We start from the raw sequence: 57,671 nt of genomic DNA on the forward strand, positions 1-57,671 counted from the left end.
TACATTTGTAGTGCAAATTTTACTGCCCCAAATTTGATCACTTCGTGACTTATTTGGGGCTTTTTCTTTGCACACTATACTGTGAAATACTTACTCAGATTGAGTTCTACATTTTCGGGAATACCCTTCACCGTTTCTGTTAATCAGCGTTGCTTCTGATCATTAATCATAACAATTATGCGGCGCCGGACTATTCCGGAAGCTATCTCAAAATACCTGGAGTCATCCTGTCCCGATTGATTGGGATCAGGATCTCCTCAATTCATTGAAAGATGCCGAAATAAATTCGGCATGACCGCATTGATTGCCTATTCGGAGATAGCTTGCAATAACAACCAGCTTGCAATTGCTCAGGCCTGTGCGATAGAAGGCCCGAAATTCATGGGTATCTTGATATCTTCGGCTTCCTGTATTTCACCATACATAGATTCAAACTTACGCAGGTTATCTGCCATAGCCCGCATAAATCGCTTTGCATGCTGTGGAGTAAGCACAATGCGTGCTTTCACTTTTGCCTTAGGCACGCCGGGCATCACTTTGATGAAATCAAGCACAAATTCCTGGTTGGAATGCTGAATGATAGCGAGGTTTGAGTATATGCCGTCTGCTGTTTCTTCACTCAGCTCAATATTAATCTGATTTTGCGGTTGCTTATCTTTTGGATCCATTTTGATTTTCAATTTACTTCAAAGTTAAACCCTCATTTTGCATTTCAAAGCATCAATGAGCTTCAGCCCGATGCTGCAAATATGAAGTTTTGTTCATGGTTTGCAATCTCCAATACAATCACCTGATTTTTACAGATGCAGGTTGCTGCCGGTCACCGTATTAATTAAAAAAAAGCCGTCCCGCGGAAAGCAGGACGGCTCATGAACCGTTTATTTCCAAATGTTAATCCAATCACTCGTCAAGGCTCGGAATCTCTCCCATCAGTTCGCGCTTGGAAGCTACCAGCTTATCATACTCTTCCTGTGAACCCACCACGATATTTTCGTAGTCTCTCAAGCCGGTACCGGCTGGAATCAGGTGACCAATAATTACATTTTCTTTCAGGCCACCAAGTTCATCCACTTTGGCATTGATGGATGCTGAACTCAATACCTTGGTTGTTTCCTGGAAGGACGCTGCGGAAATCCAGCTCTTCGTACCCAATGATGCACGGGTAATACCCATCAGCAGAGGACTGGAAGTAGCCGGCATTGCGGAACGATATTCTACAATTGCCTTATCCTGGCGTTTCAACACAGAATTCTCTTCACGTATCTGCCGCAGCGTTACAATCTGTCCAACTTTCAGGTTTGGAGAAGCGCCTGCATCCGTCACCACTTTCTTATCAAAAATCTCTTCATTTTCTACCAGGAACTCAAACTTATCCGCGCCTTCGCCTTCGAGGAATCGTGTGTCACCCGGATCTTCGATATGCACCTTCCGCATCATCTGCCTTACGATCGTTTCTATGTGCTTATCGTTAATCTTCACACCCTGCAAACGGTACACTTCCTGAATCTCATTCACCATGTATTCCTGCACCGCATTCGGGCCTTTGATGGCAAGTATATCATTAGGTGTAATGGCACCTTCTGACAGTGGCTGCCCGGCTTTCACATAGTCACCTTCCGCCACGAGGAACAGTTTTGACAACGGCACCAGGTACTTGCGCTGATCACCATCACGTGATTCAATGATGATCTCACGGTTACCGCGTTTTACAGCGCCGAATGAAACCACACCGTCTATCTCACTTACCACAGCAGGATTCGAAGGATTTCTTGCTTCAAACAATTCTGTTACACGCGGAAGACCACCGGTTATATCGCCGCGAAGCTTTGCAAGCGTTCTTGGAATTTTCACAAGTATCATTCCTCCTTCCACATCTTCACCTGCTTCCACATTGATGTGTGAACCTACCGGTATGTTATATGATTTATGTTCCTTGCCTTTACCAATAACTTTGATCGTCGGGATCTTCGTCTTGTCACGGGTTTCAATTATCACCTTTTCTTTGTGGCCGGTCTGTTCATCCATTTCTTCGCGGAAAGTGACACCTTCAATAATATTCTCAAATTCAATCTGTCCTTTCAGCTCGGAGAGAATCACAGCGTTGTAAGGATCCCAGGTACAGATGGTCTGACCTTTGGTTACCTTATCTCCTTCCTTTACTGTAATATAGGAACCATATGGAACGTGGTTAGCGATCAGCACCCTGTCTGATTTAGGATCTTCAATGCGTACTTCACCGGCACGGCCAATGGCCACCACTACCCTGTCTCCCGCGCCATTGGTATAAGTTGCAGTCCGCACATCTTCAAATTTCACCACACCATCAAACTTAGCTTTCAGTTCCGACTCTGTGGCCATACCTGAAGCAGCACCACCCGTATGGAACGTACGAAGGGTCAGCTGTGTACCGGGTTCGCCAATAGACTGAGCGGCTATGATACCTACGGAATCACCGATTTCCGTCCTGCGGCCGGTGGTGAGATTTCTTCCATAACATTTTACGCACACGCCTTTGCGTGATTCGCATGTAAGTACTGAGCGTATTTCGACAGTTTCAATGGCAGTTTCTTCAATCTTTGATGCAATATCTTCGTCAATCTCTTCACCTGCACTCACGATCAGTTCATCCGTTAACGGATCGATAATATCATACAGACTTACACGGCCAACGATACGGTCATACAATGGCTCCACCACTTCATCATTGTCTTTCAATGCAGAGATAGGAATACCGCGGAGAGTTCCGCAATCTTCTTCCATTATTACGACATCCTGTGCCACATCCACCAGACGGCGGGTGAGATAACCGGCATCTGCTGTTTTCAAAGCGGTATCAGCCAAACCTTTACGCGCACCGTGTGTAGAAATGAAATATTCCAATACACTTAGTCCTTCTTTCAGGTTAGCGAGGATCGGATTTTCAATCAGTTCACCTCCTGAGCTGCCGGATTTACGCGGCTTTTGCATCAGGCCGCGGATACCGCCCAACTGACGCACCTGTTCTTTGGATCCACGTGCGCCGGAATGAAGCATCATGTACACACTGTTGAATCCCTGCCGGTCAAGCTCCAAAGCCTTATTGAGAGTTTCTGAAATACGGTTGTTAACACGGGTCCAGATGTCAATCACCTGGTTATAACGTTCATTGTTGGTGATGAAACCCATGTTATAGTTGTTGGTAATCTCATCCACTTCGTCCTGTGCGCCTTTCAGCATTTCCTGTTTATTGTCAGGAATAAGAAGATCTGAAAGGTTAAATGACAAGCCGCCTTTGAAGGCCATAGTGAAACCCAGTTGTTTGATATCGTCCAGGAACTTGGCAGTAGTCGGAATGTCAGTTGCTTTAATGATGTCGCCAATAATATCGCGCAATGCTTTCTTAGTGAGCAGCAGGTTCACAAAGCCAGCCTCTTCCGGCACCATCTGGTTAAAGATTACACGGCCAACAGTAGTCTCAATCAGCTTCTCCGTAAAGGTGTCGTTCTCCTTCACCCTGGCCTTAACCCGGATCCAGGAATGCAGATCTACTTTACCTTCATTATATGCAATGATCACTTCTTCGGCTGAATAGAATGCCTTTCCCTCGCCTTTCATCTTGAGCGCTTTGTCGCTCTTCCTGCCCTTGGTGGTATAATAAAGTCCCAATACCATATCCTGCGATGGCAATGTAATTGGTGATCCGTTTTGCGGATTCAGAATATTGTGTGCTGAAAGCATCAACAGCTGCGCTTCAAGGATAGCTGCATTACTGAGTGGAACATGTACGGCCATCTGGTCACCGTCAAAATCCGCGTTGAACGCTCCGCACACCAACGGGTGAAGATGAATAGCCTTTCCTTCAATAAGTTTAGGCTGGAAAGCCTGAATGGATAAGCGGTGCAGTGTTGGCGCACGGTTAAGCATTACAGGATGGCCTTTCAGAATATTTTCAAGGATGTCCCAGATTACAGGTTCTTTGCGATCAACAAGCTTTTTGGCAGACTTTACTGTTTTCACGATACCTCTTTCAATCAGCTTGCGGATGATGAAAGGTTTGAACAGTTCTGCTGCCATGTCTTTTGGCAAGCCGCATTCATGCAATTTCAGGTCGGGGCCAACCACGATTACGGAACGGCCGGAATAGTCAACGCGTTTACCTAAAAGGTTTTGGCGGAAACGACCTTGCTTTCCTTTCAGCACATCGCTTAATGATTTCAGCGCGCGGCCACCTTCAGCTTTTACTGCATTTGATTTCCGTGAGTTATCGAATAATGAATCAACCGCTTCCTGTAACATGCGTTTTTCATTCCGCAGGATTACATCCGGTGCTTTAATTTCGATCAGGCGCTTAAGGCGGTTATTGCGGATAATTACGCGACGGTATAAATCATTTAAATCCGAAGAGGCAAAACGGCCACCATCCAATGGTACCAGCGGGCGTAATTCCGGCGGAACGACCGGCAAATACTGTACGATCATCCATTCAGGACGATTTGTGGCTCGTTCATTCGCTTCGCGGAATGCTTCCACCACACTCAACCGCTTGAGGGCTTCCGCCTTACGTTGCTGCGAAGTCTCATTGGCAGCCTGGTGGCGCAATTGGTAGGAAAGATCATTGAGATCAATACGTGCCAGCAAGTCACGAACGGCATCAGCTCCCATCTTAGCCAGGAACTTCCTGGGATCCATATCGTCGAGATGCTGATTGTCTTTGGGAAGCTGCTCGAGGATTTCGAGGTATTCTTCCTCAGTGAGCAGGTCAAGGTATTGTTTGTCTTCCCTGATACCCGGCTGAATCACCACATAGCGTTCGTAGTATACGATAGTTTCCAGTTTCTTGGAAGATAAACCAAGCAGGTAACCTATCTTATTGGGCAATGATTTGAAATACCAGATATGAACTACCGGTACTACTAGTTTGATGTGCCCCATGCGTTCACGGCGAACTTTCTTTTCTGTTACTTCCACACCACAACGGTCGCATACGATACCTTTGTAACGAATACGTTTGTATTTACCGCAGTAACATTCGTAATCCTTCACCGGGCCGAAAATCCGCTCGCAAAATAAACCATCACGTTCAGGCTTATACGTCCGGTAGTTGATGGTTTCCGGTTTCAGCACTTCGCCATACGAGCGCTCAAGGATGGAATCCGGAGATGCCAGTGAGAGGGTGATTCTGGTAAAGTTGGGTTTGATTTTAAGGTCTTTCTTGAATGGCATATGTTGATTTGTATTGTTCGTTAACAGTTCATTGTAATCGAATCAAGGAGACGAAGCAGCACAACGCTTCTTACACCTTAAATAAGCAGGCGCAAATAATTGAATTGCAATAGTTTGTGTTGAAGGGGGAAGTGATTGATAACCAATTGGAAACGCCTCCGTTTTTAAAGAACGGCAAAGATAGGATTCTTTTTACAAAGAAAGTAATGGAATTTAAAGAAAAAAGCATGGGTTGTCGGAAGCGTTTTCAGCTAATCACTGACTGTTAATTTGCCTTGAAAAAGCATATAGGTGTAACTGCAAAAGTGTATGTCAATTACTAAAACAAGGAGAGTTAAATTTTGAATATTGAATATTGAAACTACTCAACTCGCCTTTAGTCTGCTGATTCCGATTCAAAGAACGCTTACATTTGTAAAGGCCATGATCTCAAATTATGTCCCTGACGCACCAACTTACTGCCATATTATTTGCCGACATAGAAGGTTATACGGCTTTAATGGAGCGTGATGAAGACCATGCGCTGAGGGTCCGCAACAAGTTTGAACACCTTTTTAGATCTGAAATCAAACCAAATGCCGGCAAAGTTGTGCAGATGACAGGAGATGGCGCCCTTTGCATATTCCATAGTGCTATAGAGGCGGTAAATACAGCGATTTCAATACAAAAGCAGATGCAGGACGAACCGGAAGTGCCTGTGAGAATTGGAATACATTCGGGAGATATTATCGTGGAGGATGGCAATGTTTACGGCGATGGTGTCAACATTGCTTCCCGAATCGAATCCTTCTCGGTGCCTGGTGCCGTGTTCGTATCCGGAAAAGTGTACGACGAAATCAAGAATCAAAAAAACATCAGTACTGTTTCCCTTGGCAAGTACCGGCTAAAAAATGTAAAATCTCCTGTTGAGATTTTTGCCATCAGCAATCCCGGCCTCATTGTTCCGCATCGCGATACACTGGAAGGAAAAGGAAAACCCCTGTCCGACTATACCTTCCCTGTACACGGAAGATGGGTTGCAGCCATCGCAATTGTTGTACTGATTGTTTCGGGCATTATCTATCAGCAACAGTTTGTTCCTGCAGATAAAGACAGTGCCTCCCGTCCGACAGCGCTTGCCGTTTTGCCCTTCACCAACCTGAGCGCATCAAAGGAAGACGAATATTTTACTGATGGTATGTGTGATGAAATCTTAACGCAGATTTCTAAGATCGGGCAACTGAATGTCATGTCGCGAACATCCACTCTTCAGTATAAAGGCACCACACGATCAGTGAAGCAGATAGCGGATGAACTCGGTGCCGATGTGATACTGGAAGGATCAGTGCAGAAATCCAATGATCAGTTCCGGATCAATGTCCAACTGGTGGATGCCAGGAATGACAAACATCTGTGGGCGGAATCCTATGACAGGCCCACGAAAGATGTATTTGCCGTGCAATCAGAAATCGCCAAAAGAATAGCTGCAGCACTCAATGCCACTCTCACGGAAGAAGAGCAGTCACTGTTTGAAGTCGTGCCGACAGACAACCTGGAGGCATATGATTTCTACCTGCGGGGAAACAAATCGAATGCGGATTTCTGGAGATACATGATCAGTGAGCAAGGTTACCAGGCCAAGCGCATGTATGAACAGGCCATACGACTCGATCCGCAATTTACCGCTCCTTACCAGGCCCTCGTGGAGTTGCATGCAAGTGTCTACTGGGAACGCATGGTCATCAACAATGATGAATTCAGGCAGCAGTCGAAAGAATGGCTCGATAAACTGCTGGCTCTGAAAATTGATGATGTCTATACCCGCAATGCGCTGGCCATCTACAAATTCAAAAGCGAGGGTGATTTTGCCGGTGCGCTGGCTGAATTGAATATGGTTGACCGGAAAGCAGGCAACGGAAAATACACCTACCTGATGCGTGCCGATATCCTGCGCAGGATGGGGAAGATTGATGAATCCATCAGCTTTCTGAAAAAACAGGCGGCGCTTTTTCCGCGCCAGTCAAGGGGCTGGGCAGAACTGGCTGAAACATACAAGCTGAAACGTGATTTTGATTCCTGCCTCTACTACATCAATCTGGCTATTGAAATAAGTCCGGATGTTCCCAACTACTACACACTTAAAGCCATGTACTATGCAGAGCTGAATGGCGATGTGGACCGCGCTCAGTCCATACTGGATGATGCTGCGGTGCTCGTAGATGCTTCGCACTTCAGGAGTGATTACTGGTACTTCCAAACGCTGCGTGGGAATTTTGATACCCTGATAGCCGAAATGGCTGACTGCGAGGACAGCCTGGGCCGCATGTGGCAGTACAGTTTTATGCCCAACTCATTGTCAGCGGCAATGATGTGCCGCCTGCAGGGCAAGGATGAGCTGGCCGCATCCTATTTCAGGAATGCTGTTAAGGTCACTTCAGATTTGCTGAAAGCACATCCCGATGATTTCAGGTTGCATGCCGCACTTGGTGTTGCACTGGCTGGTTTGGGTGAAAAAGAAAATGCCATTGCAGCCGGCAACCGTGCAAGAATGATGATGCCGGTTACCCGCGATGCCATACTTGGTATTTCATCTACTGAATATATGGCACTCATTTACACGCAGCTTGGAGAGCAGGATCAGGCTATTGACATCCTGATTCAAATGCTCGATATGCCCTTTGGCTGGACCATGAGCAATACCATTCCGCTCTATAAAATGCATTACTATTGGAAACCGCTGAGGAATAATCCGCGCTTCCAGAAAATACTTCGGGAGTCAGCAGCCTAATGCTAAAGTGCTTCAAACTTCATCCCGCTGCACAACACAATACCAGCACCTCTGCAAGCGGTCTTCAAGATTTATGCACTGGATCGCGAATCCGGTAATCCAACTCGCCTTTAGATTTGTATGGTGAGTGAAATAAACATTTGTTTTAACTTTGGAATACACGGGAGCGGATGAAGAGATTATTCAGTGAAAGCGGTTTTATAAAAAATGCATTGCTTTAACGGCACAAGTCTGGCTTATGCCAGCGATGAGCGGTTGATCTCTGCTCAAACGAAAGGTTTGGTCATATTGCCTTCATAACAGCCTTGGGATGTTTCACCGTTCCGGAAGCAATACCTCGAGGGTCTTTCCTCCGTATCCGTATTTCTGATCGCGAGCCTGTACGACGACTTTTACGATGCCGTCCGGAATCTTTACAGAATGAAGATCACGGGTAAAAGGCTGCTCGGTTTGGTGATCGTGCAGCAGTTTGCGTTCTCCAAGCACTTTTCCTTCTGTGGTAGAGATGCGGAAGCCATCGGCGTACCTCGAGGGAGTATCATATGGCGAAGAAACTGTAACATCGAAATCGAAAACGCCAGGTGCCGCAACTTTGACTTTCACGCCTATTACGTCGGGAAATCGCTGCTCGGACTGTGACTGTGCTTGCGAAGTGAGGATGGCAAAGGCGACAACAACTAATGCGAGCCGTGTCCCACTCACTGCCGATGGATTCTCTGAAAGCACCTCGGATACTATGGATGGAGTCATAAATAGCCTGATTATTATACTGCTGCCGGTATCGGCATTGCTACAAATCTATCTCACATAAATCTAATGCCCAAGTAAATTTCAGCAGTACCACTGATGGCAGCTCTTTTTTGATCCGGTTTCATAAAATGCAAATCTGAAATTTCTTTCATTGGAGTTCAATTAAGGCGTATCCAATATGATTAAATGAGCCTGCTCTTGTTGTCAGGTGATCATGCCAAAACTTTTACAATATCCGTTGACGATACTGTTCTTTTAATTGCATCATGGCTGATCCCCGCTTGGCGCAATCAGTCCCGCGCCTTGCTCAGAACCTTGCCGGCGGAGAGCATGGCGGTGATGTAAATTTTAGCAGATTGACAATCTGATAATTGATAAGTGACCTCTATTAATTCCATTCTATAAACTCTTGTATCTTTCGAAAGAAAGCACTCATCAATTGTCCATCAAACCCAAACTCGGATTTTTTGATCTCACGATGATCATCATTTCAATGGTGATCGGCATCGGTATTTTCCGCAATCCATCCATCATCGCGCAACATGCCGGAAGTGCTACGGTCTTTTTTATTGCCTGGACAGCAGGCGCTTTAGTCAGCATTTGCGGAGCACTGACGTTTGCCGAAATCGGCTCGCGTTTCCCTGTAGCAGGTGGCTATTACAAACTCTTCTCGCTTTGCTATCATCCTGCTGTTGCATTCATGCTCATATGGACTTATATACTGTTGAATGCAGGATCAACTGCTGTAGTTGCGTTCACCGGCGCGCAATACATCACGCCGGTGTTGTTACCCGCATCACTTCAAAATGCAAATGGCGAAAAGATGATGTTCTTCTTCATCGTTGCCGTTTTGTTTGCCCTGAATTTTCTCGGCATCCGCATGGGAGCGCGTACACAAAATATCCTGAGCCTGGTGAAGATCGGGCTGATACTGGTTTTCATTTCTGCATTATTCTTTATTCCGCAGCAAGATTCCGTGCCTGTTGCTTTGCAGGAATCAACAGTAACCGGCAATCATCCTGCCGCTGCATTCATCAAAGCACTGGGCATGAGCCTGATCGCCATTTTTTTTACCTATGGCGGATATCAGAATATTGTAAACCTGGGAGCCGATGTGAAATCGCCGCAAAGCATTATTCCAAAAGCAATCCTGCTTGCCATAGGCATCGTTTTCCTGCTTTATTTCTCCATTAACATTGCTTATGTTAAGGTATTGGGCTTTGAAACCGTACAACATTCTCCTCTAATTGCCGCGGACCTTGGCAAGGTGCTTTTTGGCAATGCGGGTGCTGCATTTGCTTCGGTGGCTATTTTCATTTCTGTATTGGGATTTATCAATTCAGAACTGCTGCACAATCCGCGTGTGATGTATGCTATGGCAGAGGAAAAAATCCTTCCGGAAATTTTCATGAATGTGCATGCAAGGAAACAGGTTCAGGAATTCACACTGATCTTTTATACTTCGCTGATTGTGGTCATGTTCCTGCTCTTACAGACTTACAATGATTTACTCAACTATGTGATGTTTAATGATACCATTTCGCTGGCCTGTGCGGCTTTCTGCATTTTTATATTAAGAAGAAAGAAAACAGGTGATGCATCCAAAGGTTTCCGCATCAGGTGGTTTCCTGTTTTACCTATTGTCTTTATTACAATGCAACTGACAGTAACAGCTAATATTGTGTACAGTGATCCGGGGAATTCGCTGATTGGCTTTGTGGTGTTGCTATGTGGTTATCCGCTGTACCTGTTGTTGAAACGGTTTGCCTGAATGTGCTGATTCAACCGCTTACATTGCGTGAATTAACAGGGTACAATAATTACCGGTGTTAATTTTAAACCTAACTTTCGATCACTTAAATCATCAGCATGGATCTGTCGCATATCATCAATGAATTAGGTGAAGACCGCGAATCATATTTCGGTGCAGTTGCGCCACCCATCATTCAAACCAGCAATTTCGCTTTTAAGAACGCAGCACTGTTGCGGGAAGCGATGACGGATGAATTTGCCGCAAATCTCTATTCACGCGGTAATAATCCTACCGTAACCCTGCTCAGGAGAAAACTTGCAGCGCTTGATCATGCGGAAGATGCGCTGGTGCTTTCCAGCGGTGTTGCCGCCGTTTTTCTTGCCGTATTTGCCAATGTTAAACAAAGCGACCATATTGTATCTGTTGCAAAGCCCTATTCGTGGACTGACAAATTATTTAAAACATTATTACCACGATTCGGTGTTACCACCACTTTTGTGGATGGAACACAACTGGAAAATTTTGAACGGGCAATACAGGCCAATACAAAACTCATTTTCCTTGAATCACCCAACTCCTTCACTTTCGAACTGCAAGACCTGGAAGCAGTGGCAAGACTGGCAAAATCAAAGAAGCTGCTTACCATCATTGATAACAGTTACTGTTCACCGTTGTACCAGCAGCCCATCGATTTCGGCATTGATATTTCCGTACAAACAGCAACGAAATACATTGGAGGCCACAGCGATGTGATTGCCGGCGTGATTGCCGGTAAAAGCGAGATGATAGAAAAAATATTCAGATCCGACCTGCTCACTGTAGGTTCTGTTATCTCTCCGTTTAATGCCTGGCTGTTGATCCGCAGTTTAAGAACGCTGGAGATACGACTTGAACGTATTGTTCAAAGCACACAGCGCGTCGCACACTTCATGGAAAATCATCCCAAAGTTGAAAAGATATACTATCCGCTTTCACCTTCTTTTCCGCAATATGAACTGGCGAAAAAACAGATGAAGGCATCGCCGGGATTATTTACGGTAGTGCTAAAGGCAAATTCCATTAGTGCAGTGGAAAAATTCTGTAATACACTGAAACATTTCCTGATGGCTGTTTCCTGGGGCGGACATGAGTCGCTGATTTTTCCTTCGTGTGCAATCATCAAACCTGAAGATTTCAATCCGGACATATCAGCACACCGGATGGTGCGGTTTTATATCGGGCTGGAGGATGCAACGTACCTGATAAAGGATATTGAATCGGCTTTGGCGGAAATATGACTTTGTTACGTGAACAGGTTTTGTAATGAAGGCATCTCTGCGTACTGAAGCAGCAAACCGGACTAATCACTATTCGCTTCCTCTGTTTTCGCAGTTCCTACTTTTTATCCGGAGGAAGCAACGAAAAAGCATCTTTCAACTCATTTTTTCCGTCCATGGCCAATGCATACTGAAAGCCGGGTTGAATGGCGAAGGCCCCCACTTCACCTGCCTTATTAATGGCAAGGAATCCGACCTGTATGTCTTTGAAATTTTTCTGCCTGATGGAAATACGCTTCACGGCTTCTTCGCAGGCACGCTGCGGCGAAGCGCCCATGCGCATCATTTCCACAATGAGATGGCTGCCGCAGATTTTGATCACCGCCTCGCCCAATCCGGTAGCCGTGGCTGCTCCTACTTCGGGATCAACAAATAATCCGGCACCAATGATCGGAGAATCACCAACTCTTCCATGCATCTTATAGGCAAGGCCACTCGTGGTGCAGGCACCTGAGAAATTGCCGCGTTCATCGCGTAAGATCAATCCAATCGTATCATGATTCTCGACATTAATGACTGGCTTATAATCGGAGGTCTTCAGCCATTCCTCATATTGTCTTTTTGCCTCCTGTGATAATCCCTTGCGCTGCCGGAAACCATTCTGAATGGCAAACTGCAGTGCGCCATCGCCAGACAGCATAACATGCGGCGTTCTGTCCATCACGAGCCGTGCCACTGAAACCGGATGATCGATGCCTTCGAGAAAGCAAACGGAACCGGCATTACCGAACTCATCCATGAGACAGGCATCAAGTGTAACATGACCGTCGCGGTCGGGTAATCCTCCGAGGCCGACAGAAGTATTTCGCGGATCTGCTTCCACCACCATCACCCCTTCCTGCGCCGCATCCACCGGCCTTGCTTTTGCCTTGAGCATGTTCATGGCCTTTTCATTAGCCGGCAAGCCATGCTTCCAGGTGGAGATAACAATGTTGCCGTTTACAACGGGCGTCGTATTAGCTGAAGCTGCACTGCCGGTAAAGGGCGAAAAAAACATACCAGCCGTGGAAGCCATTGATACATTTCTGATAAATTTTCTTCGTGTAGCCATATCATTTATTTATGACAGTCGAGGTCGTTACCGGTATAGCGGCCACTGCTGTTAACTGTCCTATTGTATTTACTGATCACTGCTTTTGTCGAATGCCTCCCTGCTGAGCGGCATCAATTCATGAAATCCGCTCTTCTTCAGTGATGCATTCACTTTTGATAGCTGCGTTGCATAAATGTTATCCATACGGCGATGCGCCAAATCCATATCGTATTGCAATCCTTTAAAGCGGTCGAGCTGAGAGTCCGTTGGCTTTCCTTCAAAACTCATGATACTTCCATACAACGATCCCATCCTTTCGCGCAACCGCTCTTCGCCGGTGATCGCAGTGCCTTCTTTGGTGGCTACCAGCGATTTTCTTGCCGCAACCAGGCTATCCGACAATACACCCATCGACTGAACCAGCTTCTTATCCTTTGCCATCGGTTTCATTTTGGCAACTGAATCATTGAGGTCGATGAGCTGCTGATTCATAAAAGCCAATTCTTCAATCATGGCATAAAGATCACGCACCATTTTTTTCTGAACGGCACGGTCCGCGGCACTGTGAATAGAATTCGGATCAGCCTGCAGCACGATGTTACCTGAAAAAGATTTATCGCCTTTGATCAGTTTTACAGTGTACGTTCCCTCTTCTACCAAAGGACCGATGGTGCTGTTACCTTCTATCTGCGCTCCGATGGCTGCCCTTGGTGGCTTCATTCTCATCGGCCAGGTAACACGGTTGATGCCTTTGCGTTTCGTGCCGTCAATGGTTGTCATCAGCTTTCCCGCAGCATCATAAATCTCTATCTTCACTGCACCGGTTACTACACGGTCTTTCAGGTAGTATGCGATCACCGCATCTTCTGTCGGATTAGCGGCGGAGAAATCTCCAGCGGTCGTAGGATATGCGCCATCGTAAGCTGATAAAGAGACATGCTGAGGTGCTGACGGCAGAATGGTCGCTTCGGCATTTAAGACCTCAGTATTCAATGAGCGGATGGGTGTGATATCATCCACAATTAAAATTCCGCGGCCATGTGTTGCAAGAATCAAATCATGCTTAACCGGATGAATGGCGATGTCGCGCACCGGCGTATTGGGAATATTGCCGGTCATCTGTGCCCAGGATTTTCCTCCGTCAATAGAAACAAACAAACCGGTTTCTGTTCCAACGAATAAAAGGTTTCTATTCACAAGATCTTCCTTCACCTTATGCGCAGCACCTTTCAATCCTTCCGGACCTAAACGCATCCATGTTTTTCCACCATCATTTGTTTTGTACACATACGAATTCATGTCGCCGGTTGCATGTCCATCAAATGTGGCGTAACAAATCATCTTGTCAAATCGCGAAGGCTCGATACTGCTGACCCAGGTATTCGCAGGAAGCCCTGTAATATTTTTTACGGTATTCGTCCATGATTTGCCCGCATCGCTGCTGAGCTGGAGGTTACCATCATCCGTTCCCACCCAAACCTGATTTTCATCCAGTGGTGATTCAGCTACCGTGAAGATAGTACAGTGATTTTCTGCGGAAGAATTATCCACCGTAACGCCGCCCGATTCTTCCTGCTTTTGTTTCTCGGGATTATTAGTGGTGAGATCAGGCGAAATTTTCGTCCATGTATCCCCCTGGTTGGAAGTGACGTATAAAAACTGTGACCCCGCATATAACTTATTCGAAGGACTGAAATACAAAGGCGAATTCCAGTTCCATCGCAATTTAGCTTCGCCCGGCATCGGATAAGGTGCGATGTCTTTCTGTTCATTCGTTTTCATATTTCTGCGGAAAATATTTCCACCCTGGTATTCCCAGTAAACATAGTCTGTCATTTTACGGTCGGGCTGTACCCAGAAACCATCACCGAATCCAAGTGGTGTCCAGTCATTATTGTTAATGCCACCCGAACTTGCCGAAGGGCCTTTCCACGAACCATTGTCCTGCAAACCTCCATACACATTGTAAGGATCGGCTCCATCGAATGCAACATGATAATATTGCGCCAACGGCAATGTGTTGAGGAATATCCAGTTATTGCCTTTGTCCAGCGACATGTACACTCCGCCATCAGTTCCGAGATATAATTGGTTTGTATTGTTCGGATTAATCCATAAGGCATGATGATCGCTGTGCACCCAGCCGCCTGCAGCAGATGCTTCTTTAAAGGAATAGCCGCCATCATCGCTGATAGACAGTGTAAAGGCAGGGCGATAGATACGTTTCGGATTTTCAGGATCCACTTTCAAGACGCTGAAATAAAAAGGGCGCGCTGTTACATTGGCGGTAGTGCTTTGCTCTTTCCAGGTTTCGCCACCATCATTGGATAAATACAATCCTGATTTTTTCGATTCAACAATAGCGTATACATTCTGCGGCGAGCTGGGCGAAACAGCAATGACCACGCGACCGAGATCGCCGGCCGTGAATCCATTCTGAATTTTCTTCCATGTTTTACCTGCGTCTGAAGATTTATACAATGCACTTCCCGGACCACCCGAAGCGAATGACCAGGGCGTTCTTCTGAACTGCCACATGGAAGCATAAATTACATTGGGATTGGAAGGATCAATGGCAACATCCGCACAACCGGTTTTTTCATTGGTGTATAAAATCTTCTGCCATGTTTTTCCGCAATCGGTTGACTTGTATAAGCCGCGGCTCTTGCTGTCGCTCCACAACGGGCCCGGAGCTGCAACATAAATTACACTGGAGTTGGAGGGATCAATCGCAATTTTGCTGATATGTTCTGTACTGTCCAATCCCATTTTACGCCAGTTGGCACCGCCATCAAATGTCACATACAATCCATCACCGTAAGAGACACTGTTGCGCATATTTGATTCACCGGTACCCACCCAAACAGTGTCGGGATGGCGCTGATCAATCCTGATATCACCGATACTCTGTGTGTATTTATCGAACACAGGTTTAAAGAAAGTGCCGCCTGTGGTTGTCTTCCAGACACCACCTGCAGCACTGCCAACATAAATAGTTTTGGGATCGCTGTCTAATGCATCAATTGCTGCAACTCTTCCGCCCATAACAGCAGGTCCAATCTGCCGCGCTTCAATTGCGCCAAAAGTAGCTGAGGAGATGGAGTTTGTTTGTGCGCGCACAGTTCCGGCAGCAAAGAGTAAAAGGTAAAATGCCGTTGACAGATTTTTTTTCATAGTAATATCATTTTTCTTTCGTCCAACAAAAATTCATGATTAAAACAGCAACGCATGATTGCCTTATCAGCTGCTGCTACTGACCGATAGCAGCAAGCGGGTAATCATGCTACCATCGTGCACATAATTCAACGATTCTTTAGGCCGCCGGCCATTGCATCGTTTTTGACGCCCGGCATTACTTCTCCGGTGTCGTGGCTTTGGGCGGCATCACGTAGATGGCAGCATCAATCGGCGCATTCAACGCTACATTGTTCACCGTAATCTTCTGTGATCCTTCCTGACCGGGCGATTTGCTTTCAATGGAATGCGCCATGACCATTCCGCCTACATCTTTATAATCGCCGTAGATGGTTTCCGTCTGCATTTCCGTGTCAGACATTTTAATGGTTTGTGCCTCCTTCAGTATCAGGCCGGATTCAGCATCCAGAAAATAGGTGGTTTGTTCACCATCTTTCCCTGTCAGCGAAATTTTATTCACCGGTGTGCCTTCAAAATCTTCACTGCCTAAAAACTCGGCCGTATATCCTTTCTCTTTGTAGTTAAAGAGGTGTCCTTCGAAATCGGCCTGCTGCTTCATTATTTTCAGCTGATCACCATTCATAGGCTCGGGGTCTTTGGAGCCCATAAACGGATTGATCTGCCAGCCGGTGTTGCCATCCACCACTATCTGTTGCGTCATTCCCTGGAAGGTAGCTTCAATCTTCATCTTATCAGGCCGTGAGAAATAGTTGGTGAAAGGGATCTGAATACCGCCTCCTACATCTACGGTGCCGGTCATTTTAATGGTACTGATGGCTTTAACTTTTTCAAAGCCTCCAACAGCTTTAACGTACCGGCCAATGATTTCATCTGCACTTTGTGCGTTGGCGAATAATACTACTGAGAACAGCACAGCAGTAAGAAGCAAATTTTTTTTCATGTAAGGGTGTGAGTTTCAGGGGTTAGAAAATTAAGCATTGAATGATAAGTCGCATGCTGAAATGGAATGTTACAGCAAAGATGAAAAATTGAGGGGAAATGGGAGGAATATTCAATTAAAGTGAATTTTAAATAATCCAAATGCAGCCGAAAGTGGTCTTCCAGATATGAATGAAACGGATCTTAGCTGTCTTAACTCCGCGGCCGGGTGTATCGAAGAGAACACAGCGCACTTCAGCAGCCGTTAAATAAAAGTAACGATGTGTTCTTTCATTCATCAATAATTCATTGGAGCGATACAGGTTGTCGGGCTATGTCCCTCTTAAGCCTTAAATAAGGCCAGCAATGACGGAAGAAAACACTGATAGTATTTGTTCAATAATCATCATTGCTGCCTCTCAAAAACCTGAAATGCAAACGCATGCCTGTTCTTTTCATCAGCCTGATGGCGTTGTTCATTCACCATCTTCCAGTCATCTTCATTCAGTGCTGGAAAAAATGTATCGCCTTCAAAGGCATGAAAAATACGTGTGAGGTAAATACGGTCAGCCCACAGCACTGATTGCATAAAAATATCGCCACCGCCGATAATGAAAGCTTCCGGTTCTCCTTTTTCTGCCGCATGATCCAGCGCTGCTTTTAAATTGCCGACAACCGTACAACCGGGCGCAACAAAATTTTCCTGCCGCGTAATTACAATATTGGTTCTTCCCGGTAACGGTTTGCCTAAGGATTCATACGTACCACGACCCATGATTACCACATGACCGGCGGTGGTTTGCTTAAAATATTTCATGTCTGCCGGAAGGTGCCAGGGCAACTTTCCTTCCATGCCGATCACATTGTTTTCGGCAGCCGCCACAATCAGCGAGATGATCATACGGCGATGGGTGCTTTGATGGAAGGATGCGGATGGTAGTTTAAGAGTTCAAAATCTTCGAACTTAAAATCAAAAATATTTTTTACTGAAGGATTGATTTTCATCTGTGGCAGCGTGCGGAAATCGCGCGTGAGTTGCAACTGTGTCTGCTCGAGGTGATTAAGGTAAAGATGCGTGTCACCCAGCGTATGCACAAAGTCACCGGCTTCAAGATCGCAAACCTGTGCGATCATCATGGTGAGCAAGGCATATGATGCAATATTGAATGGCACTCCCAGAAAGACATCTGCACTGCGCTGATAAAGCTGACAGGATAATTTTCCTCTTGTCTCACCCGATGATACATCGGCCGGCGCTACGTAAAACTGAAACATCGTATGACAGGGAGGTAGTGCCATCTTATCTACATCCGCCACATTCCAGGCACTTACCATGAGTCGCCTTGAGTTCGGATTCTTTTTGATCTGTTCAATCACATTGCTGATCTGATCCACTGTTTGTCCGTCAGGTGTAAGCCATGAACGCCACTGCTTACCATACACCGGCCCCAGTTCCCCGTCTTCATCGGCCCATTCATTCCAGATGCTCACGCCGTTTTCCTTCAGGTACGCAATGTTTGTAGAACCCTGTAAAAACCAGAGTAACTCATGAATGATGGATTTGGTGTGCAGCTTTTTTGTCGTGAGCAACGGAAAGCCTTCTGATAAATCAAACCTCATCTGGTATCCGAAAACACTGATGGTGCCGGTGCCGGTACGGTCTTCTTTACGCACACCAGCATCTAAGATATGCTGGAGGAGGTCATGGTATTGTTTCATAGTAAAACTGAGCTGCTTCTGAAATACGATGTCAAATTAACAAAGTGCCAACGAGCGGGAATAAAAACGATATCCACATGAGGTGCGACAGCCGTGACAGGTCTGCTGCCGGATGAAGGATCCGCTGCATCATCAGATTTTTCTGCGCTTCATCTCTTTGCGCAGCAGCAGCAACTCCCTGCTTGTAGCTCCGGCCACAGATGTATTTTCCTGTGCCCTGCGCATGAGATACGGTACCACATCTTTTACCGGGCCATACGGAACATATTTGGTCACATTATAACCGGCATGGGCGAGGTTGAAAGTGATGTTATCGCTCATGCCATATAACTGGGAGAAATGAAGATGCGGATGTGAGGGGGTAATACCTTTTTCGGAAGCATAGACCGCTGCCTGCAAAGCACTATTTTCATTGTGTGAGGCAACGCAGCAACTGACAAAATCCACATGATCTAGGCAATAGCGCACCGCTGCATCAAAGTCACGGTCACTGGCCGCCTTATCAGGCTGAATGGGTGAAAGGTAATTCATTTCAGCAGCTCTCCTGCGTTCTCTTCCCATGTAAGCGCCACGTACCAGCTTCAGTGCATAAACAAAATTACCGGCCTTCGCCTTTTCCAGCGAATCTCTGAGAAACTGCAACCGGTCAACCCGGTACATCTGCAATGTGTTATAGACAATGGCTTTTTCTTTATTGTAAAACGACATCATCTCCATGGCCAGGTCATCCACCGGTTGCTGAATCCAGGTTTCTTCAGCATCCATCATCACACCAATTCCGGCATCATGCGCTGCCTTGCAGATTTTATGTATCCGGCCCTTTACCCGGTTCCAGGCAAGCGTTTCAGCATCTGAAAGGCCGGCACCTGCATGCAGTTTTTCCAGCAAACCAAATGCGGCAATGCCGGTAATTTTAATACTGATGAAAGGAATATGACTGTTCTCTCTGGCATAAGCAATGGCTTTGAGAAACTCGCCAACGGCAATATCAAACTCTTCATCGGTTTCCTTTGATTCTACTCCATAGTCAAGAATGGTTTCAACATGAAAAGCGGATAGCTTGCCGGTGACGGCAGAACATTCGGACAGTGTTTCTCCGCCGCAGAAATGTTCGAAGATGGTGGATTTCACCAAACCATGAATCGGCAGGTGCATTTTGAAAGCCAGTGGTGTGGCACGCGTACCGATTTTTACCAGCCAGTTTTGATTCATGAGTGAAAAAAGCCAGTATGATTTTTTCAGCTCTTTGTCTGATTTGTAGGAAAACGCGATTTCCGTGTTTTCGAATGAAAGTGCAGTTGTTGGAGGCATGAAGCAAATGTAAGGAATGAGGTTGTAAGGAGGTATGACGGGATGAAATATGTATGGGAGGTGCGGCGATGAAGGAAGATAGTAGTCATTGTGAAGAAGGTACTTACAGCATGACGGCATGTGATAGAGGTGAAGGAGTTGCCTGCGGTATGACGGCATGTGGTGGAGGTGAGGGAATTTGAGACAAGAGGCATTGTTAATGTGCTGTTAACTTCACCGCTTTTAAGAACTTTTGCTACTTTGGTCAAAAAAAAGAAATGAAAAACGCAGTACTTCATTTGAACTGGCCCATGGTGTTGGCCGCTACTGTAGCGTACTTTGCAATCGGTGCTGTTTGGTATACCGTGCTCTTCGGTAAATACTGGGCGCGTGCGCATAAAATGGATATGAATGACCGGAGCGGAATGGCCAGGTACATGATTATCGGCTTTGCCCTCACCTTCCTGATTGTTACCTGCACGGGTTTGCTGCTGAACTCCATTCGCTGCAAAGAACAGATGGATTGCTTTATGAGGAGTTATGTGCTGATCAGCGGATTTGTGGTGGGATTTGTTGGTATTGCATTGAATTATGGCAAGAAACCCCTTGGTGTCTGGTTTGTAGATATCGGTTACCACCTGGTAGGAATTTTTGTTGCTGCCATGATTCTTGCCAAGTGGGGAATGACTTCCGGCAGCATGTGATTTTTTCCTAAGCCTTTCAATACATAAAAAGTCAACCCTTTCAGCACGCTTGTGCTGAAAGGTTTTTTTTGCTTAAGCGTCGGCCGACTGAATCATCTGAGCCGGTAAATTTTTTGCCGGCTTCAGGCCTAATGTTTTCATTTTTTCAGCCCTGCGAATCAGGTTGCCCGAACCGGAATGCAATTTATGCACGGCATCATCATGATATTTCCTGGCCTCTTCCAGTTTTTGTCCTGTCATCAGCATGTCTTCCACAAATCCAACGAGTTTTTCATAGAGTGCAGCGCCCTGCCGTGCGATTTCTTCGGCATTCCTGTTTTGATATGTTTGTTTCCACATGCCTGCAACGGTTTTCAGATTGGCCCAAACCGTTGTCGGGCTTACGATGGCAATATTGCGTTCCCATGCATACTGAAAGATAGCTGCATCAGCCTGCACGGCAGCGCTGAAGGCGGCTTCACTCCAAAGGAACAGGAACACAAAATCAGGCACCTGCAACCCGTCAGCAGTATGGTAATTCTTCTCACTTAAAAGCCGGATATGATTTTTAACCGACAGCACGTGCTGCCTGACATAATGCGACCGGGCTGTTTCGTCAGTCGCATGCATGGCCTGTTCATATGCAGTTAAAGAAACCTTTGCATCAATAATCAGGTGTCTGCCGTCGGGAAGAAATATCACAGCGTCCGGTTGAATGGCACGTCCATCAGCATTTTTCGTTGCATGCTGCAATGTATAATCACGGCCTTTGCCGAGGCCTGACTGTTCGAGAATTCTTTCCAAAATCAGTTCGCCCCAGTTGCCTTGCAACTTCTGATCACCTTTGAGGGCTTTGGCCAGGTTACCGGCTTCCTCCGACAACTGCCTGTTCAATTCAAACAATCCCCTGATCTCTGTTTTCAGGCTGACCTTCTCCCGCAACTCCCGGTCATAGGTCTCTTCCACCTTCTTCTCAAAATTCCTGATTTTCTCACCGAGCGGTAAAAGCAGATCGTGCAGATTGCTTTTATTCTGTTCGGTGAATCTCGCAGATTTTTCTTCCAAAATTTCATTCGCCAGGTTGCGGAAAGCAACCGTCAGTCTTTGTTGTGCTGCTTCAGCTTCCGACTGTTGCATGGCGATCTTTTGGGTGAGATGCTCTACTGCTGAATCTGACCTGGAAAGGTCGGCAATCAGCAAATGAATGGCTTTCTCCTTTTCGCGTATGGTCGATTCCAATTGCTGACGGTATTGTACCTGTTCCGCATTTCTGTTTTCGGCGATATTTTTTTGCAGTGCCATAGAAGCCAGTTGATGGGCAGTAGTAAACCTGGCTGCGAGGTAGCCCAGGAGGCATCCAACTGAAACAGCGAGTGTGATGATCAGTATTTCCATAGATGTATTCGGTTTTGTGAGAAGAAACAGCAGATCAGTCCAATGATGGATGACTATCAGGAAATGGTGCATTAAGAAGACAGCATGACCTTACAACTGTCAATGACAGCATATTAAACGCAGCAATCATGATTTCAGGTATTCCAGATCTGCCAGCTTTTCTCAGCCTGCAGTTGCAGCATCTCCAGGCCATTCTTTATATTGGCCTGTTGCAATTTTCCCCGTTGAAGGAACAGGGTTTCTTCCGGGTTGTAAACCAGGTCGAATAATATATGAGCAGGTGTGATCTTTTCATAAGGAATATCCGGAGCCGCATCTACGTTGGGATACATGCCGGCCGGCGTGGTATTCACAATTATTTTGCTCCGGCTGATCTGATTGCCTGCTTCCGCATAACTGATTTCCCCGGGATGAGCTGGGTTGCGTGAAACAAACTGATAACTGATTCCCATCTTTCTGAAACTCCATGCAACTGCCTTGGAACTGCCGCCTGTGCCCAATATCAAAGCGTGATGATGTTGCGTTTCGAGCATTGGTGTGATGGAATGCATAAAGCCATAGACATCTGTATTATACCCTTTCATCCTTCCTCCGGCAATCCTGATTGTGTTGACGGCACCGATTTCACGCGCTGTATCATCCAGTTCATGCAGGTATTGCATCACAGATTCTTTATAGGGAATGGTGACATTCAACCCCACCAGTGTTTTTTCAGATTGCAGCAACGCAGGAAATTCATCGATTGCGCTCATCGGATAATTTTCATATACACAATCCGCGATATGCTCTCGCTCAAACTTGCCGCTGAAATATTTTTTAGAAAAGGAATGGGTAAGCGGATAACCGATGAGACCGTAGTGTTTCAAGGTGGCGGGGAATAAGTCGTTAGTCGAGAGTCGATATTTGGAAGTAGTCTATTGGCTAGTATTATCCTATGAAGAAGTTGTCAAGAGAAATCAGGTATCAATGCAGAATTTCTACTATTGACTATTGACCATTGACTCCTGATCCTTAAGCGCAGCCAGTCGCATTGATCTAATCACTTCTTATTCAGAAAATACACCATCGTATCTCCTCTCAGGCCAACCCGCAGCGTCTCTAAAGGAATAACTTCATTGGCAGGAATATTACCAAGGTTCACATCAGTGCCGACCAGTTTGATAAAAAATACCTGTTGCGCTTTGTTGGGTGCTTCCCATAAAATTTTCTCCACCGGAATCTGCGTCAGAATTTCATCCACCAACCCTTCCCGTACTTCACCTGTTCCGCGATAGATGCCAACATTACCACCTTCCCTGGCTTCTGCAATCACCTTCCATGCACCGGCCTCAATTTCTTCCTTCATCAGTTGAATCCATTTATAAGGTGGGATGATCTTCTCGGCGTCTTTAGATCCCACTTCCGACAGCACTACCCTGCTCTTGGCAAGCGTGCGAATAAGGTTGCATTTAATATCATGCGGAATTTCCAGCGAGCCATCGGACACTTCTGCATACTCAATTCCATACTTGTCCAGTATTTTCTGATATTCATCGAAAGCATCATGGGCATAGAACCATTCCATCAGGCTGCCGCCGAAATAAACCGGAATTTTCGCCTCCTTGTAAACGGCAAGTTTTTCTTTCAGGTTGGGCGTAACAGCGGATGTGCCGAATCCCAGTTTCACGAGGTCAACATAAGGACCTGCAATTGAAAGAAAATTTTCCACTTCACGGGCACTTAAACCCTTATCCATTACCATGGTAAGACCATTACTGCGCGGCTTCGTGGCACGGGCAGGCAACCTGTCTAACAAAAATTGCATAGGTGATTATTTATACTGTTCCACTATAGAAGAAACCACAGCGTCTTCCCTTAAATCAGGCGCGAATTTATACAACAATTTATGTTTTGAATAATGAGCGCTCAATCCCTCTTCCAGCCAGGCCAGCGCTTCGCGCCGTTCACCCACCCTCAGGAGGCATACCGAACGCAAGAAAGCATAAGAAGCCACAGGGCCTTTTTCCAGTGCTGCAAAATCCATCAATTGCATGGCATCTTCATAACACTCCAGGTCAATAAGGTAACCTACGAGTTTTTCATAATCGCTCTTGCGTTTGTAACGCTGATTGAGCGCCATCACTGACTGGCAGGCAAAGATGAATGGATCAATCTCGCCCAGGTTATAAAATCCCTGCGCCATACCCATCAGGTAATTGATATTGTCCGGCATCAGGCGCAATGCCTTTTTATAAAAGTGTACTGCATTAGTCCATGCTTTTTCTTTTCGGAATGTTTCACCGATACGGAAAAAAGCATCGCAGTATTTCGGATCCACGGAAATGGCTTTGCGGTAATAGCTGCGTGATTTGCCGTACTCTCTCAGCTTTTCATAGCAGATACCGATGGAATAATAAAGTTCTTCATAAGGCTTGGAGAATTCAATGGCCTTCTGAAACTGCTCAATCGCCTTAGTATATTGTTTCAGCTTATAGTAAGCTTCTCCGCAATCGCGGTAAGCGAGGTCGCAGGATTCGTTGATGACGGTCACGAATTCATACGCTTCTATTGCTTTTTCAAACAGCCCTGTATCAAAATATGCATGTCCCAGGTTGTGCCATGCAAGGTAACTGTAAGGATTGTTGTCGATAATCGTGTTATGCAGTGTGATGCTTTCTTCATGCCTGCCCGCCAGTTCCACACAATACCACATCCTGCTCAGGGCTTCTTCATTCTCCTGGTTGATTTCCAGCACTTTTTTCAGGCAATCAAAAACTGCATCGTACCGGTCCCAGTCTTCATAAGCATCTGCCATTTCGAGATACAGCTCTTCACGGTCTGCCGCATCACAGATACGGATGGCAGCTTCCAGCATATCCACGGCATGCTGATGCTGATTACGTTCGAGGTAGATATCGGAACGAAGGATATACAAACCGATGTCAGACGGATCCATCGCTTCTGCCTGGTCAATCAGTTCGAGCGCTTGCTTGTACTTTTTGAAATAGATAAGAAGGCTTGCCTTTTTCGTGAAAAACCATGGCGAATAAGGATGTTGTGCAATGGCAACATCCATTACATGAATGGCTTTCTTCCATTGCTCCTTCTGTTCATAGAAATTAACTATTTGCTCAAACGTACTTACATCAAAAAAACAGGCGTCCTGGTTGCGAACCATTTCTTCGAACCGGTCGACGGATGTCCGTATATCAACGGGCAATGACTCATCAGATTCTCTATCTTCCATCATCACTGATTTAACGGCCCGTACCGGGCATGAGGCTAATTTACAAAAAACAAAACACGACCCTCTTCATCTTTTCCACAGCGGCAAAGTTGAAACAAATTTCATTAACGGTCTTTACAGAAAAGATTTTAGTAAGAATTGCTTTCATAATGATTCAGCATAACCGATGTTTGTGTGCAGTCCGCAAAAAGGAATGTATACTGACTATGACCTGCAGCCGGATTAAAATATTTTTCTTGCCTGTGCTTTTATGCAGTTGCCTTTTCGGTTTTGCAGCGACTGCTGATTCTGCCTGGCAACAGCAGGTGAATTACCGGATTGATGTGACACTCGATGACAGCCAGCATAATTTAACAGGCAACATCACTATTGAATATATCAATCATTCACCTGATACCCTCCACTTTATCTGGTTTCATCTTTGGCCAAACGCCTATAAAAACAATAACACCGCTTTCGCAAAGCAGGAATTGGAAAATGGCAGCACTGAGTTTTACTATGCGCCGCCTTCTGACCGTGGTTATATTGATCAACTCGATTTCAGGATTGACGGTCACACCGCAGCAACAACCGCTGACCCTCTTCACGAAGACATTACTAAGCTTCTATTGCCTGCACCGTTGTTGCCGGACAGCAGCATCACCATTACCACACCTTTTCATATAAAAATTCCGAAAACTTTTTCACGCTTTGGCCATGTCGGCCAGTCATACCAGGTAACACAATGGTATCCGAAACCGGCAGTGTATGACCGTTACGGATGGCATCAGATGCCCTACCTTGACCAGGGTGAGTTTTATTCGGAATTCGGTTCCTTCCGGGTTTCCATCACACTGCCTGAAAATTATGTGGTGGGCGCAACGGGCACATTACTCAATGATGCGGAAAACAAATGGCTTGATTCATTGGCAGCAGCAAACAGGATCCAATTTGAGGACGGGAAGCAAGGCATTGCCGAACAGCCCGCTTCACCTTTTGCCGGCGATAAGCCACAAAACAACTTTCCGGCTTCTTCACCTGCAACAAAGACGCTGCTTTACATAGCAGATCATGTGCACGACTTCGCCTGGTTTGCCGATAAACGATACCATGTGATGAAAAGCAAGGTAATGCTGCCCGGAAAAAATACACCCGTCACCACATGGGCGTTATTTCTTGATCAGCATGCAGCACAGTGGAAGCATGCCATTCATTTTGTTGATTCATCGGTACTCTATTATTCGAAGTGGATAGGTGACTATCCTTACCCGCAGGCCACGGCAGTAGAAGGCGCACTACAGGCCGGCGACGGAATGGAATATCCCATGATTACGGTAGTGAGCGGCGGCTTCGGCACCAAAAAATCACTGGAGACCGTGATTGCCCATGAAGTAGGCCATAATTGGTTGTATGGCATTCTTGCTTTCAATGAACGCGAACATCCGTGGATGGACGAAGGCATCAATTCCTACTATGAAAACAGGTATGTGGAAACAAGGTATCCCCAACAGGGCCTTGTTCCCAACCTGCTCGCACAACCATTCGATCTCACATCCTACCGGCGCGGCTATCAGAACTACCTGTTGTATGTTTTCCAGGCTTACCGCCATGAAGATCAGCCCATGGATATTAATGCAGCGGATTTCACGACGCTCAACTACGCAGGCATCGTGTATGCCAAAACCGCGGTGGCGTTTCAATACCTGGCTGCTTATTTAGGAATAGAAAATTATGATGCGCTCATGCATCAGTTTTATGAAACATGGGCCTTCCGGCATCCCTACCCGGAAGACCTGCAGCATTTTTTTGAATGCAACACTCATAAAGAACTGGATTGGTTTTTCAATCAGTCAATAAAAACGGCTGCATACCTCGACTACAAACTGGTATATATCGGCGACACCACCCAAATCGGCAGCAGCATCTACCGCAAGCTGACGGTCAGGAATAAAGCAGCTGTCAAAGGGCCTTATTCGATTACAGCTTTAAAAAATAACCTGCCGGCTGTTGCAATGTGGTATGGCGGTTTTAACGGCAAGATGGAAGTGCTTTTTCCCGATGGAGATTATGATGCCTTCCGTATTGATCAGAACGCAGATATGCCGGAAGTGAACAGGAAGAATAACACAGTGCGCACATCCGGCTTGTTACCGAATGCAGAAAAACTGAGGTTGCAATGGTTGGGCAGTTTAGACAATCCGCAACGTACGCAGCTTTTTTTTACTCCTACTATCGGCTGGAACAATTACGACAAAGCATGGCTTGGCCTTGCATTGTATAATACCTTCCTGCCTGATAAGCCTTTGAGTTTTGTCGTGATGCCTGCTTATGCCACCGGCAGTAATCAACTGACCGGACTCGGTGAAGTGAACCTGCAACTCTTTCCCGCATCATCTTTATTTCATCGCATCGATATCACTTCGTCTGCCAAATCTTTTCACTATGCCGGTGATTCATTTTACGGCGCGGAAGGTAACCGGGAATACCGGTTTATGAAATTCATGCAACAACTGCAGCTGGGCATACGCAAGAAGACGGCGCGCAGCCTCATAAACCAGGCGATAACTTTCAGAAACATTTACCTGTTAACAGAAATGCCGGAATATTTTACTGCTACCGATAAATACAATCATCAGTTGTTTAATCAGCTCACTTATGTTTTGCAGCATAAAAGGGCAATACAACCCTTTGCACTTTCCATTTCCCTGGAAGAAGGAACCAATGAAGGCCATTCCTTTTACCTGAAGTCATCATTTACGGGCGACTACACCTTCACCTATCCCCGCAAGAAAACCGGTTTCCAACTCCGGTTCTTTGCAGGCGTGATGATCGCATCACCGGAGGAACTCGTAGCGGCGGATTTTCATCTTGGTCCCACCACTGGTACAAAAGATTATCTCTTTGATGAAGTTTATTTGGGCAGAACAGAAACCTCCGGATTTTTATCGCAACAGGTGGCGATTACAGAAGGCGGATTCAAGATGCGTACCGATGGAGTGCAACCTGAATTGGGAAGGTCCGATACATGGATTACGGCGCTCAACGTTAAACTCCCTCTGCCTTTCTTCACACCGCTCTTCGCATTTGGTGATGCCGGCATCGCGCCTGATAACATCAACTTTAAATCATTTCAGTTTGATGCGGGCATTGGTCTGACCCTGGTTCCCGGCATCGTGGAAGTATATTGCCCATTGCTGTTTTCCAACGACATAAAAATGAATCTGAACAGCACTGAATTTTATGATGCATGGTACGAACGCATTTCATTTACGTTCAACATCAACCGGCTGCATCCTTTCAAAATCATGCGTAGCATTTCGCTATGAGCTATTCTGGCTGCGGACTATCCGATTATTTTTTCCGCCAGGGAAGAAAAACAAAAAACAGATACACCAGCGCGCAAAAGGTAGTGAAGTAAATATTCGACCATGGCACTCTGCCGCCATCGTATCCGCCCAGTTTCACCACAATAATAAAAATGAGGTAAGCAATGATCAAATAGCCCACAATCCTGGCCAGAAGCGATTCATGAAATGGTTTGATATCCTTCATTTACGGCTAAAATAATGTCTTTGGAATACTCATTCACCGGAAGGCATGGTTGGGACTCAATTTCGACTTTTTCTACAATTGGTCTCTCCGCCAACGGTGTTAAACCTCCCATTTGTCATCACTGCAATTCAAATTAATGATTCAGATAATCATACAAATATTGATTTTGACTCCTATGCACGTGTCTTCAGAAACGTGTATGTTTTTTTATCAAAACGTGACGAGAACCTGATCAGCGGATGCTCTCAGTCTCCCGGAATTCTACCATACTACTCCTGCCTATTCTTAATTTTCGCGCGTATTACATAATTGCGGGCGAAGATGTTCTATTTTTACACCCGAAAAGTATTCCATAATCCTTGTCCATCATGTCAACAAAAGTATCTACCGGTTTTCTCAAAAAACTAAAACTGAAATCCATTTCATCCGGCGCTTCCACAGGAACAGACTGGCTGAAAACAACAGGCGAAACACTTGAATCCTATTCACCGGCTGACGGAAAGCTGATCGGCAAAATACGGCTTGCTTCCCGTACTGATTATGAAGTGGTGGTGGCCACGGCGGAAAAGGCATTTCGTGAATGGCGCACGATTCCCGCCCCCAAACGCGGAGAGGTGGTGCGGCAGATCGGAGATGAACTTCGCAAAAACAAAGAAGCACTTGGTGCATTGGTTTCCTATGAGATGGGCAAAAGCCTTCAGGAAGGGTTGGGCGAAGTGCAGGAGATGATTGACATCTGCGACTTCGCCGTCGGACTATCCCGCCAATTGTATGGATTAACCATGCACAGTGAACGACCGAATCACCGCATGTATGAACAGTGGCATCCATTGGGCATCATCGGTGTCATCTCGGCATTCAACTTTCCGGTAGCCGTGTGGTCGTGGAATGCCATGATCGCACTGGTTTGCGGCGATGTGGTAGTTTGGAAACCTTCTTCAAAAGTCATGTTATGTGCTGTGGCTACACAGCAGATTATTGCATCGGTGCTAAAAAGGAACCAGGTGCCCGAAGGTGTGCTGTGCCTTGTAGCCGGAAGTTCATCCGAAGTGGGTGATGTGATGCTGGAGGATAAACGCGTTCCACTGATTTCCGCCACGGGTTCCACGCGCGTCGGCATCCGCGTGGCGCAAAAAGTGGGCGAACGCCTCGGCCGTTCCATTCTTGAACTGGGCGGCAACAATGCCATCATCATATCCCAGCATGCCAATCTCGATCTGGCCATCCGTGCTGTGGCCTTTGGCGCCGTGGGCACGGCAGGGCAACGTTGCACAACCACCAGAAGGCTGATTATTCATGAAAAAGTGTATGATGAGGTGAAGAAGCGGCTCTTGAAAGTATACAGTCAGCTTACAATTGGCAATCCGCTTGATCCGGACAATCATGTGGGGCCGCTGATTGATAAAAAAGCTGTGGATGATTTTTTAAATGCCATTGAAAAGGTAAAAGCACAGGGCGGGAAAATCCTGATTGGCGGCAATGTGAAACAAGGCAAAGGTTTCAGCACCGGCTGTTATGTGGAACCCTGCATTGCTGAAGTGAAGGAAAATCTTGCCATCGTCAAGCATGAAACCTTCGCCCCTTTGCTGTATATCATGAAGTACAAGACCATGGAAGAGGCCATCCACCTGCACAATGATGTACCGCAGGGATTGTCATCCGCCATCTTTACGGAAAACATGATGGAGATGGAACACTTCCTCTCCATTGCCGGAAGCGACTGCGGCATTGCAAATGTAAATATCGGTACCAGCGGGGCGGAAATTGGTGGTGCCTTCGGCGGTGAAAAAGAAACCGGTGGCGGCCGTGAATCAGGCAGCGACAGCTGGAAGGCCTATATGCGCCGCCAAACCAATACCATAAACTATGGCAAATCATTGCCATTGGCGCAGGGGATTAAGTTTGATGTGTAGTGTTTTGACAGTTTTGCTTTAGTATCGTTAGCATGGATTTAATTCCAATCCGGAGTGATTGAGAAGGGATTAATAATCCTTCGGGGTTGCTATGATTAGGGGCAATTTTTCTATAATCATATCATCCCTTTGGGATCTAGTTCACGGTTAGCATCTTTGCCGAACTTATTAATGTTTCAAAAAAAATACTTTTCACCTTTGTTGTTTTAATGCCCAGCGTTAACTGCAAACGCCAGCAAGAGAATTACTTCAGACAAAGTTGGTGGTTTCCTTTCTCTGTAACATTGTGGCTGGAACTATATAACCACAAAGAGAACGGAGGGAGAACCTGTTAATCCGGATTTGTTTCCAATCCGGACATGCTGAGAAGAGGATTTTTAATCCTCTCTGTAGCTGCCATTCTACGACGCAATCATTAATCAACTTTCCCCTTACCTTTGCCGCCTATGATTTCAATCAATGGCATTTCTGTTTTTCACGGCGGCGAAGCGCTTTTCGAGGATGTTTCTTTTTTCATAAACGATAAAGACCGTATCGGTCTCGTGGGCCGGAACGGTGCAGGAAAGTCGACGCTGATGAAAATACTGGCAGGAAACAATAATCCTGACACCGGCAGCATATCTTATCCCAAAGAGTTTACACGGGGTTACCTTTCACAGGAACTTAATTTTCATGGTAATAAAACCGTACTGGCAGAGACGGAAACTGCCTTCCGCGAAATAAAAGCCCTGGAGAAAAGATACGATGACCTGACCGACCGTGTCAGTCATCATGCAAGCCATGAAGCGCCAGACTACATGGATCTGCTCACGGAATGGCATGATGTAGGCCACCGGCTCGAAATACTTGGCATCGGGAAGTTAGAAGAACAGATGGAGCGCATCCTGACCGGCCTTGGATTTTCCCGCACCGACTTTTCAAGAAGCGTAGCTGAATTCAGCGGCGGCTGGCAGATGCGGATTGAACTGGCAAAACTGTTGCTGCAGAAACCTGATTTGCTGTTATTGGATGAGCCGACAAATCACCTTGATATTGAAGCCATCATCTGGCTGGAGGAATTTTTACAGGATTACGAAGGTGCCGTGTTGCTGGTTTCACACGACCGCGCTTTTCTTGATCGCGTCACCAACCGAACCATTGAAATCATCAACCGCAACATAGATGATTACCCTGCCTCCTATTCCAAATTTGTGGAGCTGCGGAAAGAACGCCGCGATCACCTGATGGCGCAGAAAAAAAACCAGGACAGGGAAATCAGGCAGACTGAAGTACTGATTGAGAAATTCCGCTATAAAGCATCGAAAGCAAAGTTTGCTCAATCACTGATCAAGCAGCTCGACCGTACCGAACGTATTGAAGTGGATGATGAAGATAATTCGTCGATACGTTTTCGTTTTCCCGAAGGGCCACGTTCCGGCCAGTTGGTGTTTGAAGCAAAACATGTTGCCAAACGTTACGGCCATAAGGTGATCTTGAAAGACATCACGTTTCATGTAAACCGCGGCGACCGTATTGCCTTTGTAGGCAAAAACGGAGAAGGGAAAACGACGATGGCAAAAATCATGGTGGGCGAAGAACCTGCAGACGGTGAAGTATCGCCAGGTTATAATGTAAAGATTGGTTTCTACGCTCAGCACCAGGCCGATCGCCTGGATGGCGATGAAACCGTTTTCCGGACGATTGATAAGATTGCGTCTTCTGACATGAGTTCGCGTGTCCGCAGTTTGCTGGGCGCCTTTCTTTTCCGTGGTGATGATGTCGATAAAAAAGTAAAAGTGCTTTCAGGAGGAGAAAAATCAAGGCTGGCACTTGCAAAATTACTACTCGAACCGGTGAATTGCCTGGTACTGGATGAGCCTACCAATCACCTCGACATGCGTTCGAAAGAAGTGCTGAAAGAAGCGCTTAACAATTATGCCGGTACACTGATTGTCGTTTCACATGATCGCGATTTCCTCGACGGGCTGGTGAATAAGATATTCTATTTTAAGGATCATCATATCAGGGAATACCTTGGTGGCGTATATGACTTTCTTGAATCGCAGAAGACGGCTTCCTTTCGCGAACTGGAATTGTCGAGGGGATTATCACCTGCAGCCGGCAAAACAGTAACTGCGGAAAAACCGAGGACAAACAACACCGAGGGTGATAAACAAAAACAAAAAGAACTGAAAAAACTGGAACGGCAGGTAGCCGATGCGGAAAAGAAAATTGCGGAACTGGAATCAAACATAGCACATCTTGAAATCAAGCTTTCTAAACCGGAATCACTCAGTGCCAGTGAATCGAAAGAAATTTATTCGCACTATGATAAACATAAAGTGCAACTCTCGGAGGAAATGAGCCGTTGGGAAAAGTTAGGCGCAGAAGTGGAACGGCTCAGGAATAATTAGCAGCCATCTCAAAATACCTTGAGTCATCCTATACTTGTCTCAGGATCTCTTCCTATTAAAAAGATGCGGAAATAAATTCGGCAGGACCGCCTTGTTTGAGCATAACGGTATCGTTTAGACATGATGACCTCTTGAGACCTGACAGCCATATTCCCACATCACCCATACGATACAGTGAAAGATTCTTGATGCTGCGAGGCAACACAGATGAAGCGCATCATGCCTGATTCATGAGAACTTTTAAAATACAGTATTAATCATTTACAAGCAGCTGTATACCCTGAACCTGGATCCTTAAAATATTTGGCCCATGGCTAAAAGCCGCCACCTCCATTTCGTATTGGAACGGTGTTTGCAAAAGCAGCCACTGTACTAAATCCAAATGTTATGTACAGGTTCGCTAAAATGTTTGCAATACTTGTTGTGATAACAACGAGTTTGTGGATCACTCCACCCAAAGCTTCAGCGCAGGTGTCAGTCAGTTTTCAGTTGTTTTATGATCAGCTCAGTCCTTACGGTTCATGGGTTAGCTATCCAAATTATGGCTATGTCTGGCTGCCAAATGCCGGTCCCGGCTTCAGCCCATATGCAACCGCAGGGCATTGGGTTTTTACGGAATACGGATGGACGTGGGTTTCAGATTATGCCTGGGGATGGGCCGCTTTTCACTACGGTCGCTGGATGTTTGATCCATATTACGGATGGCTGTGGGTACCAGACAATGTATGGGGACCGGCCTGGGTGGTGTGGAGATCGAATGCAAATTATTATGGATGGGCACCGTTAGGCCCGGGTATCAGCATTAATATGGCATTTGGACCGGGCTATTACATTCCGAATGACTGGTGGGTATTTGCACCCTGCTCTCACATCAACAGGCGCGATGTCTACAACTACTACGCACCGCGAACTAACAATATCACCATCATCAACAATACCACCATCATTAACCGAACCTATGTTGATGAGCGGCAGCGCACCACGTATTCCTATGGCCCCGACCGGGATGGCGCTCAAAAAGCTACCGGCAGCACCATCAGCCCGCTCGCTATCAGGAACCGCGCTACACCCGGTGAAAGCGTAAGCGGCGGACAACTCAGCATCTATAAACCGCGCGTTGAGGCGGATGCTACGGGAGGGATCAAAGCTGCTCCTAAGAAAGTTACTGATCTGAAAACAGTGAGGAAGAGTGAACCAATCCGGGATCACACCTCACAGCAGCAGCATGAAAAAAGTTCGACCGTGGTGGTAAAACCGGTTCCGCCGGCTAAACAGGTGCAGGTGAAAAAGTATGAACAAAAACCTGTGGACATCAAAACTAAAGGTACAGGCAATGATGTGTCACCTAAACAGGTACCGAAGGAAAACAATACACAACCCAAGCAGCAAAGCATGCGGAATACCGTCAGTACCACTACCGTTGCCGGCGCAAAACCACGAAGCACACCGGCAACAACTGATAGCCGCAAAAAACAGGAAACAGTTATCGATCATTCGAAACGCAGCACCACAAGTGAAGAAAAAGATGATGTGAGAGTAGCTGCAGCCAAAAATCCTGAAAAGAAAGTAATGAATGCATCAGAATTAAAATCATCCTCACAGGTTGCAACTGTAAAAAGATTGCCGGCTGAAAAAAATTGGAAATGAGCGGTAAGCAGTGGTGACAGGAAGATAGGCCGCAGGGTCAGCATGAAAACAGGCACAGATCCTTCAGCATTCTCCGGAAAGGTTTCAGCACTCACTGAAACCTTTCCTGCTTGTTGATGGCCAAACACCAGACTTCCGTAAATGAACAGCAATCAAAGTCATCAGTGCATGGCAACAGATTTGTCGCTCATATTTTAATGCAATGACAATGCTTCGCAGTGCTTCCGGTAACCTATGATACATTGAACAGAAGCGAAGAACAGTTATTTTCGTACTATTCGAATCTTCAATTATCAGATGCACATCGTTATTATTGGAAACGGTATTTCCGGCATTACTGCGGCAAGACATATCCGCAAAGGCAGCGATTTTCGTATCACCGTCATTTCAAAAGAAAGTGAATATTTTTTTTCCCGTACGGCACTTATGTATGTCTATATGGGTCATATGAAGTTTGAACATACAAAACCGTATGAAGACTGGTTTTGGAAAAAGAACCGGATAGACCTGATGCATGATGAAATCACGCAAGTGGACATACAAGGCAAATCGCTGATTCTGCATTCCGGTAAGATGATTGCTTATGATAAGCTGATCATAGCCTGTGGTTCCAGTTCAAGAAAATCCGGTTTACCCGGCGAAGATTTAAAAGGGGTACAGGGCCTGTACTCCAAACAGGATCTTGAAAGCATGGAAATTAACACGAAAAATATCAATCATGCAGTGATAGCAGGTGGAGGGTTGATTGGTATAGAGATGGTTGAAATGCTGACTTCACGGAATATACCGGTCACTTTCCTCGTACGCGAAAAACACTATTGGGAATCGGTATTGCCATATGAAGAATCGATGATGGTCAGCAAGCATATTATGGCAAGAAAAATTGACCTGAAACACAATACAAGACTAAAGGAAATATTGCCGGATCAGCAGGGACGCGTGAAAGGAATCGTTACTGACCAAAATGAAACCATAGCCTGTAGCTTTGTGGGAATTGCCATTGGCGTGGCACCTGCCATCGACTTCTTAAAAGGCAGTGGCATTGCCTGCAGGCGTGGCGTGCTGGTGAATAAATTTCTTGAAACCAATGTGCCGGATGTGTATGCCATTGGAGATTGCGCTGAGTTCACCGAACGGCTCCCCTACCGGAAACATATCGAGCAGGTTTGGTATACAGGTAGAATAATGGGCGAAACGGTAGCTGCTACCATATATAACAAGGCTACGGCATATAGCCCGGGCATATGGTTTAACTCAGCAAAATTTTTTGATTTGGAATACCAGACTTACGGCTGGGTTTTCCCCAGGCTCTTAAAAGAAGAACTGACATTTCACTGGGCAAATGCTGAAGCAAATGCAAGCCTTCGCATCAACTTTCAGCATGATACGCATGCCATAAACGGGGTAATGACTTTGGGGATGCGGATGCGGCAGGATACATTTAATCAATGGATTGCGGAGAAGAAAACACTGGAATACGTTCTCGAACATTTGCCGGAAGCCAACTTCGATCCTGAGTTTTACCGGCAGCATGAACAGTCCATCATCAATCATTTCAATAACACCTTTGCGGGAAATGCTTTGCAGCTGAAATCAAAGCGCGGACCAAGCAGGAATACAGTTAACCCAACCTATTCAACAGGAGCATGAAAAAAACAGCAGGAAGATCAGGAATCGCAATAGTGCTGGCTGCCCTGTTAATGTTTGCAGGAAGTTATTACGGAAGCACGTTTCAGCTCACCCCGGAAATTCTCAGGCAGACCATCACAGACACCACGCACCTGCAACAGCTGGAACCTGCCGTAACACCGATGCTGCACAATAAATATGCAACCGCATTTTCATTCGCTAATGATTACAAGAAAGTTGTTGCAGCGGTGAATACAAAAAACCGTGATGAGCAACATTGGAATAAAATAATTTATACCGACTATACTTTTAACCTCACAAAAAATTCGGCGGGCGGATGGATCACTGCAAATAATAAATGGTTGATGTTGCTGATTGCGCTCTGCATCTTATGCGGATCGCTGATGTATATCATTCCAAAATATGCAAACGGTGCCGCAGGCATTCACAACAACGGCATTTATTTCAACTCTTTTAATGTGCGCGGCTGGCTGGGCATTTTAACAGGCAGCACGCTGATCCTGTTTTATATGCTGCTTTACTGGTTTCCTTACTATATCACCAACTGGGTTATACTGGTTGACCCGCTCAGCAGGATGCTCAGCGGTCATGAAGCCAGTCAGTGGTTTCTCTATGGTTTGCTTTATACGATAGCGGTAATCTTCATGGGTATCCGTATGCTGCTCAAATACCGCCACAATCCTTATCAGCAAATCCGTACCTGTTCGGTGATGTTTTTTCAAACGGCCTTCGCCTTCATCATTCCGGAAATACTGGTATCATTGAATAAACCCTGGTACGATTTCAAAAACATCTGGCCGCTTAACTACAGTTTCTTCTACGACTACAGCCTGAAAAACATGATGCAAGCCGGCACCATCGGTTGGTTTATGCTGATCTGGGGAATTGCACTTATCATCATAGCCGTGCCGGTGCTATCCTATTTCTATGGCAAACGCTGGTATTGCTCGTGGGTCTGCGGCTGTGGCGGACTCGCCGAAACGCTGGGCGATCCATTCAGGCAACTGTCCGACAAATCACTGAGGGCATGGAAAACCGAACGTTGGATGATTCATGGTGTTTTGGTTTTCGCCGTCGTGATGACGGGCGCGACACTGATCAATTTTTTTTCTGATTACAAGCTGCTGGGCAATGCCACCAATAACCTCCATCAGTGGTACGGTTTCCTGATTGGTTCTGTATTTTCAGGAGTCGTGGGCACCGGATTTTACCCGCTGATGGGCAACCGCGTCTGGTGCAGGTTTGGTTGTCCGCTGGCTGCCTGGTTAGGTATGATGCAACGTTTCAAATCCAGGTTCAGGATCACCACCAACGGCGGACAATGTATCTCCTGCGGAAATTGTTCCACCTATTGTGAGATGGGCATTGATGTGCGCTCCTATGCGCAGCGCGGTGAAAATATCGTACGGTCATCCTGCGTGGGATGTGGCATCTGTGCCGCAGTGTGTCCGCGCGGCGTGCTCCGGCTGGAGAATGGTCCGGAAGAAGGCAGGATAAAAGTTGATGTGTCGGCGTGAGATTGTTTTCGAATGAATTGATCATTAGATCTGCAGTCATCACCATCATATGCGATGAAGTGTAAGCAATGATTACTTACCAGGGCTCCGTATCGAAGTGATTTTTTTTCGCGGGTTTATGTTTGCTGCCGGTTGCAGCGTCTCCCTTTCTGCTGCGTGCCTTTTGCAACGACTGCCTTCTGCGATTGTTTCTTGCTTGTTTCTCTATGATATTGACTTCCTGCTTCCCGGCATTTTTTTTCGCATCTATGGCAGCCTTCAGCCGCAAGGCGAGTTCCTTTTTTTCTTTTTTGGTCATGATACAATCTATTTTGATGATTGTATTTTAACCAATAACATGAACAATCAAAAACAGATTTTCACAATCAGTTTGCCACAAGGTGCCGGTATTGCGCATGATATGAACCGGTTTCAATCAGTGGATGGTTTTCTTTCCGGCAGATAAAATGATTGGTCGCATCACCCCATTTTTCACTGCCAATCCTGCGCATGGGCACTAAAACAGCCGTCATAATTTATCTACCTTCGCCAGCCTATTCATCATGAGCGGGAAATTAATTGTCATTACCGCGCCATCAGGCGCAGGAAAAACCACGATCGCCAGGCACCTGCTGGAAAGTTACCCCATGCTTGAGTTTTCCGTTTCCGCCACTACCCGCAAGCGGCGACCGGATGAAGTGCATGGTAAGGATTATTATTTTCTGACGGAAGAGCAATTCAGGCAGCGCATCAGCAACGAATCATTTGTTGAGTGGGAAGAAGTTTATAAGGGAGTTTATTACGGCACCCTCCACGACGAGGTGGAAGCTATCTGGAAAGCAGGAAAGGATGTCTTGTTTGATGTAGATGTGAAAGGCGCCATGAGCCTGAAAAAAAAGTACGGCGACAAGGCGCTCACCCTTTTCATTAAGCCGCCTTCCATTGAAGTATTAACGGAGCGCTTACGAAGCAGGGCTACAGAAACGCAGGAACGCATTGATGAACGGATTGCGAAAGCAGCCTACGAATTACAGTTTGAAAGTTACTTTGATGAAACCATCGTTAATGATGCATTGCCGGAGACATTGCAACAGGCAATGCTGATCACTGACCGTTTTTTATTTTCATGATCCTGCGTTCTCAGAAATCAATCTGAACAAGGCTCACGCTGCCATCCGGTGTAGCCGTTTCATCGTATACGGTACCATATGCGGGATGATAAACCCGCAGGTAATAATAATCTTCCTTAAGGCCGGTGAAAACGGCGAGGCCGGCCGAATCACTGTTGCGGACGGCAACCATCTCTGTACTGTTGTCGCGGTCATCTTCCGTAGAATACAACTCCGCAGTCGCTCCGCTTATTGGAATATAAACAAGTTGCCCGTTAACTCCTCCCTGCAGCAGGTTAACACTTACCCTGATGGTTGCATTGTGCATATGCAACAGCACATCTTCGGGTTCATGCTGCTCACAGGCAACGGTCAGTGTTATCATCAGCATCAGCAAAACGAAGGGTCGCATAAAAAACTGAATAGTCATGTAAATTTACTACTATTGAATACAAATGAACGGCACTGCTATAAAGCACAAACAGATGCCGGCATTATCATTGAAGACCGTTCATTACAGCAGTGAATTAAATTATTGCATTTAGGGTAAAGTTCATGATCTTTACGCAACAGTTATAACGGATAAATTTCAATTTCATGAAGTTATATTTTACACTTCTTTTTTTCCTTTTTGCCGGAAAGCTGAGCGGGCAAACACCAACTATTGAGTGGGCAAAATGTTATGGTGGCAGCAATAACGACCGCGCCTATTCCGCCATTCAAACAAGTGATGGAGGTTACCTGATCTGCGGGTTCACGAATTCTACCGACGGTGATGTTACGGCCAATCACGGCAGTTCCGACGGATGGCTGGTGAAAACCAATCCTGATGGTTCTATCCTCTGGCAAAAGTCCTATGGTGGTTCCAATGCCGATATCTTCCGCTCAGTTGCTGTCAGCAGTTCAGGCTATGTGGTATGCGGTGAAACTGCATCAGATGATGGTGATGTTAGCTTCAATCATGGTCAGAAAGATTTCTGGGTTGTCGGCGTTGGCATAACAGGCAACCTCATCTGGGAAAAAACCTATGGAGGAAGCAATGATGATTTTGCCTATGACCTGGCTGTGTCTGACAGCGGCTACTTTGTGATTGGTCAGACTTATTCTACCGATGGAGATGTGACCGGTTACAAGGCAAATGGTGATGCATGGCTGATATCCATCAATCAAACAGGAAACCTGATTGATCAAAAAGCGAAAGGCGGACAGGACGAAGATGCTTACACCGCGCTGATACCTGTCTTGTCAGGTGGATTCCTCGTTGGCGGCTATACATATTCTAATGATGGCAATGTGCAGGGCCTTAATCACGGTGGTTCAGATGCCTGGCTGGTGAAAGTGGGCAAGACCGGCAATTTTCAATGGACGCAATGTTATGGTGACACCAGCAATGACGGACTTACAGAACTGACGGAAAACGGATCCGGAAATTACGTGATATCAGGATGGATTACCGAAGCGGCCAATCAGAATGCCTGGATCTTCAGCACTGACCTGAATGGTGTATTTCTTTCAGGCGACAGCTACGGAGGCGATGACAAGGAATACGGCGGTGCGATCTTCAGAAACGTGGTGAACCGTTACATCTCCGTTCCATCCTCATCTTCTGCAGTTTCCGGTGATTTAACGTGTCATATAGGAAGCGATGATATCTGGATGATAGAAACTGAAACTGCAGGAACGCTCAACTGGCAGTTGTGCCTTGGCGGCACTTCCGTCGACCGGAGCACCAGCTGCCTGCTCACTGCTGATACCAGTTACCTGGTCACCGGCTACACCAATTCTACCGATGAGAATGTTACCGGCAACCATGGAAGCTATGACTGGTGGGTAGTGAAACTTGCTCCCACGTGTGCTTCCTATGCTTCTTTCACTTATGCAGTAGACGGATTTACGGTTACATTCGACAACAACTCTGAAAACAGTACCGAATGGTTCTGGACTTTCGGCGACGGCAACACATCAGGACAGAAACATCCGGTTCATACCTATGCCGCAACCGGTGTCTATGAAGTTTGCCTCATCTCAAAAACCACCAACTGCCTGCCTGATACCTTGTGCTCTGTAATCCATATCTGTGGGGCACCCGCTTCAGCCTCATTCTCTTATACACTTGATAACGGAACAGCCACCTTCAGCAATGCATCCACCAATGCCGGCATCTGGCAATGGGACTTTGGTGACGGCAGCACATCATCATCAGAAAATCCGGAACACACGTTCCTCAACAACGGTAACTACCAGGTATGCCTTACCGCTATTGATGAAGGTTGTTCTGAAAGCACTTATTGCGAGAATGTTACAGTCTGTGTGGCGCCTACCTTGTCGCTGTTTGAATACACCATTGACGGCGGTCTCGTATCCTTTGTCAATACCTCTCCATCATCAGAAAGCTGGTTCTGGACTTTTGGCGATGGAAGCACTTCCACGGAAGAAAACCCGCAATATGCTTATTCCGTCAGCGACACCTACGATGTTTGCCTCGTAGTGACAGACGCCTGCGGATCAGATACCAGTTGTCAGACCATTGAGATCTGCGTACCGCCTGCTGCGGGATTCAGCTACTTCACCACCGGCAGTTTCACTTTTAACTTTATCGATGAATCACTGTATACGGACCAGTGGATATGGATGTTTGGTGACGGTGACTTTTCTACCAATAGCAATCCTGTTCATACTTATGATTTCGGTGGCACCTATGAAGTGTGCCTGGTCGCAAAAAATGATTGCGGCAATGATACTAGTTGCCAGGTAATTGTAATCGAATGCCCTGCTTTTGAATCGGGATTTTCTTTCACACAATCCATTGATACCGTCTTTTTCTCTGATCAGTCTTCTGCCACTGCCAACTCATGGGCATGGTATTTTGATGACGGCAATATTTCCATGCAGCAAAATCCTGTGCACATTTATGCTGAAGACGGTATCTACAATGTTTGTATGGCGGTAACTGACGGATGCACGCAGGATACGGTCTGCCATAAGGTAACCGTGGTGGGTGTATTTACAGAAGAACCAACATCAGCCAATGAACTTCAGCTTTTCCCCAACCCGATGCATGCAACAACTACAATCCGGTTCATGCTCGCCACTGCATCGCCGGTAAGTATTTCACTGATAAGTACAGCAGGAATAAAAAGGAACATCATCAGTAATGAGCGCTTTGATGCCGGCGAACATACTCTCGATTTCGCCAGGAATAACCTTGCTGCAGGGGTGTACCTGTTACAAGTTCAATTAAAAGACAGTGTCATGTTGCGCAAACTTGTACTCGACGTAGAGTAAGGTGGAACCAGTCGCGGATCGTTTACTTTGCTGAAACACTTTTATTGTTACTGTGGCTGCTCCGGCCATTTTACACGATCAGCCACAATGCTTCCCACCTGTGCTAAAGCAATGCGGTCCTGTTTCATCGTGTCGCGTTCACGGATGGTTACCGTTCCGTCTTCCAGCGTCTGGTGATCTACCGTTATGCAATACGGTGTTCCGATGGCATCCATCCGCCGGTATCTTCTCCCTATAGAATCCTTTTCTTCATAATGACACATATGCTGATACTTCAGCTGATTAAAGATTTCCAGCGCCTTTTCAGGCAGTCCGTCCTTTTTCATCAATGGCAATACGGCCACTTTGATCGGTGCCAGGCAGGGTGGAATATTCAATACCACGCGTGTTGCCTCCTCTCCTGCCACGGCTGTGGGAACCTGTTCTTCCCGGTAGGAAGCAGCAATGACAGCCAGAAACATTCTGTCGAGGCCGATAGATGTTTCGATCACATAAGGCACATAATTTTCATTGAGCTCAGGATCGAAGTATTGTAACTTCTTGCCGGAATGCTTTTCATGCTGTGCCAGGTCAAAGTCGCTGCGCGAATGAATGCCTTCCAGCTCTTTGAAGCCGAAAGGAAAATTAAACTCAATGTCACAGGCCGCCTTCGCATAATGCGCCAGCTTCAGGTGATCATGAAACCGGTAGCCGGACGGCGGAAATCCCAATGCAAGATGCCATTGCATGCGTGTGGCTTTCCAGTGTTCATACCAGGATGTTTCCGTTCCGGGCTTGATAAAAAACTGCATTTCCATCTGTTCAAATTCCCGCATACGGAAAACGAACTGCCGTGCAACAATTTCATTGCGGAAAGCTTTTCCGGTTTGCGCGATGCCGAATGGAATTTTCATGCGGCCGGTTTTCTGCACATTCAGAAAATTAACAAAAATGCCCTGTGCCGTTTCAGGACGCAGGTAAACTGTACTGGACTCTTCCGCCAGTGATCCGACCTGCGTGGAAAACATCAGGTTAAACTGCCGCACTTCTGTCCAGTTACGGGTGCCGCTGACCGGATCTGCAATCTCACAGTCGATAATAATCTGTCGCATGGCAGCCATATCATTTTGTTCGAGTGCCGCTTTCATGCGCGCATTGATAGTATCTGCTTTCTGCTGATTTTCCAACACCCGCGGATGGGTGTTCCTGAATTGTGTTTCATCAAACGCATCACCGAACCGGTTCCTTGCTTTTTCAACTTCCTTCTCTGTTTTGGCTTCCAGCTTTGCGATATAATCTTCAATGAGGTTATCAGCCCGGTATCTTTTTTTCGAATCCCTGTTATCAATCATAGGATCATTGAAGGCATCCACATGGCCACTGGCTTTCCATGTTTCCGGATGCATGAAGATTGCTGCATCAATTCCCACCACATTATCGCGCAACTGTACCATGGCGCGCCACCAGTATTCCCTGATATTTTTCTTGAGCTCCGCTCCGTATTCACCATAGTCGTAAACAGCACTCAGCCCGTCGTAGATCTCGCTGGATGGAAAAATGAATCCGTATTCTTTACAATGGGAGACAATGTCCCTGAATAAATCCTTTTGCTCTGCCATGGCCGCAAAGTTAATGGGCTAAGTTGAAAAACACACCACATCATTATGCGTGGCGTACTTACCGCATCGTGATGGGGTGCTTCGGCAATTCCACAATCATCAACAGGATCGTGATGAAACGAATTACACGCTGATAGCCGTTCAGCCGGTAAGCATGAAAGCATGTCCACTATTATGGGATTGATTGGAGTTGCCGATGAAGGTAGCTTTGTATACGAAAGCAACAGATTATAAGAACTTAAAGAATCATCGGGAAGCAGTTAAAACGCGGCGGTTACAACCGCAGTGGACGAAAGAAGCGGTGAAGAAGGAAAAGGAAACATCCTGTTTAACAAAGATCCCTGACTAAGATATCCCGCGTTGCAAAACGCGTCACTATAAATGAAGCATCAAAGAGAGGTTTGGTGAGTGATTCCGGCCGGAAATTTTATACCGGCCGGAATTTTTTTAGTGCTGCTGTCAGTCATGTACAAAACGATATGACTTCATGCTGAAGGCGGCTGGTGTCCCATCATCATGGGATTGATCAGCAACAGATGTGTGAGGATCTTTGTCACATTAAATCATTCCATCACCTGATTAAAATGAATTAACATGAAACCATCAAACTTTTCTACGAATGCCTTTAATTCCGGCCCATTGCTCAGGAAACCGGCCGACGAAAATGAATCTTCACCGCATGTATTCTCTGACAGTGAATGGATGGCCATACGCCATCAGCAGATGGATATTGCGCCGAATTGCATCTTTCCCCGCAGGGAACAGAAATCCCTCGCGCAATACCTGCATCTGCTGCGTGCGTTTGTTGCTGCAGCCATCAGGTTACCTATCAGGATGTAACATCGTACAGAGGGAGAAAGATGTTTGCCATCAAGTTCACGGATTCCCAAAAGCAAAACGTTGTAAGTGACAGGAATCAAAATGTAATTTTTTTCATGGCAAATTGTAGCAGGTAACAGCAATGAACAGTCATTCAATTGCCACCAAAGGGCACAATAAAATCGCGGTATTTCAGCCTGGATACGCAGCCTGCCTTAAAATTTCCTGCCATGACTCGGAATTGTTAATTATATTTATTTCATATTCATTCACTAAATAAAAAACATCCCATGAAAAACACTATTCCCGTGCGGCTGCTGTTTGCCGGAACCACCCTTTACCTTTTTGCAATGTTGTCATCCTGCACAAAAGAATATGTAGTGAAGCCGGAAGATATACAGGCCTATCTTGATAAGGGAGCAGACCTGACCATTACTCTGCCGGCCGGTTCGTCTTTTGACCTGGTAGATGTAAATGGCAAATTGCAGGTTCCGGGCCGTGAGCTTGAAGGGGAACCAACGCCCACCACCCCTCCTGCCAATCCTGCTGATAGTGCCGCCAACGACGGTGCAAACGGTGAGAAAAAATTCAGGCATGCAGGCGCATTTGTTCAGCAGGCTTTTGCAGCGGAAGGTGCTTATCACTGCCCAAGCGTTTGCCAGATCATCATAAGAACGCCATTGTAATTTCCTTCCGGGAAAAATACGTCAGCGCCCTGCAGTAGCGGAAGCATGGCATTCGTTGCTGAATGCTTCTAACATCATTGCAGAAGCGCTGTATTGCAAGTTCAGATTACCTTGAATAAAAAACACTATGCGGCAGTTGTCGCGTACTTCATCAAAGCTGTTGCTCACCACACTCCTGCTGCTGGCATCCCATTGCCCGATCAGCGGGCAGGTGAACCAATCGGCATTCAGCAACCTCCTTAAAGATTTTGAATCACCAAAACTGTTCGTCAATGCCATACAGCAGGATGATCAGGGCTTCATGTGGTTCGGGACCTATAAAGGCTTGTTTCGTTTTGACGGCGTCAGCTATCAGCGTTTTATGCCTTTTGCCGGCAACAATCATTCTATTTCGGACAATGAAGTAAATGTTCTTTTCAAAGACCATCACGGCAACCTTTGGGTTGGCACCCGCAACGGGCTCAACCGATACGATTACCTGCGCAATGATTTTGAACGGTTCTTCCATGATCCGGAAAATTCCAACAGCCTGTGCAGCAATGAAGTGTTTGCCATTGCGGAAGATAACGCCGGAAATTTATGGATCGGCACTCTCAACGGCGGGCTTTCCATCATGATTCCCATAGTGACTGCAGGTGTTACCACTTATTCATTTATTAATTGCGCGGTGAACACAGCTGACAACAACAGTCTTTCAGGTAATACCGTTTCTTCCATTTGCTTCGATCACAATGGCAGGGGTTTTATTGCAACCAAAAACGGACTGAACGTGGTACAGGAAATAAATGTGGCGCAAAAGAAAGTCTCGTTTCATCATTTTGTATATGATTCACTCAATAAATTCTCCATCGCTTCCAATGACATTTATAAGATTTTCTGCGACAGCTCCAACAACATCTGGCTGACTTCGCAGTTCGGCATGATTGATCTGCTGACTGCCGCAAGCGTGGCTTCGGGTAAGTATACATTCCGCCATTTGTTCAGCGACATCAATGCAGCTGCAGGCGGCGCAATTAAATCAACCAGCATGCTATATATTGACCGTGCGCAGAATTGCTGGCTGTCAACGTATGAAAACGGTTTATACCGTTTCCGGTTTTCGGATGAACAGAGCATCAGCAACCTGGTGAACTTCCGTCACGACCCTGCCAATTCAAGAAGCCTTTCAGATGGTGGCGTGAACTTCATCTATGAAAGCGGCGACCGCAGCTGCTGGATTGCCACCGACGCAGGCGTTTCCAAATGGCATCCGCTGCAGGAACTTTTCTCCGTCACACATATAAATGCCGCTTACCTTCAATCAGCCAACATCAGCGCCATAGCGCAGGATCGCAACGGAACTACCTGGTTTGCCACATCAGATTGTGATACGCTGTATGCACTCAACATGCATGCACAAATAAAAAAACTGGTGCTTTCCGATAAACTGCTCACTGCAAACCGTAAGGTGTATGTCACCTCCCTGCTGGCTGCTTCCGATGGCTCTTTGTATGCAGGGAGCAGCGTTGGCGTTTTTGTTGTTAACGCTTCAGAAAAAAAATCTTTCCTGCAAAACGCACACTACCGTCCAAACATCATTCACCTGCAAAAAAACGGGACTGTATATTCACTCATCAGCAACATGGTGAGTTGCCTGGAAGAAGATAACGACGGCATCATCTGGATTGGAACAGGAATGGGTGTCTGCAGCTATCATCCGGTTTCAAAGGTGTGCAACAGGGCTGTCATCAATAAAGTGCCGGATGAGGTCAATCCATCATTTATCATCCGTCACCTTAAAACAGGTGCTGATGGTACGCTTTGGGTTGGCACGGATAATGGCCTGCTGAGTGTTGATACGCACACCGCAACCTTCCACCGTTATCAGAGTAGCGATGCCCTGCCCGGCGCCAGGTTTTTATTCATCCATGTAAGCCATGACTTGCAACTTATATGGATTGGTACGGAACAGGGCTTGCTCTCTTTTGATCCGTCAACCACGCGTTTTAAAAGTTATCCGCAGTCAGGTGATGACTTAGCCATCGCTGCCATACTCGAAGACGATCAGCAAAACCTGTGGATCAGTTCGCAACACGGCATTACCAGGTTTCAACCGTTGGCCAATGATGCAAAAAGATACACTGTTGAAAACGGGCTTAACACGAACCGCTTCAGTGAAAATGCCGCCTGTGTTTCGAAAGACGGCCGCTTCTTTTTCGGCAGCGAGAAGGGATTTCAATCCTTCTTCCCCGCCATGATTCCGGTAAATAAAACCGTGCCGCCCATTGTGATCACCGACTTCAGGTTGTTCAATCAATCCATACTTTCGGGTAAAGATGTTCAGCTGGTGAACGATTTTATGCGTTCAAAAAAACTGACGCTTCAGTACAATCAGAACTTCTGCAGTATCGATTTCGCGGCCTTGAATTTTGATGATGCGGAAGCTAACAGCTATGCCTATCAGATGGAAGGGATTGATCATGACTGGGTGTTGGCTGGCAACCGGCGAACTGCAACCTACACCAATATTTCGCCGGGTTGTTACACGTTTAAAGTGAAAGGAACAAATAATCATGGCGTCTGGAATGAATCCGGCACCTCCTTATTCCTTGTTATCACGCCACCATGGTGGAAAACATGGTGGTTTTATTCGCTCTGCACGATCGTCGCCGGATCGGCACTGTATGCTTTGTACCGTTACCGGATCAATCAGATCAAGAAGGTGTTTTCCATCCGCAGCAAAATCGCCCGCGACCTGCATGATGACATCGGCTCCACCCTCAGCAGTATTTCCCTTATGAGTCAACTGGCGAAAGACGGAAACGATCATCAGAACAAAGAGCAGGAATTGTTTGATACCATCAGCACGGCATCTAAGGAAGCCATGGAACTGATGAGCGTGATTGTATGGTCAGTGAATCCAAACAACGATAAGCTGAGTAACATACTCATCCGCATGCGTGAATATGCCGGAGACATCCTGGAAGCCTGCAACATTGATTTGCATATCAGGCTCGATGAAGAAGTGAAGGATTTTATTATTCCCATGGAGAAAAGAAAAGACTTCTACCTGATCTTTAAGGAAGCGGTGAATAACGTAGCGAAGTATTCGAAGGCAGCGAATGCCAATATTCGCCTTTCGAGGGAGCATGGCAAAATGATCATGACCATTAAAGATGACGGGAAAGGATTTGAGGTGGAGAAACTCCGCAGCGGCAACGGATTGGTAAACATGAAAGAGCGTGCAAAATCCATAGGAGGCCGGCTGGAAATAATATCACAACAGGGTGAAGGCACCACCGTCCGTTTGGAAATGCCTGTTGTCACTTCCTGATAAGTTACGCTGTTCAAACCTGAATCATATATCTTGAACCCAAAAAAAACCGTGTATCGCAATCTGCCCGTACCGCTTGATTTCACCAATCATACACAACTGCCATCATGCCTGTCAACATTATAATTTATGAAGACAATACTTTCCTGCGGGAAAGTCTTTCATCGCTGATTGTCAAAGCCGAAGGTTTTGAGCTCTGCGGCGCCTATGAAAACTGTAATGAAGTGGAAGCGCAGGTCGACGTTCTGAAGCCGGATGTAGTGCTGATGGATATTGAAATGGCAGGCGTAAACGGTATTGAAGGGCTGAAGATCATCCGCAACAAATTTCCGGATGTAAATGTGCTGATGCTTACGGTTTTTGAAGATAACGACCGTGTGTTTGAAGCTATCTGCGCCGGCGCCACCGGTTACCTCCTGAAGAAGACACCACCGGCAAAAATACTGGATGCCATACGTGATGTAGTGGACGGCGGTGCGCCGATGACGTCGTCGATTGCCCGTAAAGTGCTGCAATTGTTTCCCAAACAACCTGCACGCAGCGAAGAAATTGATAAGCTCACGCAAAGGGAACAACAGGTGCTGCAGTTGCTGGTGAATGGTTACAGCTACAAAATGATTGCCGCTGAATTGCATGTAACCCTCGAAACTGTCCGTACCTATATCAAACGCATGTACGAGAAATTACGTGTTCATTCTGTAACGGAAGCCATCAGCAAAGCTTTTCCCGACAGGAAAATATGAACACAGATTACGTCGCTGAACAGCGATTCCGCTTCACCTGATGATAATCCGCTTTACCTTTGCCCGATGATATTAATCGATCATACCATTGTGTCTGATGAATTGCTGGAAAAGCAATTTACCTGTGCACTCGATAAATGTAAGGGTGCCTGTTGCGTGGCCGGCGATTCCGGTGCTCCGCTGGAATTCGCTGAAACAGCCGTCCTCGAGTCCATCTATGATACGGTGAAGCCATATATGTCGGAAGAAGGCATCGCAGCCGTGCAGCAGTTCGGCAAGTGGCTGATTGACAGTGATGGTGATTTTGTGACACCACTTGTGATGGGCATGAAGCAGTGCGCCTATGTTTTTTTTGAAAATGGCATAGCGAAATGTGCCATTGAAAAAGCCTGCTTCGAAGGTAAAACTGACTTCCGGAAACCCATCTCCTGCCATTTATATCCGGTAAGAATAACCAGGTATGAACATTATGATGCCGTGAATTACAATAAATGGGATGTCTGCGCACCAGCCTGTGATCTGGGCAGACAACTCGGCACGCCTGTTTTTCGATTTGTGAAAGATGCGCTGATCAGGAAATACGGTGCTGCATGGTATGAACAGTTAGCGGGCGCCGCGGCATTTAAAGAAGAAAAGGATGCCGGAATCTTCCCTTTGCGTTGATGAAACTTATTTTCCGCGCAACTCCTTTTGACGGCGGTGCTCCGCTTCAAAAGAGGCAATAAAAATCGCAAGCGATATAATCACAAGATTCTTGATAATGTACTGGCCAATAAGGTTAGGCACCAGTAGCCCTCTCCACGCAAGGCCAGGCAATAGAATCAATGGCGCAAAAGTGGTTATGGCATGTGGTATCAGCATGTAAAGCGCATACTTTTCCTTTCCCGGGAATAACAGGATAATTCCGATAACACATTCGTATGCGCCAAATAAAATGATGAAAACATGCCAGGGTATGAACCAGGCAGTATGTTCATAGATAAGATGCACTACACCGATGGCAGGACTTAATTCCATCATCTTTAACACGCCGAACCAGAAGAAGACGATGAAAAATGCAATTCTTGACAGCGGAAGGCTGATTCTCCGGAGGAACAGGAAGAACACATTCTCATTATCGATTCTCCGGCGATTGAATCTTGCAAACATACCAGCTCCCATAAAAATTGTTTTCAGCTGCGAAAGGTAGAGAAGTGATGGAATTGATGTTGTAAACGATATGTTAACAGAAAACGGCACCAGGTGTATGACCTTATCAGCTAATGGCTTGATGTTTCTCCTCTTGCTATGAAGCAGGAATGCCGTCTTAAGATACTACGTCAGTCAGCGATTGTCAACATGAATACTCTCTGTCATAGCTTCAATATGAAGTGCAGCCTTCATCCATATGCACACCAACAATAAATGAAATACTCTATTTTCACGCTCTGCCCATGTCATCTGCCTTAGATCATATCAAAGCGCCTATTGCAAAGGAGTTGAAACTTTTTGAGCATAAGTTTCACGATTCGATGAAGAGCAATACGCCGTTGTTAGATGCTATCACACGGTATATTGTAAAAAGCAAGGGCAAACAGGTGCGTCCAATGTTTGTTTTTCTTTCCGCAAAAATGTTTGGCGATATTACGGAAAAGACCTACCGTGCCGCGGCTCTTATTGAATTACTCCATACCGCAACGCTGGTACACGATGATGTGGTGGACGATTCCTATCAACGTCGTGGATTCTTCTCTATCAATGCGCTTTGGAAAAATAAGATTGCTGTGCTCGTTGGTGATTACCTGCTGTCAAAAGGCCTGTTGCTCTCCATCTCCAATAAAGATTTCGGCATGCTCGAAATTGTATCGGATGCCGTGCGGGAAATGAGTGAAGGTGAATTGTTACAGATTGAGAAAACCCGCAAGCTCAATATCAGCGAGGAAGTATATTTTGAAATCATCCGGCAGAAAACCGCTACACTGATCTCTTCGGCCTGTGCATGCGGTGCAGCTTCATCCGGTGTTTCCACCGACGACGTCTCAAAGATGAAACTGTTTGGAGAGAAAATCGGCATCGCCTTTCAGATCAAAGACGACCTGCTCGACTACACCACTGATGATACCGGCAAACCGAAAGGCATCGACATCAAAGAAAAGAAAATGACATTGCCTGTCATCTATTTATTAAACCACGCTGATTCCGCCGTGAAAAGAAAGGTGATCAACACCATCAAAAACCATCACGATAACAAAGAAAAAGTGAATGAGATCATCGGAATGGTTTTACAGTCAGGTGGTATTGAATACGCCGCCTCCAAAATGAATCTGTATAAAGAAGAGGCATTACAACTACTCACCTCCTTTCCTGATTCTCCGTCACGAAGGTCGCTGGAAGAACTCGTGGATTTCACTACTGCCAGAAAAAAATAACGGATAACAGCCTGCAGTTTATCAAAGCGTAACAATTCCTTCAGCCCGCAATCATATTCAGTTAACTATTACTTAACACCGCCTTAATAGTAACATTAAACCATAGCAGGTTCTTTGCAAAAATTTTTTTATGCAAAGATATTTCCCTGCTCTCTTGCTTCTTTTTTATTGTTTCTCCATACAAGCTGCACAAACAGGTTCCATTGCCGGCCATATCGTTGACAGCAGGAACAGTGAGGACCTTATCGGCGCTACTGTCGCACTTGAGGACCATCAGGAGATTGGAACAGCTACGGATATTGACGGAAGATTCTCACTCGATGGATTGCAGCCGGGCAAATATCATCTCCTCGTATCCTATGTCTCCTATAACAGCAAGATAATCCGTGACGTGGAAGTAAAAGCAGGGGAAGTTACAACGCTCCAGGTCGCCCTGGAAAGCAATGCCAATGAATTAGAAGAGGTGGTGGTTACTTCTTCCTTTTCAAAAGAAAATGTGAACTCATTGCTCATCATGCAGAAAAATTTTGCCTCTGTGTCAGATGGCATATCTGCCGATGTAATTCGTAAGACACCTGATAAAAATACCGGCGATGCATTAAAACGTGTGAACGGCGTAACGATTCAAAACGGGCGCTTTGTTATTGTGCGCGGGTTGCCCGACCGTTACAACATTGCCATGATGAACGGTTCTCCTTTGCCCAGCACGGAACCCGACCGAAAGGTTTTTTCTTTCGACCTGATCCCATCCTTTCTTGTAGACAACATCATTATTGTGAAAACGGCGCAGCCCGATTTGCCCGGCGACTTTGCGGGTGGAGTAGTGACCATTAATTCACGGGATGTGCCGGAACAGAATTTTCTCAATATCAGCGCCGGCACCGGCATAAATACACTGGCGAATTTCAATACGTGGTATGCCACCTATGGCGGTAAAACAGACTGGCTGGGAAAAGATGACGGCACCCGCGCATTGCCTTCCGGTTTTCCCGGAACGGAAACGATTACCAGTCTTGCCAATTCCGCCAACACTGAAATCCTGGATTACTCGCGCATGCTGCCCAACGACTGGGCATTTGAAACAACAAAATCTGCCGCACCCGGATTCAACGGGCAGCTGGTCGGAGGTTTAAAAAAGCGCACCGGCAATGCAGGAACCTTTGCGCTGGTGGGCGGAGCTACGTACAACAGTTCCAATAAGCTGTCAAATTTCTCGCGCTATGATTTCGCATCAGATGGCACACGTCAGTATGAATACCATGATGCACAATGCAGAAACAATGTATCGTGGGGAAGTTTGCTGAATCTCGCTTACAACTTCAATGAGAACAACAAACTCACTTTTAAAAATTCATATACCGTCAATACAGATGACATTATGACCATTCGTACCGGCGATGAATTCAGCAATGTCCGCGATGTGCAGGCCTATGCCTACAACTATATTGAAAACGGCCTCTTCACCAGTCAGCTCGAAGGATATCATTATCTCCGCAGTTCCAAAATAAAGATCGACTGGAACGGAGCATACGCAAAAACAACCCGTAATCAGCCTGATTACCGCAGGTTGTACTATTTCAAAAACTATGAAGACTCAGCCTTCACCACCTATGTTCCTTTTGGTTCGGCTTCGCCCAACTATGGAGGGAAATTTTATTCATCGCTTGCAGAAAATAATTACAGTGCCGGTGTAAACGTTGCGGTACCGTTTATTTTTCTCAACAATACCAGTACGTTTAAAATCGGAACATTTCACCAATGGAAGTCACGTGACTTTGCTGCGCGTGTACTGGGTTATGTGGTATATGACATCGGCAAGTTTTATTCGGAACCAGGCAATGCAGATATTTTTTACCAGGCGCCCGCAGATATTTTTGCAGCGGAAAACATCAGTGAAACGGGTTTCAGAATCGATGAAATCACCAACCCTTCCGATGCCTATTCCGCATCTTCTGTTTTGCACGCTTATTATGCCATGCTGGATAACCAGCTGCTGGAGAAGCTGCGCCTGATCTGGGGAGCACGCATTGAGTTCTTTGATCAGACACTTACTTCTTTTGAATATGGTGGCGCGCCCGTTGACTATCACACAAGTTCAGCAGATTTTAATACACTGCCCTTCGATCTCTTGCCTTCCGTCAACCTGGTTTATGCACTCACAGAAAAAATCAACCTTCGCGCCGCTTATTCAAAAACATTATCAAGGCCGGAGTTCCGCGAAGTGGCGCCTTTCTCATTCTATAACTTTGATGAAATGGAAAGCCGTATAGGGAATGATTCACTTGGCCGCACTGCTATCGGCAACTATGATCTCAAGTTTGAAAACTTTTTCGGCAATGGACAGGTGGTTTCCATCAGCGCATTCTATAAGAACTTCGACAACCCTATTGAGCAGAAAGTCTATCCCGGATCCGGCGCCGGCTCGCGTACGGTAACATGGGTGAATGCAACGTCTGCCACCGTATACGGCATTGAACTGGAGCTCAGGAAAAATCTTGATTTTCTGAAAAAAATTTTCCGCTGGAACCAGTTCGACAACTTTGCATTCAGCACTAATCTTGCATTTATCAAGTCAAAAGTTGACCAGTCAAATGATCCAAATGCATGGCAGCCGGTACGTCCGTTGCAGGGCCAGTCACCCTATATCATCAACTTTGGATTTACCTATACGGAACCCGTGAGTGAACTGGGAATCGGCTTATTCTATAATCAGATCGGCAGGAGGATTGACGCCATCGGCGACAAGAATTATCCTGATATCTATGAAGATCACAGGCCATTGCTGGATGCACAAATCAGCAAAAGGATTTTTAAAGGCGGCAGTCTCAAGCTGAATATGAACGATATCTTAGCGAAGAGCCTCACCTTTTACCAGGATCAGAATGTGAACGGCAAGCTGGATACGGAAGGAGATGATACCATCATCATAAGGCAGCAGACCGGCTCCAATTTTTCACTTTCTTTCAGCTATAGCTTTTAATGTTAACAATGCTGCGGTTGACATTGGCGTAACAAAATCGTCGCAAACGCATAATATAAAGAGGTGTATCTGATGTCTGGATTATCTTAATGTTTCGCGCAGGTGATCTCTTAACATTAAACTAAACTTGTGTTAAGACGGAAGTAACATGATGATAATAGTTTTGCGCAAACAAAAAAAATCATGAAAAAATCTACAACATTATTCCTGCTGATGGCGATGCTTGGTGTTCAAACACTCTCGTTTGCCCAGGCGCCCGTGCAGGAAGTTTCAGGTTACATTACCAGCAATACTACGTGGACGAAAGAAAACATTTACCTGCTTTCAGGATTTGTTTATGTAACGAATGGTGCAACACTCACGATCGAACCCGGCACACTTATTAAAGGCGACAAGTTCTCAAAAGGCGCACTCATAATTGCACGCGGCGCAAAGCTGATCGCAGACGGAACCGCTGATGAACCCATTGTTTTCACTTCTAATGGTCCAACCGGATTCCGTACTTATGGAGACTGGGGCGGCATCATTCTTTTGGGTAAAGCATCCATTAACCAGGCAGGCGGAGAAGCGATTATCGAAGGTGGAGTGGATGATGGCCAGGGCAATGGTACCTATGGTGGCGGCACCTCCCCTGACGACAACGACAACTCCGGTGTGTTGCGTTATGTACGCATTGAGTTTCCCGGGATTGCTTTTGCACCCAACAATGAAATCAACGGATTAACCTGCGGCGGCGTGGGAAGAGGAACCGTGCTTGAACATATACAAGTGAGTTACTCCGGCGATGATTCCTACGAGTTTTTTGGCGGAACTGTTAACGCTAAATACCTTATTGCTTTCCGCGGGTTGGACGATGATTTTGACACCGACAACGGTTACAGCGGAAAACTTCAATTCCTTTATTCGCTTCGCGATCCTAATATCGCAGACATCAGTGGTTCCAATGGATTTGAATCTGACAACGATGCAACAGGTTCAACGAATACGCCGGTAACACATGCGCTTTTTTCCAATGTTACCATCGCAGGTCCTAAGGTGACATCCTCCAGCGCATTTAATGCCAGCTACAAACGCGGCGCTCACTTGCGGAGAAACACACAAACTTGCATTTACAACAGCATACTGATGGGTTATCCCAGCGGTATCATGGTAGATGGCGCGGCATCCGAAACAAATGCAACGGCGGATTTGCTGCAGGTTCGCAATACCGTCTTATCGGGTTGTGCCAGCAGTTTTGAAGTGGCTTCCGGCAGTGCATTTGATATCAGCGGATGGTTCAATACTGCTGCTTATGCCAATACTGTTTATACCGCGAATACCGATGTGATGCTGACAGATCCTTTTAATCTTGCAGCTCCCAATGCTTTGCCGGCAGCAGGTTCACCCGTTTTAAGCGGTGCTGCTTTCTCTGTTACCAACCTGACAGATCCCTTTTTTGAAGTGGTGAATTTTCGCGGCGCTTTTGGCACAACCGACTGGACACTTGGATGGGCCAACTGGACACCCAACAATTCCGGTTATACGTCCGTCTCTGAACCAAACACAATCTCAGGCATCAACATTTACCCAAATCCTATGAGCGATAACGCAACCTTAGAACTTAATTTACAGGAAGCCAATATGGTTAATATTGCCATCACCGACTTGTCCGGAAGGATGATCAGTGAAGTGTTGAATGAACAACTGGCTGCAGGTTATCATAACATCAGCATTCAGGCTCCGAATCTTGCAACAGGCCTTTACTTCCTGCAGGTAAGATCAGGGTACGACAACCAGGTGATCAAACTTACAGTAGCCAGGTAATTCATATTTTTTTGAAATTGCAAATCCGCTCTGCTGATAACGGAGCGGATTTTTTTTGCAGGATTGCAAAAAGCAATGCTGGATAATTGAATGCATAAGCGATCGCATCCTATACGTATGAAATTGCTACATTCACTACAGAAAATTAAAAAGCATGTCTCGTCTTCTGCTTCTGCTCACGCTGCTGCAACTAAATATGAAAGTGGTAACCGGCCAGGATACTACCCTGCTTGTTGCCGGGCCGATGCTTGGTTATGTGGAACATCGGGAAGCATTGGTATGGATAGAGGTTTCACAAGCAGTCCGCTCCATTGACTTAAAATATTATCCTGCCGATAATGCATCCATCGCAAAAACTATTCACTATACAGGCGCCTTGGGCGAAGCATACAATCCGGAGAAGGTAGTGCTGGAGAATCTCGATATGAACACGGAATATGTATATGAAATATACCTAAACAATAAAAAGCAGGCCTTCTCTTACCCGCTGCATTTTAAAACCAAAGATATCTGGGAGTACAGGCGTCCGGCACCCGACTTCTCTTTTTTGTTTGGGTCTTGTGCCTATATTAACGACCCTCCTTCCGACCGGCCCGGCGAAGTGTATGGATTAAGCCCGCGCATATTTGATACAATGGCAAAAGTCCCCGCTGATTTCATGCTCTGGCTTGGCGATAATACATATACGCGTGAGGCAGATTACACTTCAAGGAGCGGATTCTACTATCGTTATACCCATACACGCAAATGCAGCAACATGCAGCACCTGCTGGCGTCGAGGCCTAATTTTGCCATTTGGGATGATCATGATTATGGTCCCAATGATGCAGGTTCCTCTTTTGAGCTGAAAGATGTTTCACTGCAAACATTTAAAGATTTCTGGGGGAATAAATCCTATGGTGAACCTGACAATCCCGGCGTCTATACAAAATTCACCTGGAGTGACTGCGATTTCTTTCTGATTGATGATCGTTATTACCGGTCGGATGATGTCATGAACGACAGCAGCAGCGAAAAACAATTTATGGGCGACAGGCAATTTAGCTGGCTTGTGAATAACCTGCTTTATTCAAAAGCATCTTTCAAGTT

At 46.0% G+C, this 57,671-nt stretch carries 41 protein-coding genes (1 of these 41 running past the window's edge); 22 read left to right on the forward strand and 19 right to left on the reverse strand.

The annotated features are described in order from the left end of the window. Positions 1-350 precede the first annotated feature (350 nt). Together K1X61_00005 and rpoC are read right to left on the reverse strand one after the other, a co-directional pair. The gene (locus K1X61_00005) at positions 351-668 is read right to left on the reverse strand and encodes a DUF3467 domain-containing protein (GenBank protein ID MBX7107005.1); all 318 of its coding nucleotides are present in this window, start codon (positions 666-668) and stop codon (positions 351-353) included. A 232-nt stretch (positions 669-900) separates the two neighbouring features. Beyond that, positions 901-5,202 carry a DNA-directed RNA polymerase subunit beta' gene (gene rpoC, locus K1X61_00010; protein ID MBX7107006.1) on the reverse strand — a complete coding sequence of 1,434 codons (4,302 nt, stop codon included), beginning with the start codon at positions 5,200-5,202 and terminating at the stop codon, positions 901-903. 436 nt (positions 5,203-5,638) lie between these two features. Here rpoC and K1X61_00015 point away from each other — a divergent pair, with 436 nt between their 5' ends. Then, positions 5,639-7,969, forward strand: coding sequence for a hypothetical protein (locus K1X61_00015; protein MBX7107007.1), 2,331 nt, complete (start codon positions 5,639-5,641; stop codon positions 7,967-7,969). Positions 7,970-8,284: 315 nt separating this feature from the next. On the opposite strand, the gene K1X61_00020 is transcribed toward K1X61_00015, so the two are convergent. Further along, positions 8,285-8,719 (reverse strand): hypothetical protein, encoded by a 435-nt coding sequence (locus K1X61_00020; GenBank protein MBX7107008.1) that lies wholly within the window; start codon positions 8,717-8,719, stop codon positions 8,285-8,287. A 186-nt stretch (positions 8,720-8,905) separates the two neighbouring features. Between K1X61_00020 and K1X61_00025 the strand changes: the two genes are divergently transcribed. From K1X61_00025 to K1X61_00035, 3 genes are all read left to right on the forward strand, one after another. Beyond that, positions 8,906-9,064 (forward strand): hypothetical protein, encoded by a 159-nt coding sequence (locus K1X61_00025; protein ID MBX7107009.1) that lies wholly within the window; start codon positions 8,906-8,908, stop codon positions 9,062-9,064. Between the two features lie 94 nt (positions 9,065-9,158). Continuing rightward, positions 9,159-10,490: an amino acid permease gene (locus tag K1X61_00030; GenBank protein MBX7107010.1), complete on the forward strand. Its 1,332-nt coding sequence runs from the start codon at positions 9,159-9,161 to the stop codon at positions 10,488-10,490. A gap of 98 nt (positions 10,491-10,588) precedes the next feature. Then, positions 10,589-11,749, forward strand: a complete 1,161-nt coding sequence (locus tag K1X61_00035; GenBank protein ID MBX7107011.1) for an aminotransferase class I/II-fold pyridoxal phosphate-dependent enzyme — start codon at positions 10,589-10,591, stop codon at positions 11,747-11,749. 97 nt (positions 11,750-11,846) lie between these two features. Here K1X61_00035 and K1X61_00040 read toward each other — a convergent pair whose 3' ends face one another. The 6 genes from K1X61_00040 to K1X61_00065 all read right to left on the reverse strand — a co-directional run bounded on the left by K1X61_00040 (position 11,847) and on the right by K1X61_00065 (position 19,925). Next, positions 11,847-12,839: a N(4)-(beta-N-acetylglucosaminyl)-L-asparaginase gene (locus K1X61_00040; GenBank protein MBX7107012.1), complete on the reverse strand. Its 993-nt coding sequence runs from the start codon at positions 12,837-12,839 to the stop codon at positions 11,847-11,849. Positions 12,840-12,908: 69 nt separating this feature from the next. Beyond that, positions 12,909-15,995, reverse strand: a complete 3,087-nt coding sequence (locus K1X61_00045; protein ID MBX7107013.1) for a hypothetical protein — start codon at positions 15,993-15,995, stop codon at positions 12,909-12,911. Positions 15,996-16,173: 178 nt separating this feature from the next. Further along, positions 16,174-16,917: a hypothetical protein gene (locus K1X61_00050; protein ID MBX7107014.1), complete on the reverse strand. Its 744-nt coding sequence runs from the start codon at positions 16,915-16,917 to the stop codon at positions 16,174-16,176. Between the two features lie 384 nt (positions 16,918-17,301). Continuing rightward, positions 17,302-17,796 carry a dihydrofolate reductase gene (locus K1X61_00055; protein MBX7107015.1) on the reverse strand — a complete coding sequence of 165 codons (495 nt, stop codon included), beginning with the start codon at positions 17,794-17,796 and terminating at the stop codon, positions 17,302-17,304. Continuing rightward, entirely contained in the window at positions 17,793-18,614 is an 822-nt protein-coding gene (locus K1X61_00060) for a thymidylate synthase (GenBank protein ID MBX7107016.1), read from the reverse strand. Before K1X61_00060 ends, K1X61_00055 begins: the two co-directional genes overlap by 4 nt. A gap of 132 nt (positions 18,615-18,746) precedes the next feature. Then, the gene (locus tag K1X61_00065; protein ID MBX7107017.1) at positions 18,747-19,925 is read right to left on the reverse strand and encodes a proline dehydrogenase family protein; all 1,179 of its coding nucleotides are present in this window, start codon (positions 19,923-19,925) and stop codon (positions 18,747-18,749) included. 257 nt (positions 19,926-20,182) lie between these two features. On the opposite strand from K1X61_00065, the gene K1X61_00070 reads away from it, so the two are divergent. After that, entirely contained in the window at positions 20,183-20,608 is a 426-nt protein-coding gene (locus K1X61_00070) for a DUF1761 domain-containing protein (protein MBX7107018.1), read from the forward strand. Between the two features lie 72 nt (positions 20,609-20,680). Here the strand turns inward: K1X61_00070 and rmuC are convergent, their stop codons facing one another. The 4 genes from rmuC to K1X61_00090 form a co-directional block, all read right to left on the reverse strand. Continuing rightward, positions 20,681-21,982 carry a DNA recombination protein RmuC gene (gene rmuC / locus K1X61_00075; protein ID MBX7107019.1) on the reverse strand — a complete coding sequence of 434 codons (1,302 nt, stop codon included), beginning with the start codon at positions 21,980-21,982 and terminating at the stop codon, positions 20,681-20,683. 134 nt (positions 21,983-22,116) lie between these two features. Continuing rightward, positions 22,117-22,848, reverse strand: a complete 732-nt coding sequence (locus tag K1X61_00080; GenBank protein MBX7107020.1) for a shikimate dehydrogenase — start codon at positions 22,846-22,848, stop codon at positions 22,117-22,119. 173 nt (positions 22,849-23,021) lie between these two features. Further along, complete coding sequence (locus K1X61_00085) at positions 23,022-23,786, reverse strand: phosphosulfolactate synthase (GenBank protein ID MBX7107021.1); 765 nt, start codon at positions 23,784-23,786, stop codon at positions 23,022-23,024. Between the two features lie 6 nt (positions 23,787-23,792). Further along, positions 23,793-25,208: a tetratricopeptide repeat protein gene (locus K1X61_00090; GenBank protein MBX7107022.1), complete on the reverse strand. Its 1,416-nt coding sequence runs from the start codon at positions 25,206-25,208 to the stop codon at positions 23,793-23,795. A 236-nt stretch (positions 25,209-25,444) separates the two neighbouring features. Here K1X61_00090 and K1X61_00095 point away from each other — a divergent pair, with 236 nt between their 5' ends. Next, on the forward strand, positions 25,445-28,513 hold the full coding sequence (locus tag K1X61_00095; GenBank protein ID MBX7107023.1) for a M1 family metallopeptidase: 3,069 nt from the start codon (positions 25,445-25,447) through the stop codon (positions 28,511-28,513). Between the two features lie 25 nt (positions 28,514-28,538). Here K1X61_00095 and K1X61_00100 read toward each other — a convergent pair whose 3' ends face one another. Further along, positions 28,539-28,739 carry a hypothetical protein gene (locus tag K1X61_00100; protein ID MBX7107024.1) on the reverse strand — a complete coding sequence of 67 codons (201 nt, stop codon included), beginning with the start codon at positions 28,737-28,739 and terminating at the stop codon, positions 28,539-28,541. A gap of 368 nt (positions 28,740-29,107) precedes the next feature. Here K1X61_00100 and K1X61_00105 point away from each other — a divergent pair, with 368 nt between their 5' ends. From K1X61_00105 to K1X61_00125, 5 genes are all read left to right on the forward strand, one after another. Next, entirely contained in the window at positions 29,108-30,652 is a 1,545-nt protein-coding gene (locus K1X61_00105) for an aldehyde dehydrogenase family protein (GenBank protein ID MBX7107025.1), read from the forward strand. A gap of 446 nt (positions 30,653-31,098) precedes the next feature. After that, positions 31,099-33,045, forward strand: coding sequence for an ABC-F family ATP-binding cassette domain-containing protein (locus K1X61_00110; protein ID MBX7107026.1), 1,947 nt, complete (start codon positions 31,099-31,101; stop codon positions 33,043-33,045). Between the two features lie 387 nt (positions 33,046-33,432). Continuing rightward, entirely contained in the window at positions 33,433-34,692 is a 1,260-nt protein-coding gene (locus K1X61_00115) for a hypothetical protein (protein MBX7107027.1), read from the forward strand. 297 nt (positions 34,693-34,989) lie between these two features. Then, positions 34,990-36,342: an FAD-dependent oxidoreductase gene (locus tag K1X61_00120; GenBank protein ID MBX7107028.1), complete on the forward strand. Its 1,353-nt coding sequence runs from the start codon at positions 34,990-34,992 to the stop codon at positions 36,340-36,342. Then, positions 36,339-37,859 carry a 4Fe-4S binding protein gene (locus tag K1X61_00125; GenBank protein ID MBX7107029.1) on the forward strand — a complete coding sequence of 507 codons (1,521 nt, stop codon included), beginning with the start codon at positions 36,339-36,341 and terminating at the stop codon, positions 37,857-37,859. Before K1X61_00120 ends, K1X61_00125 begins: the two co-directional genes overlap by 4 nt. A 76-nt stretch (positions 37,860-37,935) precedes the next feature. On the opposite strand, the gene K1X61_00130 is transcribed toward K1X61_00125, so the two are convergent. Continuing rightward, entirely contained in the window at positions 37,936-38,157 is a 222-nt protein-coding gene (locus tag K1X61_00130) for a hypothetical protein (GenBank protein MBX7107030.1), read from the reverse strand. Positions 38,158-38,224: 67 nt separating this feature from the next. Further along, positions 38,225-38,371, reverse strand: coding sequence for a hypothetical protein (locus K1X61_00135; GenBank protein MBX7107031.1), 147 nt, complete (start codon positions 38,369-38,371; stop codon positions 38,225-38,227). A gap of 30 nt (positions 38,372-38,401) precedes the next feature. Between K1X61_00135 and gmk the strand changes: the two genes are divergently transcribed. Further along, positions 38,402-38,968, forward strand: coding sequence for a guanylate kinase (gene gmk, locus K1X61_00140; protein ID MBX7107032.1), 567 nt, complete (start codon positions 38,402-38,404; stop codon positions 38,966-38,968). A 10-nt stretch (positions 38,969-38,978) separates the two neighbouring features. On the opposite strand, the gene K1X61_00145 is transcribed toward gmk, so the two are convergent. Then, a complete protein-coding gene (locus K1X61_00145) occupies positions 38,979-39,377 on the reverse strand; it encodes a hypothetical protein (GenBank protein MBX7107033.1) in 399 nt (132 codons plus the stop codon). A gap of 167 nt (positions 39,378-39,544) precedes the next feature. On the opposite strand from K1X61_00145, the gene K1X61_00150 reads away from it, so the two are divergent. Next, complete coding sequence (locus K1X61_00150) at positions 39,545-42,232, forward strand: PKD domain-containing protein (protein MBX7107034.1); 2,688 nt, start codon at positions 39,545-39,547, stop codon at positions 42,230-42,232. A gap of 47 nt (positions 42,233-42,279) precedes the next feature. Here K1X61_00150 and K1X61_00155 read toward each other — a convergent pair whose 3' ends face one another. Further along, positions 42,280-43,830, reverse strand: coding sequence for a glycine--tRNA ligase (locus K1X61_00155; protein ID MBX7107035.1), 1,551 nt, complete (start codon positions 43,828-43,830; stop codon positions 42,280-42,282). A 594-nt stretch (positions 43,831-44,424) separates the two neighbouring features. Here K1X61_00155 and K1X61_00160 point away from each other — a divergent pair. From K1X61_00160 to K1X61_00180, 5 genes are all read left to right on the forward strand, one after another. Next, positions 44,425-44,670 (forward strand): hypothetical protein, encoded by a 246-nt coding sequence (locus tag K1X61_00160; GenBank protein MBX7107036.1) that lies wholly within the window; start codon positions 44,425-44,427, stop codon positions 44,668-44,670. A 269-nt stretch (positions 44,671-44,939) separates the two neighbouring features. Further along, positions 44,940-45,335, forward strand: a complete 396-nt coding sequence (locus tag K1X61_00165) for a hypothetical protein (GenBank protein MBX7107037.1) — start codon at positions 44,940-44,942, stop codon at positions 45,333-45,335. A 136-nt stretch (positions 45,336-45,471) separates the two neighbouring features. Then, positions 45,472-48,648: a hypothetical protein gene (locus K1X61_00170; GenBank protein ID MBX7107038.1), complete on the forward strand. Its 3,177-nt coding sequence runs from the start codon at positions 45,472-45,474 to the stop codon at positions 48,646-48,648. A 107-nt stretch (positions 48,649-48,755) separates the two neighbouring features. After that, a complete protein-coding gene (locus tag K1X61_00175; protein ID MBX7107039.1) occupies positions 48,756-49,391 on the forward strand; it encodes a response regulator transcription factor in 636 nt (211 codons plus the stop codon). 66 nt (positions 49,392-49,457) lie between these two features. Continuing rightward, the gene (locus K1X61_00180) at positions 49,458-50,054 is read left to right on the forward strand and encodes a DUF3109 family protein (protein MBX7107040.1); all 597 of its coding nucleotides are present in this window, start codon (positions 49,458-49,460) and stop codon (positions 50,052-50,054) included. Between the two features lie 6 nt (positions 50,055-50,060). Here K1X61_00180 and K1X61_00185 read toward each other — a convergent pair whose 3' ends face one another. Beyond that, positions 50,061-50,552, reverse strand: a complete 492-nt coding sequence (locus K1X61_00185) for a hypothetical protein (protein MBX7107041.1) — start codon at positions 50,550-50,552, stop codon at positions 50,061-50,063. A gap of 272 nt (positions 50,553-50,824) precedes the next feature. Between K1X61_00185 and K1X61_00190 the strand changes: the two genes are divergently transcribed. The 4 genes from K1X61_00190 to K1X61_00205 all read left to right on the forward strand — a co-directional run. After that, positions 50,825-51,799 (forward strand): polyprenyl synthetase family protein, encoded by a 975-nt coding sequence (locus K1X61_00190; GenBank protein MBX7107042.1) that lies wholly within the window; start codon positions 50,825-50,827, stop codon positions 51,797-51,799. A gap of 130 nt (positions 51,800-51,929) precedes the next feature. Then, positions 51,930-54,779 carry a TonB-dependent receptor gene (locus tag K1X61_00195; GenBank protein MBX7107043.1) on the forward strand — a complete coding sequence of 950 codons (2,850 nt, stop codon included), beginning with the start codon at positions 51,930-51,932 and terminating at the stop codon, positions 54,777-54,779. A 183-nt stretch (positions 54,780-54,962) separates the two neighbouring features. Then, entirely contained in the window at positions 54,963-56,582 is a 1,620-nt protein-coding gene (locus tag K1X61_00200) for a T9SS type A sorting domain-containing protein (protein MBX7107044.1), read from the forward strand. Between the two features lie 154 nt (positions 56,583-56,736). After that, positions 56,737-57,671, forward strand: the 5' portion of a protein-coding gene (locus tag K1X61_00205; protein MBX7107045.1) for an alkaline phosphatase family protein. 418 nt of this gene lie beyond the right edge of the window; 935 of the gene's 1,353 nt are visible here — the first part of the coding sequence; the start codon lies at positions 56,737-56,739; its stop codon lies beyond the right edge, outside the window.

The sequence above is a fragment of the Chitinophagales bacterium genome (assembly GCA_019694975.1).
Taxonomy (GTDB): domain Bacteria; phylum Bacteroidota; class Bacteroidia; order Chitinophagales; family UBA10324; genus JACCZZ01.

Excerpts from the sequence above, each read along its gene's own strand:
- K1X61_00070 (MBX7107018.1), top strand. The coding sequence starts at position 20,183 with ATGAAAAACGCAGTACTTCATTTGAACTGGCCCATGGTGTTGGCCGCT.
- rmuC (MBX7107019.1), bottom strand. The coding sequence starts at position 21,982 with ATGGAAATACTGATCATCACACTCGCTGTTTCAGTTGGATGCCTCCTG.
- K1X61_00115 (MBX7107027.1), top strand. The coding sequence starts at position 33,433 with ATGTACAGGTTCGCTAAAATGTTTGCAATACTTGTTGTGATAACAACG.
- K1X61_00105 (MBX7107025.1), top strand. The coding sequence starts at position 29,108 with ATGTCAACAAAAGTATCTACCGGTTTTCTCAAAAAACTAAAACTGAAA.
- K1X61_00145 (MBX7107033.1), bottom strand. The coding sequence starts at position 39,377 with ATGACTATTCAGTTTTTTATGCGACCCTTCGTTTTGCTGATGCTGATG.
- rpoC (MBX7107006.1), bottom strand. The coding sequence starts at position 5,202 with ATGCCATTCAAGAAAGACCTTAAAATCAAACCCAACTTTACCAGAATC.
- K1X61_00130 (MBX7107030.1), bottom strand. The coding sequence starts at position 38,157 with ATGACCAAAAAAGAAAAAAAGGAACTCGCCTTGCGGCTGAAGGCTGCC.
- K1X61_00175 (MBX7107039.1), top strand. The coding sequence starts at position 48,756 with ATGCCTGTCAACATTATAATTTATGAAGACAATACTTTCCTGCGGGAA.
- K1X61_00015 (MBX7107007.1), top strand. The coding sequence starts at position 5,639 with ATGTCCCTGACGCACCAACTTACTGCCATATTATTTGCCGACATAGAA.
- K1X61_00035 (MBX7107011.1), top strand. The coding sequence starts at position 10,589 with ATGGATCTGTCGCATATCATCAATGAATTAGGTGAAGACCGCGAATCA.
- K1X61_00125 (MBX7107029.1), top strand. The coding sequence starts at position 36,339 with ATGAAAAAAACAGCAGGAAGATCAGGAATCGCAATAGTGCTGGCTGCC.
- K1X61_00190 (MBX7107042.1), top strand. The coding sequence starts at position 50,825 with ATGTCATCTGCCTTAGATCATATCAAAGCGCCTATTGCAAAGGAGTTG.
- K1X61_00185 (MBX7107041.1), bottom strand. The coding sequence starts at position 50,552 with ATGGGAGCTGGTATGTTTGCAAGATTCAATCGCCGGAGAATCGATAAT.
- K1X61_00195 (MBX7107043.1), top strand. The coding sequence starts at position 51,930 with ATGCAAAGATATTTCCCTGCTCTCTTGCTTCTTTTTTATTGTTTCTCC.
- K1X61_00040 (MBX7107012.1), bottom strand. The coding sequence starts at position 12,839 with ATGGCTACACGAAGAAAATTTATCAGAAATGTATCAATGGCTTCCACG.
- K1X61_00160 (MBX7107036.1), top strand. The coding sequence starts at position 44,425 with ATGAAACCATCAAACTTTTCTACGAATGCCTTTAATTCCGGCCCATTG.
- K1X61_00025 (MBX7107009.1), top strand. The coding sequence starts at position 8,906 with ATGAGCCTGCTCTTGTTGTCAGGTGATCATGCCAAAACTTTTACAATA.
- K1X61_00110 (MBX7107026.1), top strand. The coding sequence starts at position 31,099 with ATGATTTCAATCAATGGCATTTCTGTTTTTCACGGCGGCGAAGCGCTT.
- K1X61_00200 (MBX7107044.1), top strand. The coding sequence starts at position 54,963 with ATGAAAAAATCTACAACATTATTCCTGCTGATGGCGATGCTTGGTGTT.
- K1X61_00045 (MBX7107013.1), bottom strand. The coding sequence starts at position 15,995 with ATGAAAAAAAATCTGTCAACGGCATTTTACCTTTTACTCTTTGCTGCC.
- K1X61_00150 (MBX7107034.1), top strand. The coding sequence starts at position 39,545 with ATGAAGTTATATTTTACACTTCTTTTTTTCCTTTTTGCCGGAAAGCTG.
- K1X61_00090 (MBX7107022.1), bottom strand. The coding sequence starts at position 25,208 with ATGGAAGATAGAGAATCTGATGAGTCATTGCCCGTTGATATACGGACA.
- K1X61_00155 (MBX7107035.1), bottom strand. The coding sequence starts at position 43,830 with ATGGCAGAGCAAAAGGATTTATTCAGGGACATTGTCTCCCATTGTAAA.
- K1X61_00120 (MBX7107028.1), top strand. The coding sequence starts at position 34,990 with ATGCACATCGTTATTATTGGAAACGGTATTTCCGGCATTACTGCGGCA.
- K1X61_00135 (MBX7107031.1), bottom strand. The coding sequence starts at position 38,371 with ATGACGGCTGTTTTAGTGCCCATGCGCAGGATTGGCAGTGAAAAATGG.
- K1X61_00180 (MBX7107040.1), top strand. The coding sequence starts at position 49,458 with ATGATATTAATCGATCATACCATTGTGTCTGATGAATTGCTGGAAAAG.
- K1X61_00100 (MBX7107024.1), bottom strand. The coding sequence starts at position 28,739 with ATGAAGGATATCAAACCATTTCATGAATCGCTTCTGGCCAGGATTGTG.
- K1X61_00055 (MBX7107015.1), bottom strand. The coding sequence starts at position 17,796 with ATGATCATCTCGCTGATTGTGGCGGCTGCCGAAAACAATGTGATCGGC.
- K1X61_00065 (MBX7107017.1), bottom strand. The coding sequence starts at position 19,925 with ATGCCTCCAACAACTGCACTTTCATTCGAAAACACGGAAATCGCGTTT.
- K1X61_00005 (MBX7107005.1), bottom strand. The coding sequence starts at position 668 with ATGGATCCAAAAGATAAGCAACCGCAAAATCAGATTAATATTGAGCTG.
- K1X61_00165 (MBX7107037.1), top strand. The coding sequence starts at position 44,940 with ATGAAAAACACTATTCCCGTGCGGCTGCTGTTTGCCGGAACCACCCTT.
- K1X61_00085 (MBX7107021.1), bottom strand. The coding sequence starts at position 23,786 with ATGCAATTTTTGTTAGACAGGTTGCCTGCCCGTGCCACGAAGCCGCGC.
- gmk (MBX7107032.1), top strand. The coding sequence starts at position 38,402 with ATGAGCGGGAAATTAATTGTCATTACCGCGCCATCAGGCGCAGGAAAA.
- K1X61_00020 (MBX7107008.1), bottom strand. The coding sequence starts at position 8,719 with ATGACTCCATCCATAGTATCCGAGGTGCTTTCAGAGAATCCATCGGCA.
- K1X61_00050 (MBX7107014.1), bottom strand. The coding sequence starts at position 16,917 with ATGAAAAAAAATTTGCTTCTTACTGCTGTGCTGTTCTCAGTAGTATTA.
- K1X61_00060 (MBX7107016.1), bottom strand. The coding sequence starts at position 18,614 with ATGAAACAATACCATGACCTCCTCCAGCATATCTTAGATGCTGGTGTG.